52 protein-coding genes (2 of these 52 running past the window's edge) are annotated in these 57,154 nt (G+C 65.9%); 43 read left to right on the forward strand and 9 right to left on the reverse strand.

Annotation, left to right across the window (positions count from 1 at the left end; translation table 11 throughout):
- From IQ16_RS07160 to IQ16_RS07175, 4 genes are all read left to right on the forward strand, one after another.
- Positions 1 to 1,165, forward strand: the 3' portion of a protein-coding gene (locus IQ16_RS07160; RefSeq protein WP_018647595.1) for an AMP-binding protein. The gene continues 380 nt to the left of window position 1, outside the view; 1,165 of the gene's 1,545 nt are visible here — the last part of the coding sequence; the start codon falls outside the window, past its left edge; it ends in the stop codon at positions 1,163 to 1,165.
- Between the two features lie 30 nt (positions 1,166 to 1,195).
- Positions 1,196 to 2,002: an enoyl-CoA hydratase/isomerase family protein gene (locus tag IQ16_RS07165; protein WP_018647594.1), complete on the forward strand. Its 807-nt coding sequence runs from the start codon at positions 1,196 to 1,198 to the stop codon at positions 2,000 to 2,002.
- 77 nt (positions 2,003 to 2,079) lie between these two features.
- On the forward strand, positions 2,080 to 3,411 hold the full coding sequence (locus IQ16_RS07170; protein ID WP_018647593.1) for an MFS transporter: 1,332 nt from the start codon (positions 2,080 to 2,082) through the stop codon (positions 3,409 to 3,411).
- Positions 3,412 to 3,616: 205 nt separating this feature from the next.
- Positions 3,617 to 5,065, forward strand: a complete 1,449-nt coding sequence (locus IQ16_RS07175) for an NAD-dependent succinate-semialdehyde dehydrogenase (RefSeq protein ID WP_018647591.1) — start codon at positions 3,617 to 3,619, stop codon at positions 5,063 to 5,065.
- Between the two features lie 169 nt (positions 5,066 to 5,234).
- Here IQ16_RS07175 and IQ16_RS07180 read toward each other — a convergent pair whose 3' ends face one another.
- From IQ16_RS07180 to IQ16_RS07205, 6 genes are all read right to left on the reverse strand, one after another.
- Positions 5,235 to 6,071 (reverse strand): ABC transporter substrate-binding protein, encoded by an 837-nt coding sequence (locus IQ16_RS07180; RefSeq protein ID WP_018647590.1) that lies wholly within the window; start codon positions 6,069 to 6,071, stop codon positions 5,235 to 5,237.
- A 70-nt stretch (positions 6,072 to 6,141) separates the two neighbouring features.
- Positions 6,142 to 6,624 carry a MaoC family dehydratase gene (locus tag IQ16_RS07185; RefSeq protein WP_018647589.1) on the reverse strand — a complete coding sequence of 161 codons (483 nt, stop codon included), beginning with the start codon at positions 6,622 to 6,624 and terminating at the stop codon, positions 6,142 to 6,144.
- Positions 6,625 to 6,633: 9 nt separating this feature from the next.
- Complete coding sequence (locus IQ16_RS07190; RefSeq protein ID WP_018647588.1) at positions 6,634 to 8,217, reverse strand: acyl CoA:acetate/3-ketoacid CoA transferase; 1,584 nt, start codon at positions 8,215 to 8,217, stop codon at positions 6,634 to 6,636.
- A 4-nt stretch (positions 8,218 to 8,221) separates the two neighbouring features.
- Entirely contained in the window at positions 8,222 to 9,364 is a 1,143-nt protein-coding gene (locus IQ16_RS07195) for an acyl-CoA dehydrogenase family protein (protein ID WP_018647587.1), read from the reverse strand.
- A gap of 12 nt (positions 9,365 to 9,376) precedes the next feature.
- Entirely contained in the window at positions 9,377 to 9,745 is a 369-nt protein-coding gene (locus IQ16_RS07200; protein WP_018647586.1) for a tautomerase family protein, read from the reverse strand.
- Between the two features lie 3 nt (positions 9,746 to 9,748).
- A complete protein-coding gene (locus IQ16_RS07205) occupies positions 9,749 to 10,834 on the reverse strand; it encodes a LacI family DNA-binding transcriptional regulator (protein WP_018647585.1) in 1,086 nt (361 codons plus the stop codon).
- 184 nt (positions 10,835 to 11,018) lie between these two features.
- Between IQ16_RS07205 and dapA the strand changes: the two genes are divergently transcribed.
- The 19 genes from dapA (at position 11,019) to IQ16_RS07295 (ending at position 30,238) form a co-directional block, all read left to right on the forward strand.
- Positions 11,019 to 11,927 carry a 4-hydroxy-tetrahydrodipicolinate synthase gene (gene dapA, locus IQ16_RS07210; protein WP_026312739.1) on the forward strand — a complete coding sequence of 303 codons (909 nt, stop codon included), beginning with the start codon at positions 11,019 to 11,021 and terminating at the stop codon, positions 11,925 to 11,927.
- 14 nt (positions 11,928 to 11,941) lie between these two features.
- A complete protein-coding gene (locus tag IQ16_RS07215; RefSeq protein WP_018647583.1) occupies positions 11,942 to 13,132 on the forward strand; it encodes a CaiB/BaiF CoA transferase family protein in 1,191 nt (396 codons plus the stop codon).
- The gene (locus IQ16_RS07220; protein WP_018647582.1) at positions 13,129 to 14,292 is read left to right on the forward strand and encodes an acyl-CoA dehydrogenase family protein; all 1,164 of its coding nucleotides are present in this window, start codon (positions 13,129 to 13,131) and stop codon (positions 14,290 to 14,292) included. The genes IQ16_RS07215 and IQ16_RS07220 overlap by 4 nt, the downstream gene beginning before the upstream one ends.
- Positions 14,293 to 14,301: 9 nt before the next feature.
- Positions 14,302 to 14,709, forward strand: coding sequence for a MaoC/PaaZ C-terminal domain-containing protein (locus tag IQ16_RS07225; RefSeq protein WP_018647581.1), 408 nt, complete (start codon positions 14,302 to 14,304; stop codon positions 14,707 to 14,709).
- 3 nt (positions 14,710 to 14,712) lie between these two features.
- A complete protein-coding gene (locus IQ16_RS07230) occupies positions 14,713 to 15,144 on the forward strand; it encodes a MaoC family dehydratase (protein ID WP_011086090.1) in 432 nt (143 codons plus the stop codon).
- Complete coding sequence (locus tag IQ16_RS07235) at positions 15,141 to 16,097, forward strand: dihydrodipicolinate synthase family protein (RefSeq protein ID WP_018647580.1); 957 nt, start codon at positions 15,141 to 15,143, stop codon at positions 16,095 to 16,097. The genes IQ16_RS07230 and IQ16_RS07235 overlap by 4 nt, the downstream gene beginning before the upstream one ends.
- Positions 16,098 to 16,108: 11 nt before the next feature.
- A complete protein-coding gene (locus IQ16_RS07240; protein ID WP_244635548.1) occupies positions 16,109 to 16,411 on the forward strand; it encodes a DUF4286 family protein in 303 nt (100 codons plus the stop codon).
- Positions 16,412 to 16,534: 123 nt separating this feature from the next.
- Positions 16,535 to 17,371 (forward strand): ABC transporter substrate-binding protein, encoded by an 837-nt coding sequence (locus IQ16_RS07245; RefSeq protein WP_018647578.1) that lies wholly within the window; start codon positions 16,535 to 16,537, stop codon positions 17,369 to 17,371.
- Positions 17,372 to 17,390: 19 nt separating this feature from the next.
- Positions 17,391 to 18,122, forward strand: coding sequence for an amino acid ABC transporter permease (locus tag IQ16_RS07250; protein ID WP_020608121.1), 732 nt, complete (start codon positions 17,391 to 17,393; stop codon positions 18,120 to 18,122).
- A complete protein-coding gene (locus IQ16_RS07255; RefSeq protein WP_018647576.1) occupies positions 18,119 to 18,907 on the forward strand; it encodes an amino acid ABC transporter ATP-binding protein in 789 nt (262 codons plus the stop codon). Before IQ16_RS07250 ends, IQ16_RS07255 begins: the two co-directional genes overlap by 4 nt.
- A gap of 15 nt (positions 18,908 to 18,922) precedes the next feature.
- Positions 18,923 to 19,852, forward strand: coding sequence for a dihydrodipicolinate synthase family protein (locus tag IQ16_RS07260; RefSeq protein ID WP_026312736.1), 930 nt, complete (start codon positions 18,923 to 18,925; stop codon positions 19,850 to 19,852).
- A 102-nt stretch (positions 19,853 to 19,954) separates the two neighbouring features.
- A complete protein-coding gene (gene pdxR, locus IQ16_RS07265; RefSeq protein WP_018647574.1) occupies positions 19,955 to 21,502 on the forward strand; it encodes a MocR-like pyridoxine biosynthesis transcription factor PdxR in 1,548 nt (515 codons plus the stop codon).
- A 426-nt stretch (positions 21,503 to 21,928) separates the two neighbouring features.
- Entirely contained in the window at positions 21,929 to 23,938 is a 2,010-nt protein-coding gene (locus tag IQ16_RS07270; RefSeq protein ID WP_018647573.1) for a hydantoinase/oxoprolinase family protein, read from the forward strand.
- Positions 23,935 to 25,515, forward strand: coding sequence for a hydantoinase B/oxoprolinase family protein (locus IQ16_RS07275; RefSeq protein ID WP_018647572.1), 1,581 nt, complete (start codon positions 23,935 to 23,937; stop codon positions 25,513 to 25,515). Before IQ16_RS07270 ends, IQ16_RS07275 begins: the two co-directional genes overlap by 4 nt.
- Before the next feature lie 11 nt (positions 25,516 to 25,526).
- A complete protein-coding gene (locus IQ16_RS07280) occupies positions 25,527 to 26,822 on the forward strand; it encodes an aminotransferase class III-fold pyridoxal phosphate-dependent enzyme (protein ID WP_026312735.1) in 1,296 nt (431 codons plus the stop codon).
- Positions 26,819 to 28,501: a long-chain-fatty-acid--CoA ligase gene (locus tag IQ16_RS07285; protein ID WP_018647570.1), complete on the forward strand. Its 1,683-nt coding sequence runs from the start codon at positions 26,819 to 26,821 to the stop codon at positions 28,499 to 28,501. The genes IQ16_RS07280 and IQ16_RS07285 overlap by 4 nt, the downstream gene beginning before the upstream one ends.
- Positions 28,498 to 28,641 carry a hypothetical protein gene (locus IQ16_RS45055; protein WP_158646915.1) on the forward strand — a complete coding sequence of 48 codons (144 nt, stop codon included), beginning with the start codon at positions 28,498 to 28,500 and terminating at the stop codon, positions 28,639 to 28,641. Before IQ16_RS07285 ends, IQ16_RS45055 begins: the two co-directional genes overlap by 4 nt.
- Positions 28,641 to 29,573 (forward strand): N-carbamoyl-D-amino-acid hydrolase, encoded by a 933-nt coding sequence (locus IQ16_RS07290; protein WP_018647569.1) that lies wholly within the window; start codon positions 28,641 to 28,643, stop codon positions 29,571 to 29,573. Before IQ16_RS45055 ends, IQ16_RS07290 begins: the two co-directional genes overlap by 1 nt.
- 5 nt (positions 29,574 to 29,578) lie before the next feature.
- Positions 29,579 to 30,238 carry a flavin reductase family protein gene (locus tag IQ16_RS07295; RefSeq protein ID WP_208751627.1) on the forward strand — a complete coding sequence of 220 codons (660 nt, stop codon included), beginning with the start codon at positions 29,579 to 29,581 and terminating at the stop codon, positions 30,236 to 30,238.
- On the opposite strand, the gene IQ16_RS07300 is transcribed toward IQ16_RS07295, so the two are convergent.
- Positions 30,235 to 30,897 (reverse strand): aspartate/glutamate racemase family protein, encoded by a 663-nt coding sequence (locus IQ16_RS07300; protein WP_026312734.1) that lies wholly within the window; start codon positions 30,895 to 30,897, stop codon positions 30,235 to 30,237. The genes IQ16_RS07295 and IQ16_RS07300 overlap by 4 nt on opposite strands.
- 56 nt (positions 30,898 to 30,953) lie before the next feature.
- Between IQ16_RS07300 and hydA the strand changes: the two genes are divergently transcribed.
- The 13 genes from hydA to IQ16_RS07365 all read left to right on the forward strand — a co-directional run bounded on the left by hydA (position 30,954) and on the right by IQ16_RS07365 (position 46,539).
- Positions 30,954 to 32,423: a dihydropyrimidinase gene (gene hydA, locus IQ16_RS07305; RefSeq protein ID WP_018647566.1), complete on the forward strand. Its 1,470-nt coding sequence runs from the start codon at positions 30,954 to 30,956 to the stop codon at positions 32,421 to 32,423.
- A 16-nt stretch (positions 32,424 to 32,439) separates the two neighbouring features.
- Positions 32,440 to 33,414 (forward strand): NAD-dependent epimerase/dehydratase family protein, encoded by a 975-nt coding sequence (locus IQ16_RS07310; protein WP_018647565.1) that lies wholly within the window; start codon positions 32,440 to 32,442, stop codon positions 33,412 to 33,414.
- Position 33,415: 1 nt separating this feature from the next.
- Positions 33,416 to 34,165 carry an SDR family oxidoreductase gene (locus IQ16_RS07315; protein WP_018647564.1) on the forward strand — a complete coding sequence of 250 codons (750 nt, stop codon included), beginning with the start codon at positions 33,416 to 33,418 and terminating at the stop codon, positions 34,163 to 34,165.
- Positions 34,162 to 35,598 carry an NAD(P)-binding domain-containing protein gene (locus IQ16_RS07320; protein ID WP_018647563.1) on the forward strand — a complete coding sequence of 479 codons (1,437 nt, stop codon included), beginning with the start codon at positions 34,162 to 34,164 and terminating at the stop codon, positions 35,596 to 35,598. The genes IQ16_RS07315 and IQ16_RS07320 overlap by 4 nt, the downstream gene beginning before the upstream one ends.
- Before the next feature lie 119 nt (positions 35,599 to 35,717).
- On the forward strand, positions 35,718 to 37,337 hold the full coding sequence (locus IQ16_RS07325; RefSeq protein ID WP_018647562.1) for an ABC transporter substrate-binding protein: 1,620 nt from the start codon (positions 35,718 to 35,720) through the stop codon (positions 37,335 to 37,337).
- Between the two features lie 28 nt (positions 37,338 to 37,365).
- Positions 37,366 to 38,400, forward strand: coding sequence for an ABC transporter permease (locus IQ16_RS07330; protein WP_018647561.1), 1,035 nt, complete (start codon positions 37,366 to 37,368; stop codon positions 38,398 to 38,400).
- Entirely contained in the window at positions 38,397 to 39,245 is an 849-nt protein-coding gene (locus IQ16_RS07335) for an ABC transporter permease (protein WP_018647560.1), read from the forward strand. Before IQ16_RS07330 ends, IQ16_RS07335 begins: the two co-directional genes overlap by 4 nt.
- Positions 39,242 to 40,912: a nickel ABC transporter ATP-binding protein NikE gene (gene nikE, locus IQ16_RS07340; RefSeq protein WP_145831327.1), complete on the forward strand. Its 1,671-nt coding sequence runs from the start codon at positions 39,242 to 39,244 to the stop codon at positions 40,910 to 40,912. The genes IQ16_RS07335 and nikE overlap by 4 nt, the downstream gene beginning before the upstream one ends.
- Positions 40,913 to 41,066: 154 nt before the next feature.
- Positions 41,067 to 42,671: an ABC transporter substrate-binding protein gene (locus tag IQ16_RS07345; protein ID WP_026312733.1), complete on the forward strand. Its 1,605-nt coding sequence runs from the start codon at positions 41,067 to 41,069 to the stop codon at positions 42,669 to 42,671.
- A gap of 17 nt (positions 42,672 to 42,688) precedes the next feature.
- Positions 42,689 to 43,630 carry an ABC transporter permease gene (locus IQ16_RS07350; protein ID WP_018647557.1) on the forward strand — a complete coding sequence of 314 codons (942 nt, stop codon included), beginning with the start codon at positions 42,689 to 42,691 and terminating at the stop codon, positions 43,628 to 43,630.
- Complete coding sequence (locus IQ16_RS07355; RefSeq protein ID WP_018647556.1) at positions 43,627 to 44,550, forward strand: ABC transporter permease; 924 nt, start codon at positions 43,627 to 43,629, stop codon at positions 44,548 to 44,550. The genes IQ16_RS07350 and IQ16_RS07355 overlap by 4 nt, the downstream gene beginning before the upstream one ends.
- A gap of 19 nt (positions 44,551 to 44,569) precedes the next feature.
- Positions 44,570 to 45,559, forward strand: coding sequence for an ABC transporter ATP-binding protein (locus tag IQ16_RS07360; RefSeq protein ID WP_026312732.1), 990 nt, complete (start codon positions 44,570 to 44,572; stop codon positions 45,557 to 45,559).
- Entirely contained in the window at positions 45,556 to 46,539 is a 984-nt protein-coding gene (locus tag IQ16_RS07365) for an ABC transporter ATP-binding protein (protein ID WP_018647554.1), read from the forward strand. The genes IQ16_RS07360 and IQ16_RS07365 overlap by 4 nt, the downstream gene beginning before the upstream one ends.
- A gap of 9 nt (positions 46,540 to 46,548) precedes the next feature.
- Here the strand turns inward: IQ16_RS07365 and aptA are convergent, their stop codons facing one another.
- Positions 46,549 to 47,889 (reverse strand): omega-aminotransferase AptA, encoded by a 1,341-nt coding sequence (aptA, locus tag IQ16_RS07370; RefSeq protein ID WP_244635563.1) that lies wholly within the window; start codon positions 47,887 to 47,889, stop codon positions 46,549 to 46,551.
- A 23-nt stretch (positions 47,890 to 47,912) separates the two neighbouring features.
- Positions 47,913 to 48,827 carry a GntR family transcriptional regulator gene (locus IQ16_RS07375; RefSeq protein WP_018647552.1) on the reverse strand — a complete coding sequence of 305 codons (915 nt, stop codon included), beginning with the start codon at positions 48,825 to 48,827 and terminating at the stop codon, positions 47,913 to 47,915.
- A gap of 100 nt (positions 48,828 to 48,927) precedes the next feature.
- Here IQ16_RS07375 and IQ16_RS07380 point away from each other — a divergent pair, with 100 nt between their 5' ends.
- The 7 genes in view from IQ16_RS07380 to IQ16_RS07410 are tightly spaced (at most 14 nt apart) and all read left to right on the forward strand, a layout consistent with a single transcriptional unit that may run on beyond the window.
- Positions 48,928 to 50,088, forward strand: a complete 1,161-nt coding sequence (locus IQ16_RS07380) for a C45 family autoproteolytic acyltransferase/hydrolase (protein WP_018647551.1) — start codon at positions 48,928 to 48,930, stop codon at positions 50,086 to 50,088.
- Entirely contained in the window at positions 50,088 to 51,653 is a 1,566-nt protein-coding gene (locus IQ16_RS07385; RefSeq protein WP_430648211.1) for an ABC transporter substrate-binding protein, read from the forward strand. The genes IQ16_RS07380 and IQ16_RS07385 overlap by 1 nt, the downstream gene beginning before the upstream one ends.
- Positions 51,654 to 51,662: 9 nt before the next feature.
- Positions 51,663 to 52,607, forward strand: a complete 945-nt coding sequence (locus IQ16_RS07390; protein ID WP_026312729.1) for an ABC transporter permease — start codon at positions 51,663 to 51,665, stop codon at positions 52,605 to 52,607.
- On the forward strand, positions 52,604 to 53,416 hold the full coding sequence (locus tag IQ16_RS07395; protein WP_018647548.1) for an ABC transporter permease: 813 nt from the start codon (positions 52,604 to 52,606) through the stop codon (positions 53,414 to 53,416). The genes IQ16_RS07390 and IQ16_RS07395 overlap by 4 nt, the downstream gene beginning before the upstream one ends.
- Positions 53,413 to 55,020 carry an ABC transporter ATP-binding protein gene (locus IQ16_RS07400; protein WP_018647547.1) on the forward strand — a complete coding sequence of 536 codons (1,608 nt, stop codon included), beginning with the start codon at positions 53,413 to 53,415 and terminating at the stop codon, positions 55,018 to 55,020. The genes IQ16_RS07395 and IQ16_RS07400 overlap by 4 nt, the downstream gene beginning before the upstream one ends.
- A 14-nt stretch (positions 55,021 to 55,034) precedes the next feature.
- Positions 55,035 to 56,576: an ABC transporter substrate-binding protein gene (locus IQ16_RS07405; RefSeq protein WP_018647546.1), complete on the forward strand. Its 1,542-nt coding sequence runs from the start codon at positions 55,035 to 55,037 to the stop codon at positions 56,574 to 56,576.
- On the forward strand, positions 56,573 to 57,154 hold the 5' portion of the coding sequence (locus IQ16_RS07410) for a polysaccharide deacetylase family protein (RefSeq protein WP_018647545.1). It continues 264 nt past the right edge of the window; the window shows 582 of its 846 coding nt (coding positions 1–582); it begins with the start codon at positions 56,573 to 56,575; the stop codon falls past the right edge of the window. The genes IQ16_RS07405 and IQ16_RS07410 overlap by 4 nt, the downstream gene beginning before the upstream one ends.

Genomic DNA, 57,154 nt, shown 5'->3' on the forward strand with positions numbered 1-57,154 from the left:
CGATCCCGGGATTGGTGAGGCGACGAGCTTCGCCGATCTGATCAAAAACGCTGCGCCGGACGCCGAGCCGCGCGTCGGCGCCGATGCCTGGTCGATCATGCTCTATACGTCAGGCACGACCTCGCGCCCGAAGGGCGTGCCGCGCCGGCATCGCGCCGAACGCACCGCCGCGATTGCCCATGTCGCGCAAAACCTCTATGGCCGCGGCGAGCGCACGCTCGGCGTCATGCCGCTCTACCACACCATGGGCGTCCGCTCGCTGCTGGCGATGTCGCTGATCGGCGGCACGTTCATCTGCCTGCCGCGCTATGACAGCCGCCAGGCGCTGGCGCTGATCGAGCAGGAAGCGATCACCAATCTCTATCTGGTGCCGACGCTCTATCACGACCTCGTCCATCACGAGGCCTTTGCCGGGACCAATGTCTCCAGCGTCCGCAAGCTCGGCTTTGCCGGCGCGTCGATGACCGACGGCCTGCTCAAGAAGCTGAACGTGGCGTTCAAGCCAAACCTGTTCGTCAACCATTACGGCAGCTCGGAGATCTACACCTTTACGATCGATCAGAACGCGGCGGCAAAGCCCGGCTCGGCCGGCAAGGCGGGGCTGAACCAGCACGTCAAGGTCGTGCGCATCGGCGCGCGGTCGGTCGCGGATCTTGCTGCGGTCGGCGAGGAGGGCGAGATCATTGCTACGCTTGCCGGCGACGAAGCCTTTGAGGGGTACTGGCGGCGCCCTGAGGCCGATGCAAAATCGCTGCGCGAGGGTTGGTACTTCACCGGCGACACCGGCTACGTCGATCCCGACGGCGACCTGTTCGTCACCGGCCGCGTCGACGACATGATCATCACCGGCGGCGAGAACGTCTCGCCGGTCGAGATCGAGAGCTGCCTGTCGCTGCACCCCGCCGTCGACGAGGTCGCGGTGGTCGGCGTCGCTGATGAGAGGTGGGGCAAGGTCGTCGCCGCCTTCGTCAAGCGCAACCGCGCGGTCTCGGAAGTCGAGCTGGAGCAGTTCTGCCGCACCTCGGGCCTTGCCAATTTCAAGCGGCCGCGCCGCTACGTCTTCGTCGACGCGATCCCGAAATCGCCGGTCGGCAAGCTGCTGCGGCGATTGCTCGTCGCTGGAGAATACGAGGCCGAGCGCCTGCCGCCGTCGGACGCCGCCTGATCATCACCCCATCAACAGAAGGAAGCCAACATGCCGTCACCCTATACATTCGCCGATCCCCGACTCGCAAAACTCGACGGGTTCAAGGTCGAGATCGACGAGGCGCATGAGCGCGCCGACATTATCTTAGGGAGGCCGCCCTATAACGTCGTGGCGATGCCGCAGCGCGACCAGCTCCGGTTGGCCTTCGAGACGTTGGACGAAGACCCGCGCGTCCGCGTCATCGTGGTGCGCGGCGAGGGCGAGCATTTCTCCAGCGGCGGCAATATCGGCGGCTTCATGGAGGCAAGCCCGGAGCATGTCTCCAAGCTCGCCTGGAACATCGCCGCGCCCGCCCGCTGCGCCAAGCCCGTGATCGTCGCCAATCGCGGCTATTGCTTCGGCGTCGGCTTCGAGCTGTCGCTCGCCTGCGACTTCCGCATCGCCTCCGAGACCACGCAATACGCGCTGCCGGAGCAGAAGCTCGGCCAGATCCCGGGCTCGGGCGGCTCGGCGCGCCTGCAGAAGATGGTCGGCATCACCCGCACCAAGGACATCGTGATGCGCTCCAAGCGCATCTCGGCCAAGCAGGCCTATGAGTGGGGCATCGCCACCGAATGCGTGCCGGATGCCGAGCTGGAAAAGGCGACCGACAGGCTCGTCGATGAGCTCCGCACCTTCTCGCCGCTGGCGCAGCGCACCGCCAAGAAGCTCCTCAACGACACCGAGGATTCGACGCTCGCCATCGCCATCGAGCTCGAAGGCCATTGCTACAGCCGCCTGCGCCAGTCGGAGGACTTCAAGGAGGGCGTCGAGGCCTTCAACGCCAAGCGTCCGCCGAAATTCGTCGGCCGCTGACGCGCGACGTAAACGAACTGCCGCGGTCCGCAATGGCGCGGACCGCGGCGCTACTCAAACGGGGGAGGTAAAACAACATGGCTGAGATGGATATGCCGGTCGCGGGTGCAGAGGCATCAGCGGACAACAAGCAGATGGTCAATGCGATCATCGCGTCGGTGCTCGGATGGGCACTCGATCTGTTCGATTTGTTCATTCTGCTCTACGTGGCGCCGGTCGTCGGTGCGCTGTTCTTTCCGTCGAGCAATGCGGCGCTGTCGCTGGCGGCGGTCTACGGCTCGTTCGCCGTGACGCTGCTGATGCGGCCGCTGGGATCGGCGGTGTTCGGACATTATGCCGACGTGCACGGCCGCAAGCAGGCCATGCTGATCGCCATTGTGGGCGTCGGCCTCAGCACCGCGGCGTTTGGCCTCTTGCCGACCATCGCGCAGGTCGGCGTGATCGCGCCGATCATCTTCCTGATCCTGCGCCTCGTGCAGGGCGTGTTCGTCGGCGGTGTCGTGGCCTCGACCCACACGATCGGCACCGAGTCCGTGCCGCCGCAATGGCGCGGCGCGATGTCGGGCCTGGTCGGCGGCGGCGGCGCCGGCATCGGTGCGCTGCTGGCGTCCTTCATCTTCCTGGTCACATCCTCGGTGTTCCCCGGCGATGCCTTCGCGGTCTGGGGCTGGCGCTTCATGTTCTTCTCGGGACTGCTGAGCTCGCTGCTCGGCTGGTTCATCTTCCGCAACCTCGAGGAATCGCCCTATTTCAAGGAGCTCAAGCGCCAGCAGGGCAACAAGCAGGCGAAGGTCTCGAAGGCGCCGGTCAAGGACGTGTTCTCCGGCGAGTATCGCGGCGTTCTGCTGGTCAATCTGCTCATCACCTTCGGCGGTGGCGCCGGCTATTACCTCACCTCCGGCTATCTGCCGAGCTTCCTGAAGGTCATCAACGCGGTCCCGAACCAGACCTCGTCGCTGATCCTGATGGGCGCGAGCGTCTCGGCGTTCTTCTCGGCCGTGCTGATCGGCGCGCTGAGCGACTGGATCGGCCGCAAGAGGACCTTTCTGCTGATCGGCGTGCTGGCGGCGGTGCTGCTGCCGCTGTGCTATCTCAACCTCTCCGCGACCACGGACACGACGCAGATCACGCTTCTTGCACTCGCCATCGCCTTCATCGGCAATGCCGGCTATGCGCCGGTGCTGATCTTCCTCAACGAGCGTTTCCCGACCGCGCTGCGCGCCAGCGGCACCGGCCTGTCCTGGAACATCGGCTTTGCGCTGGGCGGCATGATGCCGACCTTCGTCTCGCTGGTGAGCGCCAGCCCGGCGCAGATTCCGATGTCGCTGGCTTACTTCGCGGTCGGCGTGTTCGTGGTCTACCTGATCGGGGCGGTCGTGATCCCCGAGACCAAGGGCAACTTCCGCTGAGCCTTGCGCCGGCGCGGCTGCCTTGCCGTCGCGCCGGCGCGCTCGATGCATCCCGTGGGCACCTGCCGGATGGGCGACCCCGTCGACCGGAAGATCAGCGATGCGCTGCTGCGGCATCATTGATCCCTTTTCGCCGTGCCCCTTTCGGTGTAGCTCTGCGCCGGCTTGAAACGGTGGGGCGCTGGGCCCGCCGACGACCGAAATCATGGAGGCACCAAGGATGTATCCGAAAGTACAAATGTTCATCGCCGGCGAGTGGACCGACGGCACGTCCGGCAAGTCGGAGGACATCCTCAATCCCGCCACCGGCCAGCCGATCGGCAAGACCCCGCACGCTTCGAAGGCCGATCTCGACCGCGCGCTGGAAGCCGCCAAGGCCGGTTTCGAAGTCTGGCGCAAGACCTCGCCGTTCGACCGCTACAAGCTGATGCGCAAGGCCGCGGACATCATCCGCTCCCGCGCCGCCGAGATCGCGCCCGTCATGACCATGGAGCAGGGCAAGCCGGTGGTGGAAGCGCAGGGCGAGACCATGCTCGCCGGCGACCTCATCGACTGGTTCTCCGAGGAAGCCCGCCGTGCCTATGGCCGCATCGTGCCGCCGCGGATGGGCAACGTCTCCCAGCTCGTGACCAAGGAGCCGGTCGGCCCGGTCGCGGCGTTCACGCCCTGGAATTTCCCGATCAACCAGGCCGTGCGCAAGATTTCGGCCGCGCTCGCCGCCGGCTGCTCGATCATCGTCAAGGGTCCGGAAGAGACCCCCGCGAGCTGCATGGAGCTGGTGCGCGCCTATGCCGATGCCGGCATTCCGCCCGGCGTCGTGCAGCTGGTGTTCGGCGTGCCGTCCGAAGTGTCGGAATATCTCATTCCGCATCCGATCATCCGCAAGATCAGCTTTACGGGCTCGACCGCGGTCGGCAAGCATCTGGCTGCGCTCGCCGGCCTGCACATGAAGCGCGTCACCATGGAGCTTGGCGGCCATGCGCCGGCGATCGTGTTCGCGGACGCGGACCTCGACAATGCCGCGAAAATCCTGTCGGCCAACAAGTTCCGCAATGCCGGTCAGGTCTGCGTCTCGCCGACGCGCTTTCTGGTGCATGAGAGCGTCTATCAGCCGTTCGTCGACAAGTTCGTCGCGGCCGCCAAGAGCCTCAAGGTCGGCAACGGCCTCGACAAGGACACCCGCATGGGTCCGCTGGCGAATCCGCGCCGCGTCGACGCCATGGAAGGTCTTGTCTCCGACGCGGTCCAGCGCGGCGCCAAGGTCCAGGCCGGCGGCAAGCGCATCGGCAATGAGGGCTTCTTCTTCGAGCCGACCGTGATCACCGACGTGCCGCGCGAGGCCCGCATCATGAACGAGGAGCCGTTCGGACCTCTGGCCCCGATCACATCGTTCGGCAGCTATGACGAGGTGGTGGCTGAAGCAAACCGCCTGCCTTACGGCCTTGCGGCCTATGCCTACACCACCTCGACCAAGACGATGCAGGCGATCGGCGCCGACGTCGAGTGCGGCATGGTCTCGATCAACCACCACGGCCTCGCGCTGCCGGAAGTACCGTTCGGCGGCATCAAGGATTCCGGCTACGGCTCGGAAGGCGGCCTCGAGGCGATCGAGGGGTACCTCAACACGAAGTTCGTGACCCAGGCGAGCGCGTAAGGAAACTTACGGCTCTCGTGCCCCGGACGCAGCGCAGCGCTTCTTCAGCGGTGCGCTGCAGAGCCGGGGCCCATCTTGTTGCGCGTCGTGACCCATCTCTGGGTCCCGGCTCTGCGCAGCAACGCTTGCGCGTTGCAGCGCGTCCGGGACACGAGATCGGAGGCCGCGATCAATTCGTCGGCCCATCACCCCTGATGGCAAACGTCGTTGCCTTCAGCTTGGTCATGCCGAACTTGTCGAACAGCTTGTCATAGGTGCCATCAGTGCGGATCGCGGTGAGGGCGTCGGCGACGGCCTGGGCGAGCAGCTTGTCACGAAAGGCAAAAGTGATGTCCGTGCCGGCGATGTCGCGGACCCAGATCTTTGCGATGCCCTTCTGCTCGAGCGAGTTGGCGGTCTCGTTGATGTTGAGCGCCGCCTCGAGCTGCCCGGCACGCAGCGCCGCGGAAGTGGCGGTGACGGTGGTGAAGGTGCGCAGCTCGATCGGCTTCAGGCCCTTGGCCTCCATCGCCGTGCTGAACTCACGCGCCTTGCGCTCGGTGTAGGTCGCCGATTCCACGCCCACCACGCGGCCGGCGAGATCCTCGAACTTCTCGAGCTTCAGGCTGGAGGAGGGATCGGTGTAGATGCTGATTGCCTGCTGCGCGTAAGGCACGAGGTAGAGCATCTTGGAGCGCTCCTCGGTCCAGAACAGGCCGGTGTTGATGGCATCGAAGCGGCCGGAGCGCAGCGCCGGGATCATCGGCGGGAAGTCCATGCGCAGGAACACCGCCTCGACGCAGATGCGCTTGGCGATCTCGCGGGCGAGCTCGACATTGAGGCCCTGCAGCTCGCCCTTGTCGTCGACGAATTGCTGCGGCGGCAGCGTGGGGTTGATCGACATCTGCCATTTCGGCGCCTCGATCAGGCTCGACGCCGGCACCTTCGGCGTGCAGGTCTGGGCACCCGCGGCCTGCGTCAGGCCGACCAGCAGGGCGAGGGCGGAGAAGGTCTTTGGGAATCGCATCTGAATACTCCGATCAAATCGTGGGTGGCAGAGGAGCCGTTCTCCGGTCCGCGTCTTCTTCATTGTCTGGTCACGTGGCCGCCGCAGCGTCGGCCTGCCGGGTCAGGATCAGCGAGATATGGCGTGCCGCGGTCACCACCTCGTCGCGCTGGTTGAGGAGGTCGAGCGTCTCGACGACGATGCCGCGCTCGGGGTTTTTGGTCGGCCGCTTCTCGACGAAGCGGAAGCGCACGCGCAAGGTATCGCCGGCGACGATGGGGCCCTTGAACTTGACCTCGTCCCAGCCGAGCGAGGCGACCGAGGTCTCCTCGTACAGCTTCAGCTCCGACTTCAGCCCTTCCATCAGCGACAGGCCGTACAGCCCGTGGCCGATCACCGCGGGGAAGCCGCGCGAGCGGGCGTAGATGCCGTCGACGTGGAGCGGATGGTGATCGCGCGTGACGTCGGCGAAGGCCGCGATATCGGCTTCCGTCACGATGTGCGCGGCAGTCTCGAACTCGGCACCGAGCGCGATATCTTCGTAACGGAGATTGATCGGGGCGCTCGTGTCCATGTTGATCCCTCAGGCGACCTTGCGCGGCCGCGCCGGCAGGGCCTTAAAACTCTGCGCGATTCCCATGGGGCCGGAGCGGAAGATGCGCGGGTCCATGTCCTTCAATTGCGGGCTGATGCGTGGGCGAAAGCCCATATGGGCGAGGACGTCCTCCTCCAGCCGTACGCCCGGCGCGATCTCGGTCAGCGTCACGCTGCCGTTCTCCAGCTCGAACACGGCGCGCTCGGTGACGTAGCTGACATGCTGGCCGCGTTGCGCGGCGAACGAGGCGCTGAAGCTGATCTGGCCGACCTCAGGCACGAATTTGCGGAAAGCGCCGTCGCGCCGGATCGCGAGGCGGCCGTTCTCGACACCGATGTCGAACTTGCCGCCGGTCATGGTGCCGCTGAAGATCAGACGCTTGGCGTTCTGGGTGATGTCGATGAAGCCGCCGGAGCCGTCGCGGCGCTCGCCGAAGCGGGTGACGTTGACGTTGCCTGTTGCGTCCACCTCCGCGAACGAGAGGAAAGCGCAGGAGAGGCCGCCGCCGTCATAGAAATCGAACTGATAGGCCTGGTCGAGAATGACGCGCGGATTGATCGCGGTGCCGAACTCGCGGGCATGGCCGGGCACGCCGCCGACGACGCCGGACTCCACCGTCAGCGTGATCAGGTCGGAAATGCCTTCCTCGGCCGCAACATTGGGGATCATCGCGGAGATGCCGACGCCGAGATTGACGACGTCGCGCGGGCGCAGTTCGAACGCGGCGCGGCGAGCGATCACCCGGCGTTCGGTCAGCGGATCCGGTGTGATCATCGCCACCGGCACGCGCGCCTCGCCGCAGCGCGCGGGATCGTAGGCGGTGCCGTAGGTCTGCATCTGTTCGGGCTCGAGCACGATATGGTCGATCAGGAAGCCCGGGATCTTCACCATCTGCGGATGGATCGAGCCGCGCTTCACGATGCGCTTGACCTGGCAGATCACGGTGCCGCCGGCATTGTGCACGGCCTGTGCGATCGAGAGATCCTCGCGCGTCGTGCCCTCATGCTCCATGCTGATATAGCCGTCCTCGTCCGCGGAGGTGCCGCGGATGATGGCGACGTCGGGCGGGGCGGGCACGCGGTAGAGCAGCCAGGATTGGCCGTGCAGCTCGAGCAAATCGACCAGCGGCGCGGTGGTGCGCTTGTTCATGCGCCCGCCGTCCTGGCGCGGGTCCATGTAGGTGTTGAGGCCGACATGGGTGAGCACGCCGGGATGCTTTGCCGCCATGGCGCGGCAGAGCTGGCTCATCACGCCTTGCGGGAAATTGTAGGCGTCGATCAGCTCGTCGCGGACGAGCCGCATGAACGGCACTTGCAAACCGAAATTGCCGCCGATCACGCGCGCGATCAGGCCTTCATGGGCGAGATGGCAGAGGCCCTTCTCGGTCACGGCGCCGACGCCGGTGATGTTGATCAGCGTCAGATTGTGCGGGCCCTGGCCGCCGAGAAAGCGCTGCTCCAGAGCATCCAGAATGGCTTCGGCAGCGCCCGTGCCGCCATTGCCGCCGACGATCAGCGTATCCGCGTCGCGGATGAGACCGGCGGCCTCCGCCGCTGTGATGATGCTCAGCATGCCCTCACGCGGCCTCCTTCTCGACCTGGCGGGCGATGATCAGCCGCTGGATCTGGTTGGTGCCCTCGTAGATCTGGGCGAGGCGCACGTCGCGGAAGATGCGCTCGATGCGGTACTCGCGCGAATAGCCGTTGCCGCCGTGGATCTGCAGCGCATTGGAGACGTGCTTCATCGCCATGTCGGTGGTGAACAGCTTTGCCTGCGCCGCCTCCTTGGCGATGGGCTCGCCGGCATCGTGCAGGCGCGCGGCGTGGTGGATCAAGAGGCGCGCAGCCGCGATGTCGGTCGACATGTCCGCGAGCATGAATTGCACGGCCTGGAAGCCGATGATGGCCTGGCCGAACTGCTTGCGGTCCTTGGCGTAAGTCGTGGCGTCCTCGAACGCGGCCTGGGCCATGCCGAGCGCCATCGAGGCCATCATCAGCCGGCTGAAATTGAAATTGCTCATCGCCATCTTGAAGGCCTGGTTCTCCGGCCCCATCACGCTATCCGCCGGCAGACGCACGTCGGAGAAGGTGATCTGGCAGTCGTCGAGGCCGTGCATGCCGAGCAGCTCCTCGTTCTTGCCGCGGGCGATGCCGGGCAGGGCGCCGTCCACGAGAAGACAGGAGATGGAGCGGTGGCCCGCTTCGCTGCCGGTGCGCGCGAACACCATGATGCGGTCGGCGACGCCGCCGAGCGTCACCCAGGCCTTGGTGCCGTTGAGCCGCCAGCCATTGCCTTCGCGCACCGCGTTGGTACGGATACCAGCTACGTCGGAGCCGTGATCGGGCTCGGAGACGGCGGTGGCGGGAATGATGTCGCCGCTCAGGATTTTTGGGATCAGCGCCTTGTGCGCTTCGGTGCCGTGATGGTCGAAGAACAGCACGGCCTCGACCGGGATCGCGAAGGCGTTGGCGACCGCGCCGGAGCAGCGCGCCAGCTCCTCCATCGCGATGCAGGCCGCGACCGCGTCGAGCCCCGCGCCGCCGGCGCCTTCGCGCAGGCAGATGCCGAACAGGCCGAGATCGGCCATGCCCTTGTAGAGCGCGCGGTCGAAACGGTCCTCGCGGTCGATCGCGGCGGCGCGCGGCAGGATCTCGGCCTCCGCGAAGCGGCGGGCGGTGTCGCGGAGAGCCTTTTGATCCTGGGTGTAAAAGCGGTCCATGGCGTGCTCCCGTCAGTCGCTGGCGAGCTTGGAATCGTGGGAGACTTCGCTGCGGTCGCGGTCGATGAAATAGACCGCGACATCGTCGCCCGGCACGCCATAGGCGCTGCATACGGCGCGGGTCAGTGCGATGGCGGCGGCGCGCCGCTCGGCCTCGCTGCGGCGGAAGGCGTGGACCTTGAGCAGGATGCGCTGGCCGGAAGCGGGAGCGCCGAATGTGCCGGCATGGGCGTAGTCATCGGTCGCAATGTTCAGGAAATAGAGCGTGACCGTATCGGCGGTGACGCCGAACGCCGACATCAGGCCGTCGGTCACCGAGCGCGCCAGCGCGGCCTTGCGCTGGGACGGGACTTGCGGGGCGAGCACTTCGACATAGGGCATCGATCAGACCTTCGCGGATTTGGCCGCAGACGATTTGGGGGAAGACGATTTGGACTTGCCGGATCTCGCAGGGGCCGGGGCATCGAATTGGCGGCAAGAGTCGCGCTGGATCAGCTTGGCGCCGACGCGATATTCGCGCACGCCGTCATTGCCGTTCCCCTTGGCGTCCATGCGATGCAGCAGCCGGTCGACGGCGAGATTGGCAAGATCCCGCGCGCCGTTGTCGACGATGCTGATCGCCGGGCGATGCCATTCGAACCAGGGCATGTCCTCGTAACAGAGCAGCGAGAGATCATCCGGAATGGCGATGTTCCGCTCCGCGGTGACGCGCAGCACGCCGAGCGTCGCCTCGTGATTGGCGACGAAGATTGCGCTCGGCGGGCGTGGGAGGTCGAGCAGCTTGCGGGCGCAGGTCGCACCGGTCTCGGGCTCGAAATGGCCGGCATGAATCAATGTGTCGTCCCTGGTGATGCCGGCTTCGCGTAGCGCGCGGACATAACCAGAGAGCCGCTCGCGGCCGGATGTCGTGTCCTGGCGGCCGACGATCAGCCCGATGCGCTTGTGCCCGAGCTCGATCAGATGGCGCGTGCCCAGATAAGCGCCTTGCGGATCGTCGGCGAGCACGGTCTCGAGATCGGTCGCGTCATCGCGCCGCACCAGGCAGACGATGGGCACGTCCTTGGAGAGCGCCTTGAGCTGCGGGCCGTTCTTGCCCGTGGGCACCACGATCAGCCCGTCGATGCGGTGATCGACCAGCGTGGTGAGGGTGTCGCTCTCCTGCTGCGGATCGTCGCCGCCGATGCACAGAAGCATCTGATAACCCAGCGCCTTCAGGCGCGCCTGCACCACTTCGGCCATCACCTGGAACGAGGCGTTGGTGAGATTGTGGACGAGCAGCGCCACCAGCCGCGACTGTCCGGTCTTGAGGCCCCGCGCGATCGGGTTCGGTCGATAGCCGAGCTCGCGCGCGATGCGCACCAGGCGCTGCTGCGTGCGCTCGCTGGTCAGGCCGGTTCCCGTCAGCGCTCGGGAAGCAGTGCTGACTGAAACGCGGGCCGCCTGTGCCACATCTTTGAGCGTGACGCTCATCAAACCTGCCGATAGACTGCAAACGATTGCAGAAACGCTATGAGCTTATTCCACGCGGATCAAGCTCAAAAAATGGATGGTGTTGCCCAATGCAGAGCCATTTATGCAAACGATTGCATAGAGCGTGCGGATATTCCGCAGGCGGCATCCATCGCCTGAATCCACCCGAGCACCCGGCAGTACCCTGATGAAGACGTTCCGCGGCACCTACACCGTCATGATCACCCCGTTCACGGCAGCGGGCGAGGTCGATGTCGCGGCCTTGCGCGCTTTCGTCGACTGGCAGATCGCAGAGGGCATTCACGGATTGATCCCGCTCGGCTCGACCGGCGAGTTCCTGTCCATGGACGATGACGAGAAGGCGCTGGTTGCCGAGGTCGTCATTCGCCAGGCCGCGGGCCGCGTCCCCGTGTTGATCGGTACCGGCGCGGAGGATACGCGCGAAGTGGTGCGCCTCAGCCGTCGTGCCGAAAAACTGGGCGCTGACGGCGTGATGATCATCCCGCCGTTCTATTCGACGCCGACCGACGACGAGCTCGTGCATCATTACAAGACGGTTGCCGACGCGATCGCGCTGCCGATCATGGTCTACAACAATCCGGCGACCGCAAATGTCGATCTCAAGCCACAGCTGGTGGCGCGCATCGCCGAGATCGACAACTGTCTCTATATCAAGGAGTCGACGCTGGAGGTGACGCGGGTGCGCGACATCATCCGCCTCTGCGGCGACAGGATGACCGTGTTCGGCGGCATCCTCGGCTTCGAATCCTTCGTCGAGGGCGCGCAAGGGTGGGTGGCCGTAGCCTCCAACGTGGTCCCGGCGGAGATGGCCCGCATCTTTAGCCTCGTCGCCGACCACGGCGCGATCAAGGAAGCGCGCGAACTCTATCTCAAATACCTGCCGGTGATCGAGTTCGTCGGCGGCCAGGCCTATGTCGCCGGCAGCAAGGCGCTGCTCAGCCACATGGGTTTTGCGGCCGGCCATCCGCGCCCGCCACGCCTGCCGCTTCCAGCAGCGCAGGATGCGGCCGCGCGTGCGCTGGTCAAGACGTTCGGTCTCGCCTGGCGCGGCGCGCCGGTTGCGGCTGCCTAGATTGAGGTGAACGGATGAACCTGCTCGATGGCGTCAAGATCCTCAGCTTCAATCACTATCTCGCGGGGCCCCTGGCGGCGCAGACGCTCGGCGATCTCGGCGCCGACGTCATCGCGGTCGAGCCGATCGAGGGCGCGTTCCAGCGCAACTGGGCGGTCGCCAATCATTTCGTCGCGGGCGACAGCGTCAATCATCTGGCGACCGGGCGTAACAAGCGCAGCATCGCGGTCGATCTCAAGCATCCCGACGGCATCGCCGCGGTGAAGAAGCTGGTCGCGACCTCAGATGTCGTGATGGAGAATTTCCGGCCGGGCACCATGGCCAAGCTTGGTCTCGGCTACGATGTGCTGAAGGCGATCAATCCCGGTCTGATCTATGCGGTGGCGACCGGCTTCGGATCGGAGGGGCCGTACAAGGATCGTCCCGGCCAGGATCTTCTGCTTCAGGCGATGTCGGGCCTTGCGATGCGGACGGGACGCGCCGATGGCGAGCCGACGGCGGTCGGGGCCGTCATCGTCGATCAGCATGCCGCCTCGCTCTATGCCATGAGCATCCTTGCGGCGCTGTTCGCGCGGACGAAGACGGGCAAGGGCCAGCTCGTCGAGGTCAACCTCTATCAGGCCGCGCTCGATCTCCAGGTCGAGCCGCTGACAGCATGGCTGAACGGCGCGCCATCGCCGACGTCGCGCGGGCCGGCCGGCATCGCAGCGTGGTTCAGCCCCGGTCCCTATGGCATTCACGCGACAGCAGATGGTCACATGGCGATCTCGATGGCCACGCCCAAGGCGCTCGGCGTCGCGCTCGACAGCGAGGAGCTGAAGCAGTTCGGCGAGGGCGATAGTTTTTCGAAGCGTGAGGAGATCACGCGGATCGTTGCGGCGCGCCTGAAACAGAAGTCGACGGCAGATTGGCTGCCCGCGCTGGAAGCGGCACGGATCTGGCACGCGCCGGTGCAGGATTATCGCGATCTCGAGTCCGATCCTCAGCTCAACCATCTCGGCGTGTTCAAGAGCGCCGAGAGTGCAGGGGGCGCGCCGATCCGGATGGTCGCTCATCCCGCGCGCTATGACGGGCAGACGCCGGAGGTACGGCTGGTGCCGCAGCGGCTGGGTGCGCAGACGCGGCAGGTGCTCGGCGAGATCGGCTACGGCGCCGCGGAGATCGACGCAATGGTCGCCGGCAAGGCCGTCGGGGTGGCGCGATGATCGATTTTTCAGTTCCCGAGGAGACGCGCCTTCTGGTCGACACCGTTCGCCGCTTCGTCGAGACGGAGGTGCAGCCGCTCGAAGACGTCGTGGAGCAGACGGCCAAGGTGCCGGCCGACGCGCTGGCCGTCACCAAGGCCAAGGCGCAGAAGCTCGGCCTCTACGCCATGAACATGCCGGCGGATGTCGGCGGCGGCGGGCTAACTTGTGTCGAGCATTGCCTGGTCGAAGAAGAATTCGGCAAGACTTCGGACGCGCTGATCCGCCGCGTGTTCGGCCAGGTCTATCCGATGCTGATGGCCTGCAAGGGCGATCAGGTCGAGCGCTATCTGCTGCCGACGGTGAAGGGCGACAAGATCTGCGCCATGGCGATCACCGAGCCGGGCGCCGGCTCCGACGCGGCGTCGATCAGCACGACCGCCCATCTCGATGGCGACGAATGGGTGCTGAACGGCACCAAGCATTTCATCAGCGACGGCGACATCGCCGATTACGTGATCCTGATGGCGCTGACCGACAAGGACAAGCGGGCCCGCGGTGGCATCACCCTGTTCCTGGTCGATCGCGGCACACCCGGCTTCAAGGTCGCGCGCACCCAGCCGATGATGGGCCATCGCGGCTACGGCCATGCCGAGCTGAGTTTTGAGGACTGCCGCATTCCGAAGGCGGCCGTGCTCGGCGAGGTCGGCGGCGGCTTCAAGCTGATCATGCAGAGCGTGCTGCAGATCCGGCTCGCCCATATCGGCGCCCGCGCCGTCGGCATGGCGCAGCGCGCGCTGGAGATGATGCGCAAGCACGCCGGCGAACGACGCCAGTTCGGCCAGTTGATCGGCGACTTCCAGATGGTGCAGAAGCTGATCGCGGATTCCGCCACCGAGATCTTCGGCGTCAAGATGATGGTGATGAACGCCGCGTGGGACATCGATCAGGGCAAGGATGCGCGCGACAAGGTCTCGATGATCAAGGTCGCGGCGTCCGAGATGCAGGGCCGCGTCGTCGACCGCGCCATCCAGGTGTTCGGCGGCATGGGGTTCAGCAAGGACCTGCCGCTGGAGCGGATGTATCGCGATGCGCGTGTCACCCGCATCTATGACGGCACCTCCGAAATCCACCGCATGCTGGTTGCGCGCAGCACCATCAAGAACGGCCTGCAGCTCTAGGAAGAGATCATGTCTCACGCACCTCTCAAGCCCGGCGCTGCCTTCGCCTTCCGCAAGACCATGACGGTCGCCGAGCAGGCGATGTTCACCGGCATTAGCGGCAATCTCGGCGGTCTCTATGTCGATGCCGTCCGTGCGAAGAAAGCGGGGGCCTCCAACATGGTGGCCTTCGAGCTCGCGGTCGGCGGTCTCGCCACGACGTGCCTGAGCCAGCTCGGTGGTCCGACGCGACGGATCGGCAGCATCGCGCTGACTTTCGCCGCGCCCGTGATCGTCGGCGAGTCCGTCGAAGCCAGGGCCGAGATCGTTTCGATTGACGGCGACGACGCGGTCTGCCGCGTCACCTGCACGCTGTCGCCCTCTGGCGCGACCGTGGTCGACGGCACCGCGACGCTGGTTCCGTTCGCGAAGGGCTGAGCCATGTACGAGCCAAAGTCCTTCGACGATCTCAAGGTCAATGACAGGGTCAGCCTGAGCAAGACCATCACCGAAGCCGATGGCGCGCTCTATATCGCCGCGACCGGCGATTTCGGCCCTGTTCATGTCGACGAGGTCTATGCCGGCGCGACGCGCTTCGGCCGCAGGCTGGCGCCGGGGATCATGGTTGCGGGCCTCTGCACCAGCATTTTGACCAGCGAGCTGGTCGGCACCATCGGCGTCTCGGTAGAGGACCGCTTCTGGTTCACCGGTCCCGTGTTCTACGGCGACACGCTCACCTTCGACGTCTGGATCGCCGAGCAGCACGACGAGACCCGCACCATCATCTGGGAAGCCAGCGCGCGCAACGAGGGCGGCCTCGAAGTGCTGAAGGCACGTGCGAGCCTGAAATTTCCACGGCGGAAACCGTCATGAGCAAGCCGATGAAGAAACCCGACTTGCGCGGCGTCACGGTCGCGACCGTGCTGCCCTTCAGGGATGACAGCTCGATCGACTGGGACGGCTACGCCCGTGTCCTCGACTATTGTGCCTGTCCGGACGGCATCGCGGCGGTGTTCGTCAATGGACATGCCGGCGAGGGCGGGTCGCTCTCGGACGATGAACGTCAGGCCGTGATCGAGCGGACACGCCGGCAGATCGGCAGCAAGCCGCTATTGGCCGGCATCATTGCCCACTCCACCGCGGAAGCGATCCATCAGGCGCAACTCGCGGAGGCGGCCGGCGCCGATTGCGCGGTGCTGTTCCCGCCCGCGCCGCTCGGCGGCGGCGCCTCGGCGACCTCGCGCGCGCCGCTGGCCTTCGTGCAGGCAGTCAGCTCCGCGATCGGAATTCCCGTGTCGATCTTCCAGTATCCGCTGGCGTCCGGCTTCGGCTATTCGCCGGAGACGCTGGCGAAGATCGCAGCGCTCGACAGCGTCATCGCCGTCAAGGAAGGCAGCGATACCATGCTGGCCTATGACGAGAACCGGCGGGCGGTGAAGCAGGCCGATCCATCCGTCGCGATCCTGCCGTCGAACTTCAACTGGTTCCTGCCGCAGCTCGCCGTCGGCGGCGACGGCATTCTCTCCGGCCTCGTCAGCCTCGCGCCGCATCTGTTCGCAGAGCTGTGGCAGGCCTCGCTCGCCGACGATCTCAACGCGATGCGCGCCGTCAACGAGCGGCTCTATCCGATCGTGCGATCGATCTACGGACCTGCGCCGATCATGGACATGCACACGCGCATGAAGGTCGGGCTGAAGGCGCTCGGCCTGATCCGCAACGCCGATCCGCGGCCGCCGCTGCTGCCGGTGCTCCCTGCGCTGTGCGATGCCATTGCAACGACGGTCGGCGCGGCGCGCGCGGCCGGCGACATCCGCAACGTAGCATGAGGGGCGAGCCGATGGCGGACGAAGCCTTCATCCATATCGTGCGGGTCGACATCGATCCCGAGCACGAGGCTGCGTTCAACGCCTGGTACGAGCAAAAGCATTTTCCTGATCTGCTCGCCTGTCCCGGCTGGCTCTCGGCCAAGCGCTTCGTCTCGATCGGCGACGGGCCGAAATTCGCCGCGATGTACGAAGTCGCGGGACGCTGGGCATTCGAGACGCCGGAGTTTTTGAAGGTGAAGGGATTCGGCCCGTTCGAATCCCTGGTGAAGAATTTCATGCGCATCCAGCTCAGGCCGATGTCGGGACCGGCTTGAGCAGATCAAGGAAGATGCTGCCTGCCGTGTCGAAAGATCCGGCCGGCTGCATCCAAGAAAACGTCGGAGGGGAATCCCGGGCGAGGAACTGCATCGGTCATTGGCGTCTTACTGGAGGTATTCATGGTCTCGACACTGCTTCGCTTGGGTGCGGTCGCCGCACTCGTTCTCGCATCTGCGTCCGCGCATGCCGCCTGTACGCCCGCGATCACCGACGACAATCTGATTGCGCCCGGCAAACTGCAGCTCTCCATCAACCCGACCAATCCGCCGCAGCAATTCGTCGACAAGGACGGTCAGCTGCAGGGCCTCAATGTCGAGCTCGCCGCCGAGCTCGGCAAGCGGTTGTGTCTTCCGGTCGAACTCGTTCGGATGGATTTTCCGGCGATGATCCCCGCGCTCAACGCGGCTCGCATCGACGGCATCGACACCGGCATGTTCTGGACCGAGGAGCGGTCCAAGCTGATGTACATGGTGCCTTACGCCATCCAGGCGATTTCGGTCGTGGTCGCGCCCGACAGCGGCACAAAAATTGCTACCGAAAATGATCTGATCGGAAAATCATCTGCCGTCGAGGTCAGCAGCTACCAGATGAACTGGCTCAAGAAGCTCAGCGATGCCAGCGTTGCGAAAGGTGGAGCCGCCGTCGAAATGCGGACATTCCCCACCGCGACCAATGTCGTCAGCGCGCTACTTGCGGGACAGGTCGACAACGCGCTGCTCGTTGACAGTGTGGCACGCGATCTCACCAGCCGCGGCCGCGTCAAGGAAGTGCTGAGTGGTCTCGGCACCGCGCGCACGACGCTCGGCTTCCGCAACAAGACGGTGGTCGATGCCGTCGTCAAGGCGCTGAACGCGATGCGCGCCGACGGCAGCTACCAGGCGCTGTTCGACAAGTTCGGCCTGACCGCCATGCCGGCCGACCAGCCGCTTGCGATCGCCGGCCCCGGTCCGGCCTGATACCTACGGAGACGAGCCGATGAGCCATTTCAGTCCGACGGCCGCCGTCAGCTACTTCTTCAACTACTTCCTGATGAAGGGAGTGCTCGTCACCATCGGCTTGACGGTGGCGGCGGTTGTCGGCGGATTGATCCTCGGCATGGGCATCGCATTGCTGCGCATGTCGTCCAATCCGGTGCTCGCGGGAGCCGCGCGCTTCTACATCTGGTTCTTCCGCGGCACGCCGCTGCTGATCCAGCTCGTCGTGATCTACAGCGGCTTGCCGCAGCTGGGCATCAAGTTCAGCGTGATCACCTGCGCGCTCGTTGGCCTCATCCTCAACGAAGCCGCCTATCTCGCCGAGATCGTGCGCAGCGGCTTCATGGCGGTGTCGGCGGGGCAGCGCGAGGCCGCCTGGGCGCTCAGCCTGTCGCCCTGGGTGACGTTCCGTCGCGTGACCCTGCCGCAGGCGTTCCGGCTGATGATCCCGCCGCTCGGCAACTCCATCAACTCGCTGTTGAAGGCGACCTCGCTCGCTTCCGTGATCTCGGTCGAGGAGCTGATGCGCCGCAGCGACATGCTGATGCAGGAGCATTTCCAGATCCTCGAAGTCTATGCGGCTGCAACGGCGTATTACCTGATCCTCACATCGGTCTGGGATGCGGTGCAACGCCGGCTGGAAAAACATTTCGGACGGTCGAGCGCTGCGAAGACCAGGCGGGTCGCAACGAGTGCACCGGTCGCACCGGCGAGCGTGGAGGCTCGGGCATGAGCGAGATGTCGATGAGTATGGAAGCCGCGACGATGCAGCCGCAGTTGCGCGATGTTCCCGCGGTTCGCATGGAGGCGGTCTACAAGCACTATGGCGATTTCACCGCGTTGAACCAGGTCGACCTCAAGGTCGCCAGGGGCGAGAAGATCGTGGTCTGCGGCCCCTCCGGCTCGGGCAAGTCGACGCTCATCCGCTGCATCAACCACATCGAGAAGCACGATGAAGGTCTGATCTTCGTCAACGGCGTCGAGCTCGACCATCAGCGCAAGAACATCGACGCGGTCAGGCGCGACACCGGCATGGTGTTCCAGAGCTTTAATCTGTTCCCGCACATGACGGTGCTCGAGAACTGTACCCTGGCGCCGATGACCGCGAACGGCATGAGTGAGGCGGAGGCCAAGGACCTCGCCATGCATTTCCTGACAAAAGTCCGGATTCCCGATCAGGCCGAAAAATTCCCCGGGCAACTCTCCGGCGGCCAGCAGCAGCGCGTCGCCATCGCGCGGGCGCTGTGCATGCGGCCCAAGATCATGCTGTTCGACGAGCCGACCTCGGCGCTCGACCCGGAAATGGTCAAGGAGGTGCTGGAGACCATGAAGAAGCTGGCGGAAGAGGGCATGACCATGCTGTGCGTGACGCACGAGATGGGCTTTGCCCGCGAGGTCGCCGACCGCATCGTGTTCATGAATGAGGGCAAGGTGGTCGAGCAGGCCGCGCCGGAGGAATTCTTCAAGCATCCGAAGTCCGAGCGGGCGCGGACGTTCCTCGACCAGATCATTCACTAGCCGATGTCGGCGGCGATGCGGACATTCAGCGACCGCCTGCGCGGCATTCACGCCGCCACCATCGTGCCGATGACGGCCGATTTCGAGATCGACGAGGCGCAGCTCGCAAGCCATCTCACCTCGGTTTCGTCCACACCCGGCATCAATGGGCTCCTCGTCAACGGTCACGCCGGCGAGAATTTTGTGCTGTCGCTGGCCGAGAAGCGGCGCGTGGTGGAACTGGCGCGCGAGTACGCGCCGAAGGACTGCCTGATCGTCTCCGGCGTCAACCATGAATCGAGCCTGGAGGCCGCGCGCGAGGCGGCTGCGCTGGAGCAGGCCGGCGCGGACGGGCTGCTGGTATTTCCGCCGAACAGCTGGGCGCTCGGCCATGCCGATGACTGCGTGATCGAGCATCATCGCCATATCCGCGACGCCACGACCGCACCGCTGATGCTCTATGCCGCGCCCGTCGGCGCGGGAGCCATGGCTTATGCGCCACCGCTGCTGACGCGGCTCGTCGCCGATCCTCGCTTCGTTGCGATCAAGGAAGGTAGCTGGGAGGTTGCGACGTACGAGCAGAACCTGCGGCTGATCCGCAAGCTGCGGCCGGAGTTCGCCGTGCTCGGCTCCGGCGACGAGCATCTGCTGACGAGCTATCTCGTCGGCTCGGCCGGCAGTCAGGTCAGCCTCGCCTGCGTCGTTCCGGAGCTCGTGGTCAGCCTCTGGACTGCCGCCGAAGCCGGTGATTGGGAGCGGGCGCGCGCCGCGCATGAGAAGCTCTATCCGCTGGCGGTCGCGATCTATCGCGATCCGCCCGGAGGACGCGCGACCGTGCGGCTCAAGGCCTGCCTGAAACTGCTCGGGCGCCTCTCATGCGACGCGGCGCGGCCGCCGCAGCCGCCAGCGACACGCGATGAGTTGCAGGCACTCGAACAGGCACTGCGCATCGCCGGGCAGCGTTAACGTCGCCGGCTCCCGCCGAGGCTGGACCCGAATCCGTATCTGGCCCATCCTGAGGGAACGCCGGCGGCGATCGCCGGCCGTTGCAACAGCCCCCTCCACGTGATGGACAAGGATCGTCACCCGAGCAAGCGCGTCTCCCTTGCGGGAATGCATATCGACCGGACGTCGGCCGTACCGCTGCATTTGCAGATCGCGGCTCACATCCGGGATTGCATTCTGCGCGGCGTCGTTTCGGCGGGAACGCAATTCCTGGGCTCGCGCGAGATCGCGCGGGAATTGGGCTGCTCGCGCACAGTGGTGCTGACGGCGTGGGATCTGCTTTACGCGGAGGGTTATCTGGAATCGACGCCACGCGGCAGGGTCATGGTGGCGTCCGTCGCAACGTCGCATGCCGATGCGCCGTCGGTTGCGCCGCCCGGGGCTGCGCCCGCCCACACGTCGAAGCGCTGGCAATCACTGCTTGGCCTGGATTACGAGACCAATTGGCCGTCCGTGTTCGCACCCGGCGCGCCCGACATCTCGACGTTCCCCTTCAAGGAATGGTCGCGCCTGCTGCGCCAGACCTGGCAGAATCCGAGGGAGCACGAGTGCCTCGATCTTCCGCCCGAAGGCCATCCGCGGCTGCGGAGCGAGATCGCGAACTTTCTCGGCTCGGTGCGCGGGCTCGTCTGCTCGCCGGAAGAAGTCGTGATCACGTCGGGCACGTCGGGCGCGCTGGATTTTTGCAGCCGGATGATCCTCGATCCCGGCGATGAAGTCTGGGTCGAGGAGCCCGGCTTCGTCGAGGCCCGCTGGGCGCTGACGGCGGCCGGGGCCAAGCTCGTTCCCATTCCCGTCGATGACAAGGGGCTCGTCGTCTCGGAAGGAATCCGCCGCGCGCCGGGCGCGCGGCTGATCGTGGTCACGCCGTCGCATCAATATCCGCTCGGCGTCAGCATGGGCCTGGAGCGGCGCCTCGAGCTGCTCGACTGGGCCAACAGGAACGACGTCTGGGTGATCGAGGACGACTACAATTCGGAGTTCAGGCACCAGGACAGCATGATCGCCTCCTTGCGTTCGCTCGATCGCGAGGGACGGGTGATCTATTTCGGCACCTTCTCGAAGATCATGATGCCGAACCTGCGGCTCGGCTACATCGTCGCCAACAGGCATTTCATCGCAGGATTTTCCAAGGGGCGCGCGCGGATCGACGTGCACACCTCCGGCATCGGACAGCTCGCGCTCGCCGAGTTCATGCGGGAAGGGCATTTGCTGCGGCATCTGCGTGGGATGCGGCGGGTCTATGCGAGTAGGCGAAAGGCGCTGATCGAGGCGATTGCAGCGTGGATGCCGGATGACCTCGTCGTCTCCGCGGCGGTGACGGGATTGCATCTGGTGGCGGAGTTCACCGACGCGATGCGGGCGCGGATGAGCGACCGCGAGGCGGCCGCAAGCCTGAAGCAGGCCGGCATCCACGTGCAGCCTTTGTCGCAGAACTTTCTGGAGCAACCGACGCGACAGGGCCTGGTGTTCGGCTATGGGCGGCTGCGCGTCGAGGATGCCTCGCCGCTGCTCGCGAGAATCGCGGCTTGCACAGGCAGCGGCTCCCGCAACGCACCATCCGAGGCGGCGATATCCTCTCGTACTGTTCGTACAATAAAGAGAGGCTGAGCCGACCGCCATGCATAGCTCATAGGCAACCGGACATCCGGGGACGCCGATCGGTCGCCTGCAAATTAGACAGGCGATTTGGCTTGCGCGGATTGCAGTGCAACGAACATCGCGATTTACGCGGAGAAATCCGTGGTGCGCTGCACTTTTTCCGCGAGGGATGGTCCGCGCTCGCGTGCCGCCAGCGCGGGCAGCGCTGCACCAAAACGTGCAGCAGGTGGCGCGGCGCGCGGCCCACGTCGCGCACTGGTCTAGCGGTTTGCGACAACTCTGGCCCTAGCCTGCACCCATCGCTCTGTCGCACGCTCGCTCATGGTGGCATGACAGGGGATGCATGATGAGCGCTCTCGGTTTGGCATTGGACGTTGGGATGAACGGGAAGGACCTGGCGTCCGGTCCGGGCGTCATCCGTAGCTGACTGTGCAGATGAGCTCCTCCGACAATCACTGGGAGGTCGGCACCGATATCGGTGGCACCTTCACCGACATCATCGCGATCCGGCGCGACTCTGCCGAGGCGCGGATCGCGAAGGTGCCGTCGCGCCCCGATGCGCCCGTCCAGGCGATGCTGGAGGCGATCGAGGCGGTGGGCCTGCGCAAGAGCGAGGTCAAGCGCTTCGTCCACGGCACCACGCGCGTCACCAACGCCATCGTCGAGGGCCGGTTGCCGAAGGTGGCGCTGGTGGCGACCGAAGGCTTTGCCGATGTGCTGGAGATCGCGCGCTATCGCCGCCGCGATCTCTATCGGCTCGATATTCCCCCGAAATCACCGCCTTTGGTGCCGCCTGAACGATGCTTTGGGCTCGCCGAGCGCCTCGATCACGAGGGCCGTGTGCTGAAGGCGCTGGATGAAGCGGAGATCGAGCGTCTGGTGGCGTGGCTGAAACAGACCGGCGTGCAGAGCGTCGCCGTCGCCTTGCTTCACGCCTACGCCAATCCCATTCACGAAAAGATGCTTGGCGAGCGGCTGAGGGATGTCGTGGCCCATGTGTCGCTCTCGCACGAGATCAACCCCGAGGCGCGCGAATACGAGCGGACGTCGGCGACCGTCTTCAACGCGGCGGCGATGCCGATCGCGGTGGAATATCTCAGCGAGCTGGAGCAGCGGCTGCCGATCGGTCCCGGTCTGCAGGTGTTTCACTCCGCCGGCGCCATGATCCCGATTTCCGCGGTGAAGCGGCGGCCGCTGGTGATGGCGATGTCGGGGCCGGCCGCCGGCGTCTCGGCGTCCGTCAGCATCGCGCGCCAGCTCGGCACTTCGCGCATGCTGACCTTCGACATGGGCGGCACCACGACCGACGTGTGCCTGATCGTCGACGGCCAGGCCGAGATGACCGATGGCCGCATGCTCGGCGACAAGCCGCTGCGCCAGCCGATGCTGGCGGTTCATTCCATCGGCGCGGGCGGCGGATCGATCGTGCGCAACGGTCCGGGTGGCCTCACGGTCGGGCCAGAGAGCGCCGGCTCCGAACCGGGCCCGGCCTGCTACAGCCGCGGCGGCCTTGAGCCGACCATTACCGATGCCAATGCCGTGCTCGGCTATCTCAATCCCGAGACCAAGCTCGGTGACCGCATCGGGATCGATATCGAAAGCGCCAAGCGCGTCATCGAGCCGATCGCGCGCGCCCTCGGACTCAGCCTGACGGAAACAGCGCTCGGCATCATCAAGGTCGCCAACGCGACCATGGCCCGCGCGCTCCGCCGCGTCACGGTCGAACGCGGCATCGACGGACGCGACTGCACGCTGCTCGCCTTCGGTGGTGGCGGCCCGATGCATGCCGCGGGCCTTGCCGATCTCTACGGGATCGCGCAGGTGGTTGTCCCGAGCGCGTCGAGTGCGTTCTCCGCGCTGGGCTGTCTCACCGCCGATTTCAGCTTTCTCCAGCAGCAGACGCTGCGCGCGGCCCTCGATGGCATCGACCTTGTGCGCGTATCGGAGCGGATCGGAACGTTGATTGACGATGCCTCGGCGCCGCTGATTGCCAACGGCGTTGCGAAGGCGGAGATCCAGGTCGAGCTGGTGGCCTTGATGCGCTACGCCGCGCAGAACGACGCCATCCCGGTATCCTTCACGCTGCCGCTCGACGTCGCCAAGCTGAAGACGGATTTTCTGACGCGGCATCACGAGCTGTTCGGCTATGCGACCGGCGAGCCCTGCGTCATCGAATCCGTACGGGTGCAGGCCCGCCGCCCGTCGACGACCGTCGTCAGCCGGCCGGCGACGGCAGCAAGGGCGGTGTCGTCGGGCCAGCGGACCTGCTCGTTCGACGGATTCCACGACATCGCGACAGCGATCATCGACCGTACCGCGCTGACCGACATCGTCAGCGGCCCGGCCATTATCGAAGATGCGTGGTCCACGGTGGTCGTGCCGCCGGGCTGGCAGGCGAAGCCTGACGTCGCGGGCAATCTCTTCCTGACGCGGAGGGCGGCATGAAGCTCGATCCGTTCGTCGTCGAGGTCATCCGGCACGGGCTTTCGGCGGCGGCCGAGGAGATGAGCCTGGTGATGACGCGCTCGGCGCGCTCGCCGCTGCTGCGTGAGGCCGGTGACCTCTCGTCCGCGATCACCGACGGCCACGGCGGCCTGGTCGGGCAGGGCCGCGACATCCCGATCCATCTCGGCGCGATGGCCTACACCATCCCCGAGCTCCTTAAGGTGATGCCGCGCGAAAACCTGAACGACGGCGACGTCGTGATCTACAATGTCGGCGCGCTCGGCGGCAACCACCTCAACGACGTCAAGGTCGTGCGGCCCGTCTTCGTCGAGGGCGAGATCGTGGCCTTTGCCGTCAGCCTCGCGCACTGGCCCGACATCGGCGGCACCTGGCCCGGCAGCTATTTTGCCAAGGCGATCGATACCTTCCAGGAGGCGATGCGGATTCCGCCGGTGCTGATCGCAACCTCAGCCGGCGTCAACACGCCGATCGTGCAACTGCTCAAGGCCAACGTTCGCGATGCCGAGTCCTGCGAGGGCGATCTCCTCGCCCAGATCGCCGCGACCAAGGCCGGCGAGAAACGCATCGTCGAGCTCTGCCGCGAGCACGGCAAGGCTGTCTTCATGGCGACCCAGTCGCGTCTGCACGATCTCTCCGAAATCGAGATGCGGGAAGCCCTTCGCGCGCTGCCGGACGGCGTTTATGAAGGCGAAGACTATCTCGACGACGGCAGCGCGAACAACGCGCCGGCGCGCATTCACGTCAAGATCACCATCCGCGGCGACGAGGCGATCTTCGATCTCTCCGGAAGCTGCGACCGCGTCTCGAATTTCTGCAACACGACGCCGTTCATGGCGCGTTCGGCCGTTGCCTACGCCGCGCGCATCATGAGCGGGCGCGACATGAACCAGAACGCAGGCGCGCTGCGGCCTCTGACCATCATCACGCGCCCGGGCTCGATCCTGGAGCCGGGTTGGACCGCGTCGGTGGCTGCTGGCAACCACGAGACCTCGATGCGCATCGTCGACGCGATTTTTCGCGCGATGCAGGACACCATTCCCGAGCGGCTGTCCGCGGGCGGCGCGACCACTGCCGGGGTTCTGTTCTTTGCTGAGCCGCGGCCGAACGGTTCCTGGAAGATGCTCTACGAGGTTCATGGCGGCGGCGAAGGCGCACGTCACGATCGGGCCGGCACCTCCGCGACGCGCGTGCATCTCTCCAACACCTCGAACACGCCGGTCGAGGTGATCGAGGCCAACTATGCGATCCGGCTCGAGCAGCAGGCCATTCGGCGGCAATCCGGTGGCGCCGGGGCGCATCGCGGCGGTGACGGCTCCGTCCGCACCTATCGCATCCTCGCGCCCTCGATGCACCTGACCACCTGCATCGAACGCATGGTGATGGCGCCCTGGGGCATGCAGGGCGGCTATCCCGGCAAGGCCTGCCGCATCTCGCTGGTCAGGCAGGGCACGAACGTCGCCATCGACGGCAAGTCGAACCTGGTGTTGCAGCAAGACGATCTCGTCACGATCGAGATGTGCGGCGGCGGCGGCTACGGCGCCGCGGCTGCCAGTTGAGGGGACCTGCGATGAGCAGATTGTTGCGAACCGGACTGAATGCGGGCGAGGCCGCGCCGATGGCCGTGGTCGGCGGCGAGGGCGTCTACTTTCACCTGTCTGATGGCCGCAAGCTGATCGACGGCAGCAACACCGGCGGCGGCCTCGGGCATCGTCACCCCGCGATGGTCGAGGCGATCCGCCGTGCGGCCGATACGCCTGTCGTCAACGAGGGCTGGACCTGGGTCGGCCGCGAGCAGGCCGCCGACGACCTGATGGCCACGGCGTTCAAAGGCGAAGAGGATTGGGTCGGCGCGGTGCGCTTCTGCATCAGCGGCAGCGAGGCCAACGACATGGCGCTGTCGCTCTGCCAGGCGCTGACGCAGCGTTCCGCGCTGGCGACGCGCGAGCGCGCCTATCACGGCATCACCGGGCTGTCGCGCAGCATGACGGTGCAGCCGCAATGGCACGGCGGTCTCGCGGTCCACTCCGGCGGCTCGAAGCTGCCGGCACCGATGGCGCCGGTTCGGATCCTGCCGGCGCCGGATGGCGCGATCTATGGCGGACCGGTCACCAATACGCCGCCCAGCGAATATCTTGCGGACGCCACGCGCCTGCTCTCGGACACGGCGGCGACCATCATCGACTACACGCAAGGCGGCATCTATTACGACGGCGCCTATCAGGACGAGGTCGCACGCTGCGCGCGGCAGGCCGGCTCGTACTGGATCGCCGACGAGGTCGTCACCGGCGCAGGCCGTGCGGGCCGGTGGTTCGCCTTCCAGGGCGCGCAGAGCCGGCCCGACATCGTGACTCTCGGCAAGTCGCTCGGCGGTGGCGCGGCGGCGGTGGCAGCGGTCGTGGTGTCCAGAGAGATCGTCGAGCGGCTCAGGGGCACGAGCTGGCAGAACTACGGCACGCTGCGCGGTCATCCCATCAGCATGGCCGCCGTCAGCGCCTACCTGAAGGTCGTCACTGACGAGAAGATTCTGGAGCACGTGCAGAATCTGGAGAAGCTGTTCACCCGCCGTCTGCTTGCGATCGCGCGGAAGCATCCGAGCGTGCAGCGCGTGGCGGGGCAGGGGCTGCACTGGACGGTGGAACTGCACGGTCCGGATTGGCGCACCTGGCATGCCGACACGACCGAGGTGCCGATCGCCTCGCGTGTGGCTGAACGGGCGCTGGAGGCCGGAGCGGTGATCGGGACCAGCGGCGAGCAGACTTCGCTGTTCCTGGCGCCGCCGCTCGTGATCTCCGAGCGCGAAGCCACGCTGTTGTTGGATGCCCTCGACCACGGCCTCGATATCGCCGACAAGGAGCACGGGTGACCGCGGACCACGCAGCACCTCGTCGTTCGCCGGCCTGGCCGGCGGATGAGCCCTGGCATCTGGCGATGCCGGAGGGGACGCTGTACGACGCGCTGGTGCGGGCCGCGAATGATCGGCCGCCGCATCCGGCCACGGTGTTTTACGGCGCGAGCCTGGGCTACGCCGAGCTGCGCGACCGGGTCGATGCGATGGCCGGCTTCCTGCAGGGCGTCTGCGGCATCAAGCGCGGCGACCGCGTGATGATCGCGCTGCAGAACTCGCCGCAATATGTCATCGCCTACTATGCGGTGATGCGGGCGGACGCCGTGATCGTGCCCGTTAATCCCATGAACAAGACCGCCGAGATCGCGTATCTCGCCGCCGACAGCGGCGCCAGGGTCGCGATCGTCGGCAGCGAGCTCAGCGATGTGTTTGCGCCGCTGGTCGGCGATGCCATCGCGCATGCGGTCGTCGCTCAGTATCGCGACGAGGTGCCTAGCGCGACGCCCTATGCGCTGCCATCCTGCGTGACCGAAGCGCCGTCGGAGGTGCCGTCGTCGCCGGGCTGGCATTCCTGGTCGCCCGCAATCGCGCAAGGCTTGCAGCCGGGTGCGATGGAGGCTGGGCCGGACGATCTCATGATCCTGCCCTATACGTCCGGGACCACGGGGAAGCCCAAGGCCTGCATGCACACCCATCGCAGCGCGCTGTTCACCGCCGTGTTGCAGGCGCGCTGGTACGGGCTCGACGGCAGCGACGTGATGACCGGCTTTATGCCGCTGTTCCATGTCGCGGGCATGCAGGGCTCGATGAATGCCGCCACCGTCAGCGGCGCAACGCTGCTGCTGATGGCGCGCTGGGACAAAGACCTGCTGCCCGATCTGTTCGAGACCTATGGCGTGACGTTCTGGAACGCGGCGCCGACCATGATCGTAGACGTGCTCGCAAGCGCCAGCTTCCGCGACCAATGCTTTGCCAAGCTTAAGGTGCTGACCGGCGGCGGTGCGGCGATGCCGAGCGCGGTCGCTGAGCGGCTCAAGGGGCGCTTCGGCCTCGATTTCGTCGAGGGCTACGGCATGACCGAGACGATGTCGCCGACCCACATCAACCCGATGGCGGCGCCGAAGCGTCGGTGTCTCGGCATCGCCGTGCAGGAGACCGATGCGCGGGTGGTCGATCCTGAGAGCCTGATCGAGCTTGACGACAATGTCGTCGGCGAGATCGTCGTGCATGGGCCGCAGGTGCTGCAGGGTTACTGGAACAGGTCGCAAGCGGATGCCGAAGCCTTCATCGAACGCGACGGCAAGCGGTTCCTGCGCACGGGCGATCTCGGTTATCGCGATGCCGAAGGCTATTTCTTTGCCGTCGACCGCCTGAAGCGGATGATCAATGTCAGCGGCTTCAAGGTGTGGCCGGCCGAGGTTGAGGCGGCGATGTACCAGAACCGGGCGATCCGAGAATGCTGCATCATTTCAGCGCCGGATGATTATCGCGGCGAGACCGTCAAGGCGCTGGTGGTGCTCGATGACGCCGCGCGCGCGACGATTTCGGCGGACGATATCGTCGGCTGGGCGCGCGGCGCGATGGCGAGCTACAAGGCGCCGCGCGCCGTGGTCTTCGTCGACGCCTTGCCGCGCACCGCGAGCAACAAGATCAACTGGCGGCTCTTGCAGGACGCCGAATGGGGGCGGACGGCATGAAAACTGCTAGGCTGGAAAAACGGCGCGAGGCTGCGATATGCTGCGTGCGCCGACACGCCCCTGAAGCTGCGATCGCCAGCCTCGCCAAGAAATTTGCCAAGAAACTAGCTAAGAAACTCAAGAAATCAGGAACTCGCTGATGCGCATCGTCAATGTCGCCGCCGCCCAGATGGGCCCGATCCAGAAAGCCGACAGCCGCGAGGCCGTGGTCAAGCGCATGATCGCGCTGATGGACGAGGCCAAAAGCAAGGGCGCCGATCTGATCGTCTATCCCGAGCTGGCGCTGACGACGTTCTTCCCGCGCTGGTACGTCGAGGACCGCGCCGAGTTCGACATCTGGTTCGAGCGCGAGATGCCGAACGCGGCGACCAGGCCGCTGTTCGAGCGCGCGGCGCAGCACGGGATGGCGATGAATTTCGGCTATGCCGAGCTGACGCCGGACGGCCACCACTTCAACACCGCGATCCTCACGGATAAATCCGGCAAGATCGTCGGCAAATACCGCAAGGTCCATCTGCCGGGCCATGTCGAATATGACACCAAGCGTTCGCACCAGCACTTGGAGAAGCGTTATTTCGAGCCGGGCGATCTCGGCTTCAAGGTCTGGCGCGAGCTCGGCGGCATCATCGGCATGGCGATCTGCAACGATCGTCGCTGGCCCGAGACCTATCGCGTCATGGGCCTGCAGGGCGTCGAGATGGTTCTGATCGGCTATAACACGCCGTCCGTGAATGCCGAGAAGAGCGAGGAGGGCGTCGAGAAGCGCCTGTTTCACAACCGCCTCTCGGTGCAGGCGGGCGCCTATCAGAACGCGACCTGGGTGGTTGCGGTCGCCAAGGCCGGCAATGAGGACGGCCATCCGCTGTTCGGCGGCAGCCTGATCGTCGATCCCAATGGGGAAATCGTCGCGGAAGCCAAGACTGATGACGACGAGGTTCTGGTTCACGCCTGCGACCTCGATGCCACGACCTTCGGCAAGACCACGATTTTCGATTTCGCCCGGCATCGCCGCATCGAGCATTACGGCCTGATCACCAGCCAGACCGGCGCGGTGCCGCCGCCGGAGAAGTGACGCCGATGGCGGACAAAGGCATATCACTGCGTGAACTGGATCCGCGCGATCGCTACAAGCTGCTCTGCGGCGTGGTGGTGCCGCGGCCGATCGCGCTGGTGACGACGCTGGACGAGAACGGCGCGGTCAATGCCGCGCCGTTCAGCTTCTTCAACGTGTTCTCCGAAACCCCCGCGCTGATCGTGCTCGGGCTTCAGCACAAGCCGGATCACTCGCCGAAGGACACCACCCGCAACATCCATCGCGACGGCGAGTTCGTGGTGCACATGGTGGACGAGGCGCTGTCGGTGGCGATGAACGACTGCGCTGTCGATTTCCCCTCCGGGGACAGCGAGGTCGCCGCGACGGGCCTGGCGACGCTTCCCTCGGTCGACGTGAAAGTGCCGCGCCTCGCCGCTGCGCCCTTCGCACTGGAATGCCGGCGCCATGTCGTGCTGAACTTCTCGCCGGACCGCGAGCTCCTGATCGGCGAAGTGCTCAGGGTGCATGCCCGCGAGGGCCTCGTCGACGCCGCCAACATGTACGTCGATCTCGACGCTTACAAGCCGATCGGCCGCATGTTCGGCAATCTCTACACCACGCAGCGGGATACGTTCGCTTTGACGCGCGAGAGCCATGCGCAATGGCTCGCGCGTCAGGAAACCAAAGAGCTGAAGGACGCCTAGTGAGCCGAGAACTGCACCGTACCCAGCGCCATGGTGACGGCCGCCTGTGTCGGGTCGATCACGGGAATGCGCAGCGCGTCCTCCAGCGGGCGGCGGTGGCGCGCCATGCCGGCGCAGCCCATCACGATAGCGCGGGCGCCGTCCTCGTCGCGCAACGCGCGGCCGATCTCGATCATTTTGGCGAGCGTGCCTTCGCCCGAGGCGGTTTCGGCGACGCTCATGTTCAGCGGCCGCTCGCCGGCGAGGCGATCGGTCAGTCCCATCTGCCTGAGATAGCGCATGTGACGCGGGATCGAGCGCTGGGCAATCGCGATGACGCCAAACGTTTCTGCGCGGGCCAGCGCCGTCAGCACGCCGCACTCGGCAATGCCGAACACCGGCCGGTCGGTGCCTTCACGGCAGACCTGCAGCCCGGGATCGCTGTAGCAGGCGATGACGAAGGCGGCAAAACTGTTGTCGCTTTCGACCAGCTTTCGCAGCGGCATCGCAACGCTGTCGACGTCGGCCTGGCTTTCGATGCCGAACGGACCTTCGGCGAGCGACTGGCAGATGATCTCCGGCCCGCCCGCGAAACCGAGCGGCTTCAACGCATCCTCCAGCCCTTGCGTGACTTTTTGGTTGGAGTTCGGGTTGATGACGAGAATGCGCGGCCGGGACATCATGCTCTTCCTGCGAAATTACGAGTACGTGCCTTGAGCCTATCACGGAGTGCCTCATGACTGAACCCGCTTACGACCTGATCATCCGCGGTGGCCGCGTCGCCACCACCACCGACGTCTTCGAGGCCGACGTCGCCATAACAGGCGAGACCATCGCGGCCATCGGTATGGGCCTTCCGGCGGCAAAGCGCGAGATCGACGCGCGCGGCAAGCTGGTGCTGCCCGGCGGCGTCGACAGCCACGCCCATATCGAGCAGCTGTCGGCTGCCGGCATCATGAACGCCGATACTTTCGAGAGCGCGACGGTCTCCGCCGCGTTCGGCGGCACCACCACGGTGATCCCGTTCGCCGCCCAGCATGTCGGCATGAAGCTGCCGCAGGTGGTGGAAGACTACCACGCGCTCGCCAAGAAGGGCGCGGTGATCGACTACGCCTTTCACATGATCATTGCTGACGCGACCAAGGAGACGGTCGAGGAGCACATCCCGGCGCTGGTGAAGCAGGGCCACGCCTCGATCAAGATCTTCATGACCTATGACCGGCTCAAGGTCGACGACGAGCCCTTGCTCGACATTCTTCTGGCCGCGCGCCAGTCCGGCGCGATGCTGTGCGCCCATGCCGAGAACCACGGCATCATCGCCTGGATGGTGAAGCGCCTGCTTGCGCGCGGCTACACGATGCCGAAATACCATGCCGTCAGCCACGCCCGTGTCTCGGAGGCGGAAGCCTTCACGCGGCTGATCGGCATGGCGGCGCTGATCGACCAGCCCATCATGATCTTCCATGTCTCGACCGCCGAAGGCGCCAAGGTGATCCGCGACTCCCGCGGGCAGGGGTTGAAGGTGTTTGCGGAGACCTGCCCGCAGTATCTGTTCCTGACTGCCAATGATCTCGACAAGCCCGGCCCCGAAGGCGCCAAGTGGATGTGCAGCCCGCCGCCGCGCACGCATGCCGACCAGGAGGCGCTGTGGCAGGCGCTGTCGCTCGGCGATCTCCAGACCATCTCGTCGGATCACGCCCCGTATCGCTATGACGAGACCGGCAAGCTGCGCGCCGGCCCGAACCCGAACTTCAAGCAGGTCGCCAACGGCCTGCCGGGGCTGGAGCTGCGGCTGCCGCTGCTGTTCGACGCGATGGTGTCGAAGGGGCGCTTGGGCCTCGAAAAATTCGTCGAGCTGACCGCGACGGCGCCCGCAAAAATCTACAATCTGCATCCGCGCAAGGGCTCGATCGCGGTCGGGGCCGACGCGGATATCGCGATCTGGGATCCCAACCGCGAGACCGTGATCGCCGACGAGATGATGCACGATCTCGCCGGCTACACGCCGTTCGCGGGCCGCAAGCTGAAGGGCTGGCCGGTGTCGGTGCTCTCGCGCGGCCGCGTCATCGTCGACGGCAACAAGTGTCTCGCCAGCGCCGGCAGCGGTAAATTCCTGGCGCGCAGCGGCGGCGAGGCGGCAAAGCCCACCGGCCGGCTCGTGGCCGACATGGATCCGGAGCGGAATTTCGGGGCAAAACTGCTGTGATGGTGGATCGCGCGCGATGAAGATCGTCATCTTCGGCGGCACCGGCTTTGTCGGCCTCAATCTCGCCGAGGTGCTGCTCGCGCGCGGCCACGAGGTGACGCTGCATGATCGTTCCCCGCTGCCGCCACCCGCGCAGCGATCTCTTGCTAACTACGGCGCACGGCTGAAAGCCGTGCAAGGCGATATCACCGACGCAGACACCATCGACGCCCTTATCGCGAAGGGCTGCGATGCGATCGTGCTCGGCGCCGCGGTCACCGCCGGCGATGACCTCGAACGGGCATCGCCCGCGCGCGTTCTCGAGATCAACGTGATGGCGCAGATCCCGATCCTGCAAGCCGCGATCCGCCATGGTGTTCGCCGCGTCGTCAATCTCTCCTCGGCATCGGCTTACGGCGCATCGGGCGCGCGGTTCGAGGTCCTGGACGAGGACACGCCCTGCGATCCCGTCTCGTTCTACGCCATCAGCAAGTTCACCTCGGAACGATCGGTGGCACGGCTCGCCGAGCTTTTTGGCGGTGATTTCCTGAGCGTCCGCTTAAGTGCCGTTTTCGGTCCGTGGGAGCGGCCCGGCTCGGTGCGCGATACGCCCAGCCTCCAGTTCCAGATCCTTGCAGCGTTCGCCCGCGGCGAGCCGGCTCTTCTCCCTGCGCCGGGCATCAAGGATTGGACCTACGCGCCCGACGCCGCCGAAGCGGTGGCGGTGCTGATCGAGGCCGAGCGGCCGCGCCATCGGCTCTACAACATCTCCAGCGGTGTGGCCTGGTCGGCGCTGCAATGGGGCGAGGCGTTTGCGGCCCTGCATCCCGGGCTGGAGTGCCGGCTCGCGTCTCCCGGAGAGAAGACTGTCATCAAGCTCCACGGCGGCGACCGTGCGCCGATGTCCGTCGCGCGGATGGCCGACGAGTTCGGCTGGCGTGCCCGGTTCGGCTGCGCGGAGTCGGCCGCCGCGATGAGCGCCTGGTGGATGCAGCACAAGGAAGGGATCTGACATGCGGCTGCAGGGGCGAACGGCCATCATCACCGGAGCGGGCTCGGGCATCGGCCGGGCCAGTGCAAAGCTGTTCGCGGCTGAGGGCGCGCGCCTCGCTCTGGTCGATCGCGATGCCGCGGGGCTTCAGGACACGCTGAGCCTCGTGAGCGAGGCAACGACGCATGTCGGCGACGTCGGTGATGTCGCCTTCGCCGAGACCGTCGTCGGCGAGGTCATCGCACAATACGGCCGACTTGATATCCTCATGACCGCGGCCGGCTTCTCCTGCGGCGGCACGGTGCTGACCACGAGCGTGGAGGACTGGGACGCGGTGTTCCGCGCCAATGTCGGCGGCACCTGGCTGTGGGCACGGGCCGCCGTGCCGCACATGCAGCGGCAGAACAGCGGCTCGATCATCACGCTGGCGTCGCAGCTCGCGATGGCCGGCGGCAAGGGCAACAGCGCCTATATCGCCGCCAAGGGCGCGATCGTCAGCCTGACGCGGACGATGGCGGTGGATTTCGCCACCGACGGCATTCGCGTCAACGCGATTGCGCCGGGCGCGATCGACACGCCGATGCTTCGCCGCAGCTTTGCCCGCCACGCCAATCCGGACGAGGTGCGCGAAGCCTCCCGCAACCGCCACGCCATGAAGCGGTTCGGCGCGGCGGAAGAGATCGCGCAGACCGCGCTGCATCTGGCCAGCGATGCGTCGTCCTTCACGACCGGCACCGTGATGGTGGTCGATGGAGGCTGGCTCGCGGCATGAGTGAGGCGCTGACAGACCTCGAAGCGGACGTCCGCGCCGATCTTGCGATGATCGCGCATCCCGGCGCCGCGTGGCTCGAAGCGAAAACGGGCCCCGACGGCAAGCCCGCGCTGGACGTGCTCATCATCGGCGCGGGCCAGTCCGGCATCGCCATCGGCTTCGGCCTGATGCGCTCCCGCGTCGGCAACATCCTGCTGCTCGACAAGGCCGAGGAGGGGAAGGAGGGCCCGTGGCTCACCTATGCCCGCATGCCGACGCTGCGCAGCCCGAAGGACTACACCGGCCCGGACCTCGATATCCCCAGCCTGACCTACCAGTCCTGGCACGAAGCCCGCTTCGGACAGGAGAGCTGGCAACAGCTCGGCCTGATCGAGCGCGAGCATTGGGCCGAGTACCTGCTCTGGCTGCGGCGCACAGTTGGATTGCCGGTGCGCAATGGCTGCGAGCTTGTTGAGATTACGCCGGCGGCCGATGGCCTGCTCGCCGCGCGCGTGAAACGTGCGGGTGCGTTCGAGATGCTCCATGCGCGGAAAATCGTGCTGGCGACGGGGCAGGAGGGCATGGGCGACTGGATGATCCCGGAGCAGCTGGCGCATCTGCCGGCGAGCTTGATCGCGACCGTCGCCGACGACATCGATTTCGAAAGCCTTCGCGGCAAACGCGTCGCCGTGATCGGCGCCGGCGCATCTGCCTTCGACAATGCGGCGACCGCGCTGGAGGCGGGGGCCGCCGAGGTGCACCTGCTGTGCCGCCGCGCGCAGATCCAGGTGATCCAGCCGTACCGCTGGCTGACGTTTCGCGGCTTCCTGCGTCATCTCAGCGACCTCGATGATGCCTGGCGCTGGCGCTTCATGCGAAAAATCCTCGAAATGCGCGAGGGCTTTCCGCAACCGACCTACGATCGCTGCGCGCGTCACGCCAATTTCACATTGCACGAGAGTGCGCCGGTCGAAGCCGCGCGCGAGACCGGTAGGGGCGTCGCATTGCAGACGCCGCGCGGCACGATCACGGCGGATTTCGTCATCTGCGGCACCGGTATCGACATGGACTTCGCCGGCCGCGGCGAGCTCTCCAATTTCGCCGGCAACATCGCGACCTGGGCGGACCGTTACCAGCCGCCGGAAAACGAGCGCAACGAACGGCTCGGCCGCTTTCCTTATCTTGCCGACGACTATGCCTTCACCGAGCGCGTGCCGGGCAAGACGCCCTGGATCTCCGACATCCATCTCTTCGCCATCGCCTCCACCATGAGCTTTGGTCCGTCGGGATCATCGATCAATGCGATGACGACCGCCGTTCCGAAGCTGGTCCACGGCCTGACGCGCGGCCTGTTCCGGGCCGATATCGCGCGTCATTGGGCCTCGCTCGGCGCCTATGACGTGCCGCAGGCCGTGGTCGCGCGGCCGGCGCGAAAGACGGAGGAATCGCTGTGATCATCCATGCGCCGCCGCGACGATGCGTACCCAAAAACGCCTCATGAGACTGGCGCGCAACTTGCTTCTTTCTTAACCTGCCTTGCTGGCGTTCTTGTTCGAAATTCAGGGAAAAACCAATGCGTTTTGTGTCTTTCAGGCCGGCGACCTCAGTGCTCGCTACCGCTGCGCTGTTGCTCATCGCCACCGCGCCGTCGCAGGCGCAAACCAGGGCGGAGACATTGCGCTATGTGACCGGCGCATCCGTCAACACGCTCGATCCCAACATCCCCGGCTCGACCCGCGAGTCCTTCGCATTGAGCATGAGCACCTATGACCGCCTGGTCGCGTTCGGCCGCAAGCAGCTCAACGGCAAATGGGTGTTCGATCTCGACACGATCACGGGCGAGCTCGCCGAATCCTACGATGTCAGCCCGGACGGCTTGAAGCTCACCTTCCGTCTGCGCAAGGACGCAAAATTCCAGGACGGCTCGCCCGTCACCGCCGAGGACGTCAAATGGTCGCTCGATCGCTGCGTCACCGCGCCGATCCTCGGCAAGGCGCAATTGCTGACGGGATCGTTGACGTCGGCCGATCAGTTCAAGGTGATCGATCCGCTCACGATCGAGGTGACGCTGCCAAAACCTGACAAGCTTGCGCTGCCCAATCTTGCCACCGTCTACCCGATGATCATCAACTCGAAAGTGGCGAAAGAGCACGCGACCACCGACGATCCCTGGGCCACCGCCTGGCTGAAGGAGCACACCGCCGGCAGCGGCGCCTATGTGGTGGAGACCTTCAAGCCCGGCGAGCAGGTCATCCTCAAGCGCGACGAGGCGTGGAATCGCGGCTCCGCCAACAAGCCGGCCTTCTTCAAGCGCGTGATCGTGCAGTCGGTGCCGGAGCCCGCGACCCGCGCCAACCTCGTCGAGCGCGGCGATGCCGATCTCGTGCTCGATCTCCAGGCCAGCGACGTGCAGTCGCTGGAGGGCAAGGGCAAGCTCAAGGTGATCTCGACGCCGCAATACAATGCGATCACCTTCGTCTCGATGAACAACCAGATCCCGCCCTTCGACAACGTCAATGTCCGCCGCGCTATCGCCTTTGCGCTGCCCTATGATGACATGTTCAAGGCCGCTCTGTTCGGCCGCGGCTCACCGCTGTTCGGCGCGAGCTGGGCGGACGGCAAGCCGGCGAACGGCATCTACCCGTTCCAGCAGCCGGTGAAGCTCGACCTCGACAAGGCCAGGGAATATCTGAAGGCCGCCGGCCTGCCCGAGGGCTTCTCGACCACCTTCAGCTTCAATGTCGGCCAGGCCTCGACCGCCGAGCCGATGGCGGCTCTCGTGAAGGAATCGCTCGGCAAGATCGGGATCAAGGTCGACATCCAGAAGCTGCCGGACGCGCAGATGTCGACGCAGATCAACGAGAAGAAGCTGCCGTTCTACACCGAAGGCATCGTCGCCTGGCTGCCGTCGACCGATTATTTCTACCGCAACTTCTACACCGGCAATCAGCGCTGGAACTACTCTTCGATCAACAACCCGGACCTTGCCGCGATCGCGCAGGAAGCCCGCTTCGAGCCTGATAAAGCCAAGTATGAGGAGGCGGGCCGCAAGCTCAACGCGATGCACTTTGATCTGATGCCGCAGGTCATGCTGTGGCAGCCGAACCAGGACGCCGTCATGGCGCCGTCGATCGAAGGCTACACCTACGAGTTCCATCGCCAGGTCGACTATCGCGACGTCAGCCGCAAGTGATATCGGGAAACGAGGGAGGCTCTGGAAGGTGACGACCGGTCTTGGCGCAACGATGGTGCGGGCGGGCAGGCGGCTGCTGTCGTCGCTGCCGGCGCTGTTTGGCGTGCTGGTGTTCACCTTTCTGCTGATGCGCGTTCTGCCCGGCGACCCCGCGGTGTTCTTCGCCTCGGGGCCCAATGCGGGCAAGGAGGAGATCGAGCTGATCCGCAAGCAGATGGGGCTCGACAAATCGGTGCCGGAGCAGCTCGTGTTCTATCTCTCCGACATCGGCCACGGCAATCTCGGCCGCTCCATGATGACCGGGCAGCCGGTGCTGAAGGATCTGCGCGAGCGGCTGCCGGCCTCGCTCGAGCTCACCTTCACCGCGCTGCTGATCGCGCTGATCGCGGCGGTGCCGCTCGGCGTCATCGCGGCGCTGCGGCCAGGGTCGGTCGTCGATCACGGCGTGCGGCTGTTCTGCGCGCTCGGCGTCTGCGTGCCGACCTTCGTCTCCGGCCTGCTCTTGATCTATGTCTTCTACTATCTGCTTGGACTCGCGCCTGATCCCACGGGGCGGATCGACGTCTTCACCTCGCTGCCGCCGCAGCGCACCGGCTTTCTCTCCATCGATTTCCTGCTTGCCGGCGACTTCGAGGGCTGGTGGGCAGCCTGCAAGCAGTTGATCCTTCCGGCGGTGAGCATGGCGCTGTTCGTGATCGCGCCGCTGGCGCGGATCACGCGCGCCTCGATGCTGGTGTCGCTGGGCAGCGATTTCGTGCGCACCGCGCGCTCGGTCGGATTGTCCTGGCGCAAGGTGGTCGTCACCTATGCGCTCCGGAACGCGATCCTGCCCGTCATCACCATCGCCGGCATCGTGTTCTCGACCATGCTGGGCGCCAATGTGCTGGTGGAGAAGGTGTTCTCCTGGCCGGGCGTTGCTTCCTACGCGCTCGATGCGCTGCTGTCGTCCGACTACGCGCCGGTGCAGGGCTTCGTGCTGCTGATGGCGAGCCTGTTCGTGCTGGTCAATCTCGTGGTCGATATCTGCTATGGCATCGCCGATCCCAGGGTGTCGATCGAATGACCAGCGCAACCCTCCGCCACTCGGTCTGGATCCTGCGCGGTAATCCGCTCACGGCGGTGGCCGCGGCCGGGGTGACGCTGTTCGTCCTCGTCGCGATCTTCGGGCCCTGGATCGTGCCTTATGATCCCGTGGTCTCCAACGTGTCGGAGGCGCTGCAGCCGCCGAGTGCGGCGCATCTCGCCGGCACTGACCAGCTCGGGCGCGACGTGTTCAGCCGCCTCATTATTGCGGCACGACTCGATCTTACCATTGCGGTGTCCGCGGTCGGCATCTCCTTCGTGATCGGCGCCGTGGTCGGTTCGTTCTGCGGCTATGCCGGTGGCAAGCTCGATCGGGCGGTCGGCCGCTTCGTCGACGTGATGATGGCCTTTCCGTTGTTCGTGCTGGCGATGGCGATGGTCGCGGCGCTCGGTAACCGGATCGAGAACATCGTGATCGCGACCGCGATCATCAATCTGCCCTTCTACATCCGCTTCGCGCGCGCCGAGGTGAACGTCCGGCGCAATGTCGGCTGGGTCGAGGCCGCGCGCGCCTGCGGCGAGAGCCATTTTTCGGTGGTGCTGCGTTTCCTGCTGCCGAACATCCTGCCGGCGATGGCGGTGCAGATCTCGCTCAATCTCGGCTGGGCCATTCTCAATGCCGCGGGCCTGTCCTTCATCGGCCTCGGCGTCAAGCCGCCGACGCCGGAATGGGGCATCATGGTCGCGGAAGGCGCGCGCTTCATCTCGACCGGGCGGTGGTGGCTGGTGGCCTTTCCAGGCCTCGCCTTGATGATGGCCGTGCTGTGCTTCAATCTCCTCGGGGACGGGATGCGGGATATTCTCGATCCGCGCATGCGCACATGAGCGAAGAGCTGCTCAGGATCGAGGACCTGCAAGTCTCGTTCTCGACGCGGCGTGGCATGGTCGAGGCTGTGCGCGGCGTGACGCTCTCGGTCGGGAAGGGCGAGATGCTCGGCCTCGTCGGCGAGAGCGGCTCGGGCAAGTCGGTGACCGGCTTTGCGACGACCCGGCTGCTCGATGCCGCCGGGCGCGTGACCGGCGGAAGAATCCTGTTTCGCGGGCAGGACGTGACGAAGCTCCGGGGCGATGACCTCCGTCACCTCCAGGGCGCCGCGATGTCGATGATCTTCCAGAATCCGCGCGCGGCGCTGAACCCCATTCGCGCGATCGGTCTGCAGATCGCGGATGCGATCCTCACCCACAAGCGGATCTCCAAGGACGCCGCGCGCGCCGAGGCGCTGGACCTGCTGCGCGCGGTTCAGATCCGCGATCCCGAGGCGCGGATGAATGCCTATCCGCACGAGCTCTCCGGCGGCATGTGCCAGCGCGTTATGATCGCGATCGCGATCTCCTGCAATCCCGCGCTCCTGATTGCGGACGAGCCGACCACCGGCCTCGACGTCACGACCCAGAAGGTGGTGATGGATCTGCTTGCGGACATTGCCGCCGCGCGCGGCATGGCGACGATCCTGATCACGCACGACCTCGGGCTCGCCGCACGCTATTGCCGCCGCATCGCGGTGATGGAGCGCGGCCGCATCGTCGAGGAGGCGAGCCCCAGGACGCTCTTCAGCACACCGCAGCATGCCTATACGAGGCGCCTCGTCGCGGCATCGCCGACTGCCACCTCCCGGATCGAGGATCTCGTGACGGAGGAGGAGCGGGAGCGTTACGCGACTGTCGTCAGCAAGCCCCGGCAGGAGCCCGCACACGGGACGCCGCCGCTGCTGGAAGTGCGCAAGCTCGCAAAACGTTTCGACCAGGGCTCTGCTGCGGTTGCCGACTTCTCGATGACGATGGCCGGCGGCGAGAGTGTCGGGCTCGTCGGCGAGTCCGGCTCCGGCAAGAGCACGACGTCGCGCATGATCTGCCGCCTGATCGATCCGAGCGAAGGCGACATCGTGTTCGACGGGCAGTCGATCGGTCATGTCGCCTCGCGCGATTTCCATCGCTCGCGCTTTCGTAAAGACATCCAGATGGTCTTTCAGGACCCGAACGAGAGCCTCAACCCGCGCTACACGGCCTTCGACTGCATCGCCCATCCCCTGATGCGGCTCGACGGCATGTGCGTTGGCGATGCGTTGCGCAAGCGGGTGGAAGAATGCGCCGAACGGGTCGGGTTGCCGCTCGATCTGCTGCCGCGTTTTCCGCACCAGCTCTCCGGCGGCCAGAAGGCGCGCGTCGGCATTGCCCGCGCCATCGCCTGCCGGCCGCGGCTGCTCGTGCTGGACGAGCCGACCGCTGCGCTCGACGTCTCGGTGCAGGCGGTTGTGCTGCAACTGCTCGATCGCCTCAGGCGCGAGAATGACATCGCGCTGCTGTTCGTCAGCCACGATCTCAACGTGGTGCGCATGCTGTGCGACCGCACCATCGTGCTGCGCAATGGTGGCATCGTGGAGCAGGGGGAGAGCCGGGCGCTATTCGATAATCCGAAGACCGACTACACCCGCAAGCTGGTCGAGGCGATCCCGCATATCGAGACCGGCGCGGCACTGGCGGCTGCTCTTTAAGGCCTTGCAAGTCAACGTGGGCCAGCCAAAAAGTCGATGAGATCCCGCTGGCGGGGGCCCATTTACTGGCATACCATTTGCTTGCAAATGGGCTCGGTTTCACTTGCCCTTGGCCAATGAACAGCTGGCATCGCGGCATTACTGGGAGGACTTCATGGATCGCAGGACGGTATTGAAGGGACTGGCTGGCGCGGGCGGACTGGCATTGACGGGTGGCCTTTCGGCCCCGGCGATCGCCCAGGGCGCGGCGGCCCGCACCCTGCGATTCGTGCCGCAGGCCAATCTCGCCAATTTCGACCCGATCTGGGGCACGCAGTACGTCGTGCGCAACGCGGCCGCGATGGTCTGGGACACGCTCTACGGCATCGACTCCTCGTTCCAGCCGCAGCGGCAGATGGTCGAATCCGAGGAAGTGACGGACGACGGCACGACCTGGACGTTCAAGCTGCGCCCGGGCCTCAAATTCCACGACGGCGCGCCGGTGCTGAGCAAGGACGTCGTCGCAAGCCTCACCCGCTGGTCGGCGCGCGATCCGATGGGCCTGATGATCAAGGCGCTCCAGCAGGAGTTGACGGCCGTTGACGACCGCACCTTCAAATGGGTGCTGAAGCAGCCTTTCCCGAAAATGCTCTACGCGCTGGGCAAGAACAATTCGCCATGCGCCTTCATCATGCCCGAGCGCATCGCGCAGACCGATCCGTTCAAGCAGATTTCCGAATATGTCGGCTCCGGTCCGCTGAAGTTCGCCAAGAGCGAGTGGGTCCCCGGCGCCAAGGCCGTGTTCGAGAAATTCGCGGACTATTCACCGCGGCAGGAGAAGCCGTCGTGGCTCGCCGGCGGCAAGCAGGTGATGGTCGACCGCGTCGAGTGGGTGATCATGCCGGATCCGGCCACAGCGGCGGCCGCGCTGCAGAACGGCGAGATCGACTGGTGGGAGAATCCGATCGCGGATCTCGTTCCTGTTCTGAAGAAGAACAAGAACATCAGCGTCGATATCGGCGATCCCCTCGGCAATGTCGGCTCGTTCCGCATGAACTTCCTCTATCCGCCCTTCAACGACGTCAAGGCGCGGCGTGCGGTGCTGATGGCTCTCAGCCAGGAAGACTACATGCGCGCGATCGTCGGCGACGACAATTCGCTGTGGAAGCCGCTGCCCGGCTACTTCACGCCGGATACGCCGCTCTACACCGAAGTGGGTGGCGAGATTCTGAAGGGCAAGCGCGATCTGGACGCCGCCAAGAAGCTGCTCGCCGAGAGCGGCTATTCCGGCCAGCCGGTGACGTGTCTCGTCGCGCAGGACCAGCCGATCACCAAGGCGATGGGCGACGTGACCGCCGACCTCCTCAAGAAGCTCGGCATGAATGTCGACTTCGTCGCGACCGATTGGGGCACGGTCGGCTCCCGCCGCGCGCAGAAGACACCGCCCGGACAGGGCGGCTGGAACATGTTCCACACCTGGCACGCGGGCGCGGATTGCGTCAATCCGGCTCCCTACACCGCCATTCGCGCCAATGGCGACAAGGCCTGGTTCGGCTGGCCGACCAGCGCAGGCACCGAAAAGGAGGTCGCGTCGTGGTTCGAGGCCAAGAACCTCGACGAGGAGAAGGCCGCCATCGGCCGTCTCAACAAGGCGGCGATCGATGACGTCGTCTACGCTCCGACCGGCTTCTTCCTGAGCTACACCGCGTGGCGCAAGAACGTCTCCGGCGTGACCAAGGGACCGTTGCCCTTGTTCTGGGGCGTGTCGAAGTCTGCATGATCGTGCGTTGAGGCCAGATGCTCTCTTACATCCTCCGTCGCATCGTCGCGACCTTGCCGGTCATGGCAATCGTCGCGCTGTTCGTGTTCAGCCTGCTTTACATTGCGCCGGGTGATCCGGCCGTGGTGATTGCGGGCGATCAGGCAAGCCCGGAGGATGTGGAGCGCATCCGCCAGAGCCTGGGGCTGGACCGGCCCTTCCTGGTCCAGTTCGGAAGCTGGGTCTGGCGCATCCTGCATGGCGATCTCGGCACCTCGATCTTCACCAACCTGCCGGTCTCGGCGATGATCGGGCAGCGTCTCGGACCGACGCTGTCGCTGATGATCGTCACGCTGCTGCTCACGATCGTGGTGGCGGTGCCGCTCGGCGTGGTGGCGGCCTGGAAGGCCGGCAGCCTGATCGACCGCGTCATCATGGGCTTTGCCGTGTTCGGCTTCTCACTGCCCGTCTTCGTGGTCGGCTACATGCTCGCCTACGTCTTCGCGCTCGAGCTCGAATGGCTTCCGGTGCAGGGCTATACGCCGCTCACACAAGGCCTCTGGCCGTGGCTGGAGAACCTGATCCTGCCGGCGATCGCGCTCGGCTGCGTCTACATCGCGCTGGTCGCGCGCATCACCCGCGCCGCCATGCTCGAAGTTCTGCAGCAGGACTATATCCGCACCGCCAAGGCCAAGGGCCTCGGGCAGGGCGGCATCCTGTTCATTCATGCGCTGAAGAACGCTGCGGTGCCGATCGTGACCGTGATCGGGATCGGCATTGCGCTGCTGATCGGCGGCGCGGTCGTCACCGAAAGCGTGTTCGCGATTCCCGGCCTCGGCCGGCTCACGATCGATGCGATCCTGCGCCGCGACTATCCGGTCATCCAGGGCATCGTGCTGCTGTTCAGCTTCGTCTACGTCCTCGTCAATCTGATGATCGACGTCACCTATACGCTCGTTGACCCGAGGATCCGCTATTGACCGACATCACCGTCAACCCGCAATCGCTTCCGGCCGGCCTCGTCCTTGCGCCGCAACTGCCGGAGATCCTCCGGCCGGTCAAGATCCGGCGCGGCTTCATCGGAATGCTGCGCGGCCATCCGACGGTCGCGATCGGCGGCGCGCTGCTGCTGACCCTCGTGCTGATCGCGATCTTCGCGCCCTATCTCGGCACCGTCGATCCGACCGCCCTTGCGCCCGCCAAGCGGACGCGGGCGCCGTCGGCCGATTTCTGGTTCGGCACCGACGTGCTCGGCCGCGACATCTATTCGCGCGTGCTCTTTGGCGCGCGGGTCTCGCTCACGGTCGGCCTGTCGGTCGCGATCTTCGCATCCGCAGCGGGACTTGCGATCGGCATGATCTCGGGTTTCATCCGCTGGGCCGACGGCATCCTGATGCGCTTCATGGACGGCCTGATGTCGATCCCGCCGATCCTGCTCGCCATCGCGCTGATGGCCTTGACGCGCGGCAGCGTCGGCAACGTCATCCTGGCGATCACCATCGCCGAGATCCCGCGCGTCTCGCGCCTCGTGCGCAGCGTCGTGCTGTCGCTGCGCGAGCAGCCCTATGTCGACGCGGCGGTGGCCTGCGGCACGCGCACGCCGATGATCATCCTGCGCCACATCCTGCCCAACACGGTTGCGCCGATGCTGGTGCAGGCGACCTATATCTGCGCCAGCGCCATGATCACCGAGGCGATCCTGTCCTTCATCGGCGCGGGCACGCCGCCCACCATTCCGTCCTGGGGTAACATCATGGCCGAAGGCCGCGCGCTGTGGCAGGTCAAGCCCTACATCGTATTCTTCCCGGCGGCGTTCCTGTCCGTCACCGTGCTCGCCGTGAACCTGCTCGGCGACGGCCTTCGCGATGCGCTCGATCCGCGCATGGCCAAGAGCCTGTGATAGTGCGGGGCTGATCACGATGGCGCTGCTCGAAGTCGAGAACCTCCAGACCCATTTCCGCACCCCCGGCGGCATCAACCGCGCGGTGGACGGCGTGTCCTTCCACGTCAACGAGGGCGAGACGCTCGCCATCGTCGGCGAATCCGGCTGCGGCAAGTCGGTGACATCGATGTCGCTGATGCGGCTGGTCCCGGAGCCGCCGGGTCGGATCGCAGGCAGCATCCGCTTTGCAGGCAAGGATCTCCTGAAGCTGTCCGACCGCGAGATGCGCGCCATCCGCGGCAACGACATCTCGATGATCTTCCAGGAGCCGATGACCAGCCTCAATCCGGTGCTGACCGTCGGCCGCCAGATCCGCGAGACCCTGATGATCCATCAGGGCCTCGACAAGCAGGCCGCCGAGGCGCACGCGATCGAGATGCTGACGCTGGTCGGCATTCCCGAGCCGAAGCGGCGCGTGCGCGAATATCCGCACCAGCTCTCCGGCGGCATGCGCCAGCGTGTCATGATCGCGGTGGCGCTCGCCTGCAATCCAAAACTCCTGATCGCGGACGAGCCGACCACGGCGCTCGACGTGACCATCCAGGCGCAGATCCTCAAGCTGATGCTCGATCTCAAGCGCCGGGTCGGCGCCGCCATCATTCTGATCACCCACGATCTCGGTGTCGTCGCCGAGATCGCCGAGCGCGTCATGGTGATGTATGCCGGCCGCAAGGTCGAGGAGGCGCCGGTCGCCGAGCTGTTCCGTTCGCCGCGCCATCCCTATACGCAAGGTCTTCTGGGCGCGGTGCCCAAGCTCGGCTCCTCGCTCGCCGGCACCGCGACGCGGCTCGCCGAGATTCCCGGGCAGGTGCCGGATCTGCGCAAGCCGATCACCGGCTGCGTCTTTGCCGGGCGCTGCGCGCTCGCGACCGATCTCTGCCGCCAATACGCGCCGGGGCTGGAAGAGAAGGGCCCGCGCCACATCGCGGCCTGTCACTATGCTGCCAAGGGAGCGATCGCGGCATGAGTCCTCCGCTGCTCCAGGTCAACGACCTCAAGAAGCATTTTCCGATCAACAAGGGCCTCTTCGGACGGCAAACCGAATTCGTCTATGCCGTCGACGGCGTGTCGTTCGAGATCGCGCGCGGCGAGACCTTGTCGCTGGTCGGCGAGTCCGGCTGCGGCAAGTCGACGGTCGGCCGCGCCATCCTGCGCCTGTTCGACATCACCTCGGGCCAGGTCATTCTCGACGGCCAGCGTATCGACGACGCGCATCCGAGCACGATGCGCCAGATGCGCCGGCGCGTGCAGGTCGTGTTCCAGGATCCGTTCTCGAGCCTCAACCCGCGCATGCGCGTGCGCGACATCCTCGCCGAGCCGATCCGCAATTTCGGCCTCGCCAAGTCGAAGGAAGATCTCGAGGTTCGCGTCACGGAGCTGATGGACACCGTACGCCTGCCGCGCGAGGCCTTGAACCGCCGGCCGCATGAATTCTCAGGCGGCCAGCGCCAGCGCATCGGCATCGCGCGGGCGCTCGCGGCCGAGCCCGAGCTGATCGTGTGCGACGAGGCGGTCTCGGCGCTCGACGTCTCGGTCAAGGCCCAGGTCGTCAATCTGCTGCAGGACCTGCAGCAGAAGTTCGGCCTGGCGCTGCTGTTCATCAGCCATGACCTCGCCATCGTCGAGCACATGACCCACCGCGTCGCGGTGATGTATCTCGGCAAGATCGTCGAGGTGGCGCCGCGCCGCGAGATCTTTGCCGCGCCGAGGCATCCCTACACCAAGGCGCTGCTCTCGGCGGTGCCGCTGCCCGAGCCCGGTGCCCAGCGCAATCCGATCATCCTCGGCGGCGACGTGCCGAGCCCGATCAATCCGCCGAAGGGATGCCGCTTCCACACCCGCTGCCCGTTCGTGTTCGACCGCTGCCGCACCGAGGAGCCGACGCTCCGCGCTGTCGGAGACGAGCAGTGGGTGGCGTGCCACCTCGATGCATTGCCGGTGAGTTGAGGCCCGGCGTCAGCCGATCGCGGTCAAGGCACGGCGGATGGCCGCAAAAATGTCGCCGATCTGTTCCTCGGTGATGATCAGCGGCGGCGAGATCAGCAGCGTGTCGCCGCTGCCGCGGATCAGGATGCCGTCCTCGTAGCAGCGATTGGCGCATTCGCTGCCGCGCGCGCCCGGCGCGCCCTCGCGCGGCTTCAGGTCGATCGCGGCCAGGAGCCCGATGTTGCGGATGTCGACGACATGGGGGAGCTCGCGCAAGCCATGCGCGTGGTTTTCCCACACCGGCGCGAGGCGGCGCGCCCGCTCGAACAGGCCGAGATCCTGATACACGTCGAGCGCGGCAAGACCCGCCGCGCAGGCCAGCGGATGCGCCGAATAGGTGTAGCCGTGGAACAACTCGATCGCGTTGTCCGACCCCTGCATCAGCGCGTCATAAACCTTGCCGCTGACGATGACGCCGCCCATCGGCACAGCCGCATTGGTCATGCCCTTGGCACAGGTGATGAGATCGGGTGTCACGCCGAAGGCGTTGGCGCCGAACGCCGCGCCGAGGCGACCGAAGCCGGTGATGACCTCATCGAAGATCAGGAGGATGCCGTGCTGGTCGCAGATCTGGCGCAGCCGTTCGAGATAGCCGACCGGCGGCGGCAGCACGCCTCCGGAACCGGTCACGGGCTCGACGATGACGGCGGCAATCGTCGAGGGATCGTGCACCTGCAGCAGTTTTGAAAGCTCGTCGGCGAGATGCGCGCCCCATTGCGGCTGTCCGCGCGAGAACGCTGCATGCTCCGGATCATGCGTGTGCGGCAGATGGTCGACCTCCGGCAGCAGCGGACCAAAGTCCCTGCGGTGGCGGACGATGCCGCTGACCGACAGGCCGCCCCAGCCCATGCCGTGATAGGCCTTGGCGCGTGAGATGAAGCGGATGCGGCTGGCGTCACCGCGGACGCGGTGATAGCCGCGCGCGATCTTCAGCGCGGTGTCAACCGATTCCGAGCCGGAATTGGTGAAGAAGACGTGGTCGAGTCCGGCGGGCGCAATCTCGGTGATGCGGCGGGCGAGCTCGAAGGCGGCCGGATGGCTCATCTGGAACGAGGAGACGAAGTCGAGCTTCGCCGCCTGCGCCTGGATCGCCTCGACGATGCGCCTTTGCGCATGTCCCGCGTTCACGCACCACAACCCCGCCATGCCGTCGAGAATGCGCCTGTCGTCATCGGTGATGTAGTGCATGCCCTCGGCGCCGACGAAGATGCGCGGTTTCGACTTGAACTGCCGGTTCGGCGTCATCGGCAGCCAGAACGGCTCCATGGCCTCGCGGGTGAGGGGGCTGTTGGAGGAAGCGAAGGCATTCATGGTCATGACAACTCTTGCAAAGGTCAGGAGGCTTTGGATGGCGCGTTGGAATTGGCCGGGCCGCGCTTGAGCTTTGCTGCGCCTTCGAGATGCCGGCGCAGCAGCGCGGCGGCGGCCTCGTTCTGGCCGGCTTCGAGCTGGTCGAGGATGGCGAGATGCTCGCGGCAGTTCACGATCACGCGCTCGTGGCCGAAGGTCCAGTCGTAGTTGCCGAAGCGCCGCAGCCGGTTCTGCTGTTGAACCGCGACCAGCAGATAACGGTTGCCCGATGCGGCGGCGAGGCCTTCGTGGAAGGCCGCGTTCATCTCGTAGAGCGCGATGCTGGCGGTGTCGCTCCACGGCATCGCCAGCATCTCCTGATGACGGCGGCGCATCTCGGCCGCCCAGGCCGGATCGAGCCTGAAGCCCGGTTCGAGCAGGCCGGCCGGCTCGATCAGCAGGCGATAGCGATAGCTCTCGTCGCGCGCCTGCGTATCGGCGAGCGTCGGCTGGAAGCGCCAGCCATGACCCGGCTTGCGCTGGACCGCGGCGACCTCGGCAAGCTTGCTGAGCACGCGCTGCACGATCGGCCGTGTCGCATCGTAGCGCTGCATCAGGTCGCGCTCGGAAACGTCCTCCGGCAGCCGGCCGGCGCGGCGGTCGCGCGCGATCGCGAGGAACAGCCGGTCGGTCTCGTCGGGGCTGGGCTTTGGCGGTACCTTATGCGTGGCGGGGGCGGCCTCCGCGACGAAATAGCCGCGGCTGGCACCGGCATGCACGAGCTTGCGCCGCGCCAAGAGCTTCAGCGCAGCGCGCACCGGCGTGCGCGAGACCTGGAGGCGCTCGGCGAGCGCGACTTCGGCAAGGCGCGTGCCGGGCGCGAGCCCTTCGCTCCGGATCAGGTCCATGATCCCGGCCGACAGTTCCCGCTGCAGCCGGCTTGGCGATGCTTTTTCCACGGCAGATTTCGCAGTCGAAGATTTTTGTTTCATGTCATCACAAAATACATTAGGCTTCATGAGAAAGCAAAAGGAACTTCAAGAAGGAATTTGGCGTCCCATGGTCGAGCCCTTTCCCCTGATCGAAATCTCCGGCCCGCCGCGCGAGCGTGGCCGTCAGTACGGGCAGAAGGCGGCGGGCCGCATCAAGAAGGGGACGACGCACTACTTCGCGCAGCTGAAGGAGCTCTCGCTCGATGCGAAGGGCGTATCCGAACTGGTGCGGGACTATCTGCCTGTTATCGAGGGCTTCGATCCGACCTATATCGAAGAGATGCGCGGCATTGCGGAGGGCGCCGACGTTCCGTTCGAGGATGTCGTGCTGCTCAACGCCCGCACAGAGATCCTCAAGCTTGCCAATCCAAAGATCCGCGCGCGCCTGAAGACGCCCGACGAGCCTGACGGCTGCACCGGCGTCGTCGTGATGCCGCAGGCGGCCGCGAGCGGCCGCCTGATCCACTCCCAGAACTGGGACTGGAAGCGCGAATGCGCCGAGACGGCAGTGGTGCTGAAGGTCCGGCGCGATGACGGTCCTGATCTCATGACCTTCACCGAGGCCGGCGCCCTCGGTCGCTGTGGCTTCAACGCGGTCGGCATCGCGATCACCGCGAACTATCTCCAAAGTGACCGTGACTATCGCCAGGTCGGCGTGCCCTTGGCGCTGATCCGCCGCAAGGTGCTGGAACAGGAGCATCTCGCGCTGGCGATGCGTGCCGTCTATTGCACCAGGAAGTCCGCGGCCAACAACATGATCGTCAGCCATCGCGAGGGCGTGGCGATTGATTTCGAATGTGCGCCGGATGAGACCTTTCAGGTGCATCCGCAGAACGGCCTGCTGGTGCACGCCAATCACTTCGTGAGCCCGGTTGCGCTCGGCAAGCTCAAGGACGCCGGCATCCAGGATACGCCCGATAGTCTCTACCGCGACATTCGCGTCCGCGATCTGCTGCAGCCGCACATCGGCAGCATCACCTTCGACACCGTCAAGAACGCCCTGTTCGACGAGTTCGCCTATCCCTGGTCGGTGTGCCGCCCGCCGCGCCGCAATCTCAGCAACAACCTCAGCGCCACCGTGGCGATGATCCTGATGGAGCCGGCGAGCGGAATGATGCAGGCGGCGCCGCTGCCGGCGCTCAATCGCGAGTTCACCACTTACCAGCTCGAGATCGACGAAATCGGGCGGGCCGCGTACGAGCGGTCTGCCGCCGCGGGGGCCGCGTGATGCGGCGGCGTCGGCCATCGCCGGCATGGGCGGTCGGTTTGGCCGCGCTCGCCCTGTGGGCCATGCTGGGGAGGGCCGGCGCCGAAACATTGCTGCGGACGCGGCTCAATGCCGACATCCGTTCCACCGATCCCGGCACCAATCGCGACGCCAACACCGACGGCGTGATCGCGCATGTGGTGGAGGGCCTTGTCGCCTTCCGTGACGACACCTCGATCGGCCCGATGCTGGCCGAGAGCTGGACCGTTTCGAACGAAGGCAAGACCTATACGTTCCGCCTGCGCCAGGACATCAAGTTCCATAATGGTGCGATCATGACGGCGGACGACGTGGTCTGGTCGCTGAAGCGCTGGCTCGACCCGGCAACGCAATGGCGTTGCCTGTCCGAGTTCAGCGCCACCGGCATCGCGCGGATCGAGAAGATCGAGGCGCCCGATCCGCAGACCGTTGCCATCACGCTCGATCAGCCGACGGCCCTGTTCCTGCCGACCCTGGCGCGTCCCGATTGCGGCCAGACCGCCATCATTCACCGCGACTCCGTCGGTCCTGACGGCAAATGGATCGCCCCTGTTGGCACCGGCCCGTTCAAGCTCGCCGAGTGGAAGCGGGGACAATATGTCGATGTCGTGCGGTTCGACGGCTACGTCTCGCGCAGCGAGCCGCGCACCGGTTACACCGGCGCCAAGGACGTCAAGGTCGATCGCGTTCGTTTCAACGTGATCCCGGACAGTTCTGCGGCGAAGGCGGGACTGCTCAGCGGCTCGCTCGACGTCATCATGAGCCTGTCGATCCCCGATCTCGAGGAGCTCAAATCGCGTCCCGAGGTGCAGCTCAGCATCACGCCCGCGCTCGGCCTCACCGGCATCCTGTTCCAGACCAAAGACCCGCTGCTGAAGGACGTGCGCATCCGCCGCGCCATTGCGCTGTCGATCGACACCGCGCAGATCGTCGATGCCGTGATGATGGGCACCGCGCGCCCCAACAATTCCGCGCTGCCGCTCGGCGGCCCCTTCTACAGCGAGGCGCAGTCGCACGGCTACGCGCAGAACATCGCGGAGGCCAAGAAGCTGCTGCTGGAAGCCGGCTATCGCGGCCAGCCGATCAAGATGATCACCAACAAGCGCTACAGCTACGTGTTCGATTCCTCCGTGCTGGTGCAGGCGATGGCGCAAACCGTCGGCATCAACGTCGAGCTCGAGGTCATGGACTGGGCCGCGCAGCTCGACCGCTACAACCGCGGCGACTACCAGTCGATGGCCTTTACCTATTCGGCGCGGCTCGATCCCTCCTTGAGCTTCGAGATGCTGACCGGTCCGAAGGCGACGCAACCGCGCAAGGTCTGGGATAATCCGGAGGCGCAGGAGATGCTGCGCCAGTCCATGATGATCGACGACGCCGCCAAACGGCAGGCGCTGTTCGACGAGATGCACAAGCGCTTCATCGCCGACGTGCCGATGATCGTGCTGTTCAACGGTGCCGAGCTGACGGCGCTGCGCAAGGGCATCAAGGGCTATGCCGGCTGGCTCTATCCGCAGCCGCGGTTCTGGGGCGTCATGGTCGAGTAGGGCGGCGCCATGTTGGGTTACCTCGCAAGACGGCTGGCCATGACAATCCCGACGCTGCTGCTGGTCGCGGTCGGGGTCTTTGCGCTGGTCCGGCTCATTCCCGGCGATCCCGTTCAGGTGATGCTCGGCGATGCTGCCGATCCCGCGCAGGCGGCGCAGCTCCGCGCCCAGCTCGGGCTCGACCAGCCGATCCCGGTCCAGTTCATGCACTGGATCGCCAAGCTTGCGACCGGGGATTTCGGGCACTCCATCACCAACAATCTCGAAGTGCTGCCGCTGATCCTCGATCGCTTCCAGGTCAGCGCCGTCATCGTGCTGGTGGCGGTTGCGGCGGCCGCATGCATCGCGGTTCCCGCCGGCCTCGTCGCGGCCTGGAAGCAGAACAGCCTGCTCGATCTCTCCGTCGTCGGCGGCGCCACGCTGCTGCTGTCGATCCCGAGCTTCTGGCTCGGTCTTCTGCTGCTATTGCTGTTCGGCCTCAAGCTGAAATGGCTGCCGGTGATCGGCTATGTGCCCTTCACGGAGAATTTCTGGCAGGCGGCGACCTTCATCGTGCTGCCGATCGCGACGCTGACCATGGTCGAGATCGGCGTGCTCACGCGCATGGCGCGCGCCGCCTCGATCGAGGTGCTCAGGCTCGAATATGTCACCCACGCACGCGCCAAGGGCGTGCCGGAATGGCGCGTGCTGGCGCGGCACGTGCTGCCGAACGCGTTTGCGCCGACTTGGACCCTGATCGGCCTCGTGCTCGGCCATCTCCTCGGCGGCATTGCCGTGATCGAGACCGTGTTCACGCTGCCGGGGCTTGGCCGGCTCCTGGTCGATTCCATCTTCGCCCGCGATTATCCCGTGGTGCAGGGCTGTCTGCTGTTCACGGCGGTGATCTACGTCGTCGTCAATCTGATCGTCGACCTCTGCTATCCCTTGTTCGATCCCAGGGTGACGGTGGCATGAGGATGCGCGCCAACACCGCGATCGGCGGTACCTTGATCGCGCTCCTGCTCGGTGCGGCGGGCACCGGTGCGTTCTGGACGCCGTTCGACCCGCTGCGCATCAATCTGCGCGCGCGCCTGCAGGCGCCGTCGTCGCTGCATTGGTTCGGGACGGACGAGTTCGGCCGCGACGTGCTCAGCCGCATCATGGTCGGGGCCGGCGCGAGCGTCGTGATTGCCCTGATCACGGTGCTGCTGGCGGTGACCGCCGGCATGGTGATCGGCTGCGCGGCCGGCTACATCCGCGGCTGGGCCGATCGCATCATCATGGCCGTCAATGACGCGCTGCTGGCGTTTCCCGGTATCCTGCTGGCGCTGGCGGTGATGATCGTGGTCGGCGCCAACAAGGCCGGGCTGATCCTGGCGCTTGGCCTTGCCTACATCCCGTCGGTGGTCCGCGTGGTGCGCGGCACCGTGCTGTCGATCCGCGAGAAGGAATATGTCGAGGCCTCGCGCGTCATCGGCAATTCGGAAGTTTATTCGATGTTCCGCCACGTGATGCCGAATGCGATCGCGCCGGTTGCGGTGCTCGCGACCAGCATGTTCGGCTGGGTGCTGCTGGCCGAGAGCGCGCTGAGCTTCCTCGGCCTCGGCGTGCCGCCGCCGGCGCCGACCTGGGGCAACATGCTGGCGGCAAGCCGTCCGTTCATGGAGACCGCGGCCTGGCTCTCGATCGCCCCGGGCCTCTGCATCGCGCTGACGCTGCTCGGCATCAACCTGCTCGGCGATTCCCTGCGTGATCGCCTCGACCCCAGGATGGCGCACGGATGACGCTGCTGTCGGTCGAGAATCTGCGTATTGAGGTCGCCGCCAGCAAGGCGGCGATCGTCGAGGATTTGTCCTTTGCCGTCGAGCGCGGCGAGTTCCTCGCGGTCGTCGGCGAATCCGGCAGCGGCAAGACGGCGGCGGCACGCGCCGTGCTCGGCCTGTTGCCGCCGGGGCTGCGCAAGGCCGGCGGCCGCATCGTGCTTGATGGCGTCGATCTCGCCAACGTCTCGGGGCGCCAGATGCGGACGCTGCGCGGGCCCGTTGTCGGCATGGTGTTCCAGGAGCCGATGGTGTCGCTCAATCCCGCCATCAGCGTCGGTGCGCAGATGGCGGAAGGCCTCGGCCTGCACGAGCGGCTCGGCAAGCGCGAGATCAAACGCCGCTGCCTCGACATGCTGGCGCGCGTGCAGATCCGCGATCCCGAGCGGACGTTTGACGCCTATCCGCACGAATTCTCCGGCGGCATGCGCCAGCGCATCATGCTGGCCTCGGTGATGCTGTTGAAGCCGAAGCTGCTGATCGCGGACGAGCCGACCACGGCGCTCGATACGCTGACGCAGCGCGAGGTGCTCGATCTCATGGTCGGGCTGGCCCGCGACCACGGCACCTCGGTGATGCTGATCACCCACAACCTCGGCCTCGTCTCGCGCTATGCGCAGCGCGCGCTGGTGCTGCGCCAGGGCAGGATGGTCGAAACCGGCACGACGCGGCAGATCCTGTTCTCGCCGCGCGAGGCCTATACCAAACGTCTGGTCGAGGCCCTGCCGCGTCGCGGCGCCACGACGAAGGCGCGACAGGGTGGCGAACCGCTCGTCAGCGTGCGCGGACTGAAGGTCGGCTTTGCCGGGCGGCAGCGGCTGTTCCGCCGCGACAGCGGCGTCTCCGCCGTCAACGGCGTCGATCTCGACATTGCCGCGGGTGAGACCGTTGCCGTGGTCGGCGGCAGCGGCTCCGGCAAGACCACGCTCGGCCGTGCCATGCTGCGGCTGATTCCGACAACAGACGGCGAGATCAGGTTCCGGGGCAGGGACGTCACGGCCACCGTCGATCGCGACTTCCGTCTCGCCTCGCAGCTCGTGTTCCAGGATCCCTATTCCTCGCTCGATCCGCGCATGCGCGTCGGCGAGATCGTCGCCGAGCCGCTGCGTCACGTGCCGCAATTGACGCCGTCCGAGCGCGACAGGCGCGTCGAGGCGATGCTCGACGAGGTCGGGCTTGCCGGCCTCGGCAAGCGCTGGCCGCATGAATTGTCCGGCGGGCAGCGGCAGCGCATCGCGATTGCGCGCGCCATCGTGCGCGAGCCGGCCTTCGTCGTTGCGGACGAGCCGGTCTCGGCGCTCGACATGACCATCCAGGCGCAGGTGCTAAAACTGTTCGAGCGGCTGCAGGCGCAATACGGTTTTGCCTGCCTGTTCATCAGCCATGATCTCGCGGCGGTCGAGCAGGTCGCCGACCGCGTGGTGGTGATGCAGGGTGGCAAGATCGTCGAGCAGGGCTCGCGCGACGACATCTTCGATCGCCCCCAGCATGACTACACCAAGGCGCTGCTCGCAGCCGCGCCCGTCTTGGACTTCGCTGGTGCGGCGGCGGAGCGAGCCTCGGGTTAATCAGGATCTTGCGTATGAAGCGTTTTGTCGTCGCGTTGTGTCTGATGCTCGCGCCGTTATCCGCGGCCCGCGCCGAGAGCGTCCTGCGCAGCATGGTCACGACCGATATCCGCGGCCTGATGCCGGGCAACAGCCCCGATGACAACACCGGCCTGGTGCTGCAGCAGATCTACGAGGGGCTCGTCGCCTGGCGCAGCGACGGCACCGTCGCCCCGATGCTGGCCAAAGCGGTCGAGACGTCGGAGGATGGCCGCACTTACGCCTTTACGCTGCGCGAGGGCGTCACCTTCCACAACGGCGCGCCGCTGACGTCGCGCGAGGTAGCGTGGACCTGGGAGCGCTTCCTCGATCCGAAATCCGCCTGGCCATGCCGGACCAATTTCGACGGCACGCGCAAGATCAAGATCGTCGAGATCACGGCGCCGTCGCCGGAACAAGTCGTCTTCCGCCTGGCGGAGCCGAGTGGCGCCTTCCTCAGCACGATGGCGCGGGCCGATTGCGACGGCACCGGCATCGCGCATCCGGACTCGGTCGGCGCCGATGGTGCCTGGCAGAAGGCGATCGGCACCGGGCCGTTCAAGCTTGCCGAATGGCGCCGCGGCCAGTTCATCGAGCTCGTCCGCAACGAGGCCTATGCGGCGCGCAGCGAGCCGGCCGATGGGCTTGCCGGGGCCAAGCTGCCCAAGGTCGATCGCATCAAGCTCTCCATCGTGCCTGATCCGGCGGCGGCGAAGGCCGCGATCCAGTCGGGCAATCTCGATCTCTGGCCGTCGGCCGATCCCAAATTCGCGAGTGAGCTGAAGTCGGCAGGCCTGGTGATCGCCTCAGCCCCGGTCGCCTCGCTGAATGCGATCGTGATGCAGACGGGCGATCCGCTGCTGAAGGACAAACGCATCCGCGAGGCGATCGCGGCCTCGCTCGACTATCCCGGCATGAGCGACAATCTCACCGACGGTTTTGCCAAGCCGAGCACCTCGCTCGTGCCGCTGTCGAGCCGTTACTACGGCGCGGTGGAGCAGGCCGGCCCAAACCTCGACATCGCGCGCGCAAAGAAGCTGCTGAGCGAGGCGGGCTACAAGGGCGAGCCGATCAGGATCACCACCAATTCACGGTTTCCGGTGATGAACGACGTCGCCGTGCTGGCGCAGGCGATGGCGCAGCAGGCGGGCCTCAATCTCACGGTCGAGGTCGTCGAGTTCGCGGCCCAGCTCATCCGCTACAACAAGGGCGACTATCAGCTCATGGTGTGGAACTACACGCCCTATCTCGATCCCGCCTTCGGCCTCGACCGCTTCATCGGCGACAAGGCCGCGCAGCCGGATCGCGTCTGGGGCAATCGCGATGCGATCGAGCTGCTCGGCAAGCTGATGGAAACGTCCGAACCCGCCGCGCGCCAGCCGCTGTTCGATGCGCTCCACAAACTGTTCGTCGACGATGCGCCGATGATCGTGTGGAGCTCCGGCGTCAACGTCTCCGCGGTCTCGCCTGCCGTGCGCGGTTACGCGCCGTGGGCTGGCCGCAAACCCCGCTTCTGGAATGTCGAGGTTGTCAGATGATTTCCCTAGCCCAGCGCAGGCAACATGCCTGGCCGGACGGCGCGCGCTGCGTCGTCGGCCTCACGCTCGATTTCGACGGCACCTCGCTCGAACGCGGCCGCGGCCAGCTGCCGCTCGGGGCGCGCTCGCACGGTCGCTATTCCGCCAAATGCGGCATCCCGCGCTTCGTCGACATGTTCACGCGGCACAACGTGCCCTGGACATTCTATGTCTCGGGCTATGACGCGGAAGAAAGTCCCGATCTCGTCCGCGACATCTCGCGCTTGGGCGTCGAGATCGGCTCGCACGGCTATTTTCACGAGGGCGTCGATCCCGGCGATGCCGAGCCGGAGCTCCTGGAACGGACGCACCGGCTGCTCACGGAGATCACCGGCATCGCGCCGCGGGGATGGCGCTCGCCGTCCGGGCACAAGACCGCGCGCACGCTGCGCAAGCTCCGCGAGCTCGGCTATGTCTACGATTCCAGCGACAAGGATTTCGACCTGCCGTATCTCGCCCGCTATGACGGCGAGGAGCGCAGCGACTATGTCTGCCTGCCCAACAACACATCGAGCCTCGACGATTTCCCGTTCTACCGC

The organism is Bradyrhizobium huanghuaihaiense, assembly GCF_007830635.1.
Taxonomy (GTDB): domain Bacteria; phylum Pseudomonadota; class Alphaproteobacteria; order Rhizobiales; family Xanthobacteraceae; genus Bradyrhizobium; species Bradyrhizobium huanghuaihaiense.

Coding starts and splice junctions, on each gene's coding strand:
- IQ16_RS07255 (WP_018647576.1), top strand. CDS start 18,119: ATGAGCGAGATGTCGATGAGTATGGAAGCCGCGACGATGCAGCCGCAG.
- IQ16_RS07335 (WP_018647560.1), top strand. CDS start 38,397: ATGACCAGCGCAACCCTCCGCCACTCGGTCTGGATCCTGCGCGGTAAT.
- IQ16_RS07365 (WP_018647554.1), top strand. CDS start 45,556: ATGAGTCCTCCGCTGCTCCAGGTCAACGACCTCAAGAAGCATTTTCCG.
- IQ16_RS07400 (WP_018647547.1), top strand. CDS start 53,413: ATGACGCTGCTGTCGGTCGAGAATCTGCGTATTGAGGTCGCCGCCAGC.
- IQ16_RS07240 (WP_244635548.1), top strand. CDS start 16,109: ATGGCGGACGAAGCCTTCATCCATATCGTGCGGGTCGACATCGATCCC.
- IQ16_RS07250 (WP_020608121.1), top strand. CDS start 17,391: ATGAGCCATTTCAGTCCGACGGCCGCCGTCAGCTACTTCTTCAACTAC.
- IQ16_RS07175 (WP_018647591.1), top strand. CDS start 3,617: ATGGAGGCACCAAGGATGTATCCGAAAGTACAAATGTTCATCGCCGGC.
- IQ16_RS07310 (WP_018647565.1), top strand. CDS start 32,440: ATGAAGATCGTCATCTTCGGCGGCACCGGCTTTGTCGGCCTCAATCTC.
- IQ16_RS07360 (WP_026312732.1), top strand. CDS start 44,570: ATGGCGCTGCTCGAAGTCGAGAACCTCCAGACCCATTTCCGCACCCCC.
- IQ16_RS07170 (WP_018647593.1), top strand. CDS start 2,080: ATGGCTGAGATGGATATGCCGGTCGCGGGTGCAGAGGCATCAGCGGAC.
- IQ16_RS45055 (WP_158646915.1), top strand. CDS start 28,498: ATGAAAACTGCTAGGCTGGAAAAACGGCGCGAGGCTGCGATATGCTGC.
- aptA (WP_244635563.1), bottom strand. CDS start 47,889: ATGAATGCCTTCGCTTCCTCCAACAGCCCCCTCACCCGCGAGGCCATG.
- IQ16_RS07380 (WP_018647551.1), top strand. CDS start 48,928: ATGGTCGAGCCCTTTCCCCTGATCGAAATCTCCGGCCCGCCGCGCGAG.
- IQ16_RS07200 (WP_018647586.1), bottom strand. CDS start 9,745: ATGCCCTATGTCGAAGTGCTCGCCCCGCAAGTCCCGTCCCAGCGCAAG.
- IQ16_RS07270 (WP_018647573.1), top strand. CDS start 21,929: ATGAGCTCCTCCGACAATCACTGGGAGGTCGGCACCGATATCGGTGGC.
- IQ16_RS07325 (WP_018647562.1), top strand. CDS start 35,718: ATGCGTTTTGTGTCTTTCAGGCCGGCGACCTCAGTGCTCGCTACCGCT.
- IQ16_RS07205 (WP_018647585.1), bottom strand. CDS start 10,834: ATGAGCGTCACGCTCAAAGATGTGGCACAGGCGGCCCGCGTTTCAGTC.
- IQ16_RS07280 (WP_026312735.1), top strand. CDS start 25,527: ATGAGCAGATTGTTGCGAACCGGACTGAATGCGGGCGAGGCCGCGCCG.
- hydA (WP_018647566.1), top strand. CDS start 30,954: ATGACTGAACCCGCTTACGACCTGATCATCCGCGGTGGCCGCGTCGCC.
- IQ16_RS07405 (WP_018647546.1), top strand. CDS start 55,035: ATGAAGCGTTTTGTCGTCGCGTTGTGTCTGATGCTCGCGCCGTTATCC.
- IQ16_RS07345 (WP_026312733.1), top strand. CDS start 41,067: ATGGATCGCAGGACGGTATTGAAGGGACTGGCTGGCGCGGGCGGACTG.
- nikE (WP_145831327.1), top strand. CDS start 39,242: ATGAGCGAAGAGCTGCTCAGGATCGAGGACCTGCAAGTCTCGTTCTCG.
- IQ16_RS07295 (WP_208751627.1), top strand. CDS start 29,579: ATGGCGGACAAAGGCATATCACTGCGTGAACTGGATCCGCGCGATCGC.
- IQ16_RS07225 (WP_018647581.1), top strand. CDS start 14,302: ATGTCTCACGCACCTCTCAAGCCCGGCGCTGCCTTCGCCTTCCGCAAG.
- IQ16_RS07165 (WP_018647594.1), top strand. CDS start 1,196: ATGCCGTCACCCTATACATTCGCCGATCCCCGACTCGCAAAACTCGAC.
- IQ16_RS07290 (WP_018647569.1), top strand. CDS start 28,641: ATGCGCATCGTCAATGTCGCCGCCGCCCAGATGGGCCCGATCCAGAAA.
- IQ16_RS07195 (WP_018647587.1), bottom strand. CDS start 9,364: ATGGACCGCTTTTACACCCAGGATCAAAAGGCTCTCCGCGACACCGCC.
- IQ16_RS07275 (WP_018647572.1), top strand. CDS start 23,935: ATGAAGCTCGATCCGTTCGTCGTCGAGGTCATCCGGCACGGGCTTTCG.
- IQ16_RS07315 (WP_018647564.1), top strand. CDS start 33,416: ATGCGGCTGCAGGGGCGAACGGCCATCATCACCGGAGCGGGCTCGGGC.
- IQ16_RS07390 (WP_026312729.1), top strand. CDS start 51,663: ATGTTGGGTTACCTCGCAAGACGGCTGGCCATGACAATCCCGACGCTG.
- IQ16_RS07235 (WP_018647580.1), top strand. CDS start 15,141: ATGAGCAAGCCGATGAAGAAACCCGACTTGCGCGGCGTCACGGTCGCG.
- IQ16_RS07260 (WP_026312736.1), top strand. CDS start 18,923: ATGCGGACATTCAGCGACCGCCTGCGCGGCATTCACGCCGCCACCATC.
- IQ16_RS07385 (WP_430648211.1), top strand. CDS start 50,088: ATGCGGCGGCGTCGGCCATCGCCGGCATGGGCGGTCGGTTTGGCCGCG.
- IQ16_RS07245 (WP_018647578.1), top strand. CDS start 16,535: ATGGTCTCGACACTGCTTCGCTTGGGTGCGGTCGCCGCACTCGTTCTC.
- pdxR (WP_018647574.1), top strand. CDS start 19,955: ATGGACAAGGATCGTCACCCGAGCAAGCGCGTCTCCCTTGCGGGAATG.
- IQ16_RS07220 (WP_018647582.1), top strand. CDS start 13,129: ATGATCGATTTTTCAGTTCCCGAGGAGACGCGCCTTCTGGTCGACACC.
- IQ16_RS07180 (WP_018647590.1), bottom strand. CDS start 6,071: ATGCGATTCCCAAAGACCTTCTCCGCCCTCGCCCTGCTGGTCGGCCTG.
- IQ16_RS07300 (WP_026312734.1), bottom strand. CDS start 30,897: ATGTCCCGGCCGCGCATTCTCGTCATCAACCCGAACTCCAACCAAAAA.
- IQ16_RS07230 (WP_011086090.1), top strand. CDS start 14,713: ATGTACGAGCCAAAGTCCTTCGACGATCTCAAGGTCAATGACAGGGTC.
- IQ16_RS07190 (WP_018647588.1), bottom strand. CDS start 8,217: ATGCTGAGCATCATCACAGCGGCGGAGGCCGCCGGTCTCATCCGCGAC.
- IQ16_RS07395 (WP_018647548.1), top strand. CDS start 52,604: ATGAGGATGCGCGCCAACACCGCGATCGGCGGTACCTTGATCGCGCTC.
- IQ16_RS07185 (WP_018647589.1), bottom strand. CDS start 6,624: ATGGACACGAGCGCCCCGATCAATCTCCGTTACGAAGATATCGCGCTC.
- IQ16_RS07320 (WP_018647563.1), top strand. CDS start 34,162: ATGAGTGAGGCGCTGACAGACCTCGAAGCGGACGTCCGCGCCGATCTT.
- IQ16_RS07350 (WP_018647557.1), top strand. CDS start 42,689: ATGCTCTCTTACATCCTCCGTCGCATCGTCGCGACCTTGCCGGTCATG.
- IQ16_RS07215 (WP_018647583.1), top strand. CDS start 11,942: ATGAACCTGCTCGATGGCGTCAAGATCCTCAGCTTCAATCACTATCTC.